Annotated in this window: 62 protein-coding genes and 3 pseudogenes (1 of these 65 cut by a window edge); 13 read left to right on the top strand and 52 right to left on the bottom strand. The window is 42.4% G+C overall.

The window, feature by feature from the left end; all coding sequences use genetic code 11:
* Nucleotides 1–285: 285 nt before the first annotated feature.
* The 3 genes and pseudogenes from DXA05_RS05250 to DXA05_RS05240 all read right to left on the bottom strand — a co-directional run.
* A pseudogene (locus DXA05_RS05250) lies at nt 286–570 on the bottom strand (transposase); the annotation flags it as partial.
* A 296-nt stretch (nt 571–866) separates the two neighbouring features.
* Nucleotides 867–2,066 carry a hypothetical protein gene (locus tag DXA05_RS05245; RefSeq protein ID WP_008016308.1) on the bottom strand — a complete coding sequence of 400 codons (1,200 nt, stop codon included), beginning with the start codon at nt 2,064–2,066 and terminating at the stop codon, nt 867–869.
* 243 nt (nt 2,067–2,309) lie between these two features.
* Nucleotides 2,310–3,314 (bottom strand): aldo/keto reductase, encoded by a 1,005-nt coding sequence (locus DXA05_RS05240; protein ID WP_004315332.1) that lies wholly within the window; start codon nt 3,312–3,314, stop codon nt 2,310–2,312.
* 221 nt (nt 3,315–3,535) lie between these two features.
* Between DXA05_RS05240 and DXA05_RS05235 the strand changes: the two genes are divergently transcribed.
* From DXA05_RS05235 to DXA05_RS27105, 12 genes are all read left to right on the top strand, one after another.
* On the top strand, nt 3,536–4,714 hold the full coding sequence (locus DXA05_RS05235) for a site-specific integrase (RefSeq protein ID WP_004315331.1): 1,179 nt from the start codon (nt 3,536–3,538) through the stop codon (nt 4,712–4,714).
* A gap of 438 nt (nt 4,715–5,152) precedes the next feature.
* Nucleotides 5,153–5,740, top strand: a complete 588-nt coding sequence (locus tag DXA05_RS05230; protein WP_004313482.1) for a DUF3575 domain-containing protein — start codon at nt 5,153–5,155, stop codon at nt 5,738–5,740.
* Nucleotides 5,741–5,750: 10 nt separating this feature from the next.
* Nucleotides 5,751–6,914, top strand: a complete 1,164-nt coding sequence (locus DXA05_RS05225) for a DUF3868 domain-containing protein (RefSeq protein ID WP_284515435.1) — start codon at nt 5,751–5,753, stop codon at nt 6,912–6,914.
* Complete coding sequence (locus DXA05_RS27130) at nt 6,911–7,297, top strand: hypothetical protein (RefSeq protein WP_284515434.1); 387 nt, start codon at nt 6,911–6,913, stop codon at nt 7,295–7,297. The genes DXA05_RS05225 and DXA05_RS27130 overlap by 4 nt, the downstream gene beginning before the upstream one ends.
* Before the next feature lie 194 nt (nt 7,298–7,491).
* Nucleotides 7,492–8,139, top strand: coding sequence for a lipoprotein (locus DXA05_RS27125; protein ID WP_284515433.1), 648 nt, complete (start codon nt 7,492–7,494; stop codon nt 8,137–8,139).
* Between the two features lie 155 nt (nt 8,140–8,294).
* Entirely contained in the window at nt 8,295–8,840 is a 546-nt protein-coding gene (locus DXA05_RS27120; RefSeq protein WP_284515432.1) for a hypothetical protein, read from the top strand.
* Between the two features lie 167 nt (nt 8,841–9,007).
* Nucleotides 9,008–10,396 (top strand): hypothetical protein, encoded by a 1,389-nt coding sequence (locus tag DXA05_RS05215; RefSeq protein ID WP_004313479.1) that lies wholly within the window; start codon nt 9,008–9,010, stop codon nt 10,394–10,396.
* Nucleotides 10,397–10,417: 21 nt separating this feature from the next.
* Nucleotides 10,418–10,960: a FimB/Mfa2 family fimbrial subunit gene (locus DXA05_RS27115; protein ID WP_284515431.1), complete on the top strand. Its 543-nt coding sequence runs from the start codon at nt 10,418–10,420 to the stop codon at nt 10,958–10,960.
* An 83-nt stretch (nt 10,961–11,043) separates the two neighbouring features.
* Nucleotides 11,044–11,559: a FimB/Mfa2 family fimbrial subunit gene (locus DXA05_RS27110; RefSeq protein ID WP_347812586.1), complete on the top strand. Its 516-nt coding sequence runs from the start codon at nt 11,044–11,046 to the stop codon at nt 11,557–11,559.
* 9 nt (nt 11,560–11,568) lie between these two features.
* Nucleotides 11,569–14,034 carry a DUF4906 domain-containing protein gene (locus DXA05_RS05205; RefSeq protein WP_258999386.1) on the top strand — a complete coding sequence of 822 codons (2,466 nt, stop codon included), beginning with the start codon at nt 11,569–11,571 and terminating at the stop codon, nt 14,032–14,034.
* Between the two features lie 2 nt (nt 14,035–14,036).
* A complete protein-coding gene (locus DXA05_RS05200) occupies nt 14,037–16,436 on the top strand; it encodes a DUF4906 domain-containing protein (RefSeq protein ID WP_284515430.1) in 2,400 nt (799 codons plus the stop codon).
* Nucleotides 16,340–17,215, top strand: coding sequence for a hypothetical protein (locus DXA05_RS27105; protein WP_284515429.1), 876 nt, complete (start codon nt 16,340–16,342; stop codon nt 17,213–17,215). Before DXA05_RS05200 ends, DXA05_RS27105 begins: the two co-directional genes overlap by 97 nt.
* A gap of 233 nt (nt 17,216–17,448) precedes the next feature.
* Here DXA05_RS27105 and DXA05_RS05195 read toward each other — a convergent pair whose 3' ends face one another.
* From DXA05_RS05195 to DXA05_RS05125, 14 genes and pseudogenes are all read right to left on the bottom strand, one after another.
* Nucleotides 17,449–18,936 (bottom strand): MBOAT family protein, encoded by a 1,488-nt coding sequence (locus DXA05_RS05195; RefSeq protein ID WP_128858873.1) that lies wholly within the window; start codon nt 18,934–18,936, stop codon nt 17,449–17,451.
* Nucleotides 18,923–19,873 carry an SGNH/GDSL hydrolase family protein gene (locus DXA05_RS05190; RefSeq protein ID WP_074707569.1) on the bottom strand — a complete coding sequence of 317 codons (951 nt, stop codon included), beginning with the start codon at nt 19,871–19,873 and terminating at the stop codon, nt 18,923–18,925. The genes DXA05_RS05195 and DXA05_RS05190 overlap by 14 nt, the downstream gene beginning before the upstream one ends.
* A complete protein-coding gene (locus tag DXA05_RS05185; RefSeq protein ID WP_008023016.1) occupies nt 19,827–21,218 on the bottom strand; it encodes an SGNH/GDSL hydrolase family protein in 1,392 nt (463 codons plus the stop codon). The genes DXA05_RS05190 and DXA05_RS05185 overlap by 47 nt, the downstream gene beginning before the upstream one ends.
* A gap of 223 nt (nt 21,219–21,441) precedes the next feature.
* Nucleotides 21,442–21,735 (bottom strand): PG0541 family transporter-associated protein, encoded by a 294-nt coding sequence (locus DXA05_RS05175; RefSeq protein WP_049701227.1) that lies wholly within the window; start codon nt 21,733–21,735, stop codon nt 21,442–21,444.
* A gap of 12 nt (nt 21,736–21,747) precedes the next feature.
* Nucleotides 21,748–24,906 (bottom strand): efflux RND transporter permease subunit, encoded by a 3,159-nt coding sequence (locus DXA05_RS05170; RefSeq protein ID WP_128858871.1) that lies wholly within the window; start codon nt 24,904–24,906, stop codon nt 21,748–21,750.
* Between the two features lie 114 nt (nt 24,907–25,020).
* Nucleotides 25,021–26,058 (bottom strand): efflux RND transporter periplasmic adaptor subunit, encoded by a 1,038-nt coding sequence (locus tag DXA05_RS05165; protein ID WP_008023021.1) that lies wholly within the window; start codon nt 26,056–26,058, stop codon nt 25,021–25,023.
* 33 nt (nt 26,059–26,091) lie between these two features.
* Entirely contained in the window at nt 26,092–27,438 is a 1,347-nt protein-coding gene (locus DXA05_RS05160; RefSeq protein WP_074707571.1) for a TolC family protein, read from the bottom strand.
* A gap of 55 nt (nt 27,439–27,493) precedes the next feature.
* The gene (locus tag DXA05_RS05155) at nt 27,494–28,144 is read right to left on the bottom strand and encodes a TetR/AcrR family transcriptional regulator (RefSeq protein ID WP_008023025.1); all 651 of its coding nucleotides are present in this window, start codon (nt 28,142–28,144) and stop codon (nt 27,494–27,496) included.
* A 341-nt stretch (nt 28,145–28,485) separates the two neighbouring features.
* A complete protein-coding gene (gene hutH, locus DXA05_RS05150) occupies nt 28,486–29,985 on the bottom strand; it encodes a histidine ammonia-lyase (RefSeq protein WP_074707574.1) in 1,500 nt (499 codons plus the stop codon).
* Complete coding sequence (locus DXA05_RS05145) at nt 29,982–30,611, bottom strand: cyclodeaminase/cyclohydrolase family protein (RefSeq protein WP_008645757.1); 630 nt, start codon at nt 30,609–30,611, stop codon at nt 29,982–29,984. Before DXA05_RS05145 ends, hutH begins: the two co-directional genes overlap by 4 nt.
* Nucleotides 30,612–30,646: 35 nt before the next feature.
* Nucleotides 30,647–31,899 (bottom strand): annotated as a pseudogene (gene hutI, locus DXA05_RS05140) (imidazolonepropionase).
* A gap of 138 nt (nt 31,900–32,037) precedes the next feature.
* Nucleotides 32,038–32,940, bottom strand: a complete 903-nt coding sequence (ftcD, locus tag DXA05_RS05135) for a glutamate formimidoyltransferase (protein WP_117683450.1) — start codon at nt 32,938–32,940, stop codon at nt 32,038–32,040.
* 226 nt (nt 32,941–33,166) lie between these two features.
* Entirely contained in the window at nt 33,167–35,164 is a 1,998-nt protein-coding gene (locus tag DXA05_RS05130) for a urocanate hydratase (RefSeq protein WP_008023034.1), read from the bottom strand.
* A gap of 538 nt (nt 35,165–35,702) precedes the next feature.
* A complete protein-coding gene (locus DXA05_RS05125; protein ID WP_004313462.1) occupies nt 35,703–36,347 on the bottom strand; it encodes a DUF6563 family protein in 645 nt (214 codons plus the stop codon).
* 254 nt (nt 36,348–36,601) lie between these two features.
* Between DXA05_RS05125 and DXA05_RS05120 the strand changes: the two genes are divergently transcribed.
* The gene (locus DXA05_RS05120) at nt 36,602–38,416 is read left to right on the top strand and encodes a MutS family DNA mismatch repair protein (RefSeq protein WP_087318500.1); all 1,815 of its coding nucleotides are present in this window, start codon (nt 36,602–36,604) and stop codon (nt 38,414–38,416) included.
* 152 nt (nt 38,417–38,568) lie between these two features.
* On the opposite strand, the gene DXA05_RS05115 is transcribed toward DXA05_RS05120, so the two are convergent.
* The 35 genes and pseudogenes from DXA05_RS05115 to rpsL form a co-directional block, all read right to left on the bottom strand.
* Nucleotides 38,569–39,111: a hypothetical protein gene (locus DXA05_RS05115; RefSeq protein WP_055236005.1), complete on the bottom strand. Its 543-nt coding sequence runs from the start codon at nt 39,109–39,111 to the stop codon at nt 38,569–38,571.
* A gap of 112 nt (nt 39,112–39,223) precedes the next feature.
* Nucleotides 39,224–39,619 (bottom strand): hypothetical protein, encoded by a 396-nt coding sequence (locus DXA05_RS05110; protein ID WP_009040600.1) that lies wholly within the window; start codon nt 39,617–39,619, stop codon nt 39,224–39,226.
* A gap of 146 nt (nt 39,620–39,765) precedes the next feature.
* Nucleotides 39,766–40,269, bottom strand: coding sequence for a 50S ribosomal protein L17 (gene rplQ, locus DXA05_RS05105; RefSeq protein ID WP_004313458.1), 504 nt, complete (start codon nt 40,267–40,269; stop codon nt 39,766–39,768).
* Between the two features lie 3 nt (nt 40,270–40,272).
* On the bottom strand, nt 40,273–41,265 hold the full coding sequence (locus DXA05_RS05100) for a DNA-directed RNA polymerase subunit alpha (protein ID WP_004296325.1): 993 nt from the start codon (nt 41,263–41,265) through the stop codon (nt 40,273–40,275).
* An 11-nt stretch (nt 41,266–41,276) separates the two neighbouring features.
* Nucleotides 41,277–41,882: a 30S ribosomal protein S4 gene (gene rpsD, locus DXA05_RS05095; protein WP_004296326.1), complete on the bottom strand. Its 606-nt coding sequence runs from the start codon at nt 41,880–41,882 to the stop codon at nt 41,277–41,279.
* 117 nt (nt 41,883–41,999) lie between these two features.
* The gene (gene rpsK / locus DXA05_RS05090) at nt 42,000–42,389 is read right to left on the bottom strand and encodes a 30S ribosomal protein S11 (protein WP_004296327.1); all 390 of its coding nucleotides are present in this window, start codon (nt 42,387–42,389) and stop codon (nt 42,000–42,002) included.
* An 11-nt stretch (nt 42,390–42,400) separates the two neighbouring features.
* Nucleotides 42,401–42,780, bottom strand: a pseudogene (gene rpsM, locus DXA05_RS05085) (30S ribosomal protein S13).
* A gap of 33 nt (nt 42,781–42,813) precedes the next feature.
* Nucleotides 42,814–42,930 carry a type B 50S ribosomal protein L36 gene (gene ykgO, locus DXA05_RS05080; protein WP_002558051.1) on the bottom strand — a complete coding sequence of 39 codons (117 nt, stop codon included), beginning with the start codon at nt 42,928–42,930 and terminating at the stop codon, nt 42,814–42,816.
* An 8-nt stretch (nt 42,931–42,938) separates the two neighbouring features.
* Nucleotides 42,939–43,157: a translation initiation factor IF-1 gene (gene infA / locus DXA05_RS05075; RefSeq protein WP_002558052.1), complete on the bottom strand. Its 219-nt coding sequence runs from the start codon at nt 43,155–43,157 to the stop codon at nt 42,939–42,941.
* A gap of 1 nt (nt 43,158) precedes the next feature.
* Nucleotides 43,159–43,950: a type I methionyl aminopeptidase gene (map, locus tag DXA05_RS05070; RefSeq protein ID WP_128858870.1), complete on the bottom strand. Its 792-nt coding sequence runs from the start codon at nt 43,948–43,950 to the stop codon at nt 43,159–43,161.
* A 20-nt stretch (nt 43,951–43,970) separates the two neighbouring features.
* Nucleotides 43,971–45,311 carry a preprotein translocase subunit SecY gene (gene secY, locus DXA05_RS05065; RefSeq protein ID WP_004310881.1) on the bottom strand — a complete coding sequence of 447 codons (1,341 nt, stop codon included), beginning with the start codon at nt 45,309–45,311 and terminating at the stop codon, nt 43,971–43,973.
* 4 nt (nt 45,312–45,315) lie between these two features.
* Nucleotides 45,316–45,762, bottom strand: a complete 447-nt coding sequence (gene rplO, locus DXA05_RS05060; protein ID WP_008023042.1) for a 50S ribosomal protein L15 — start codon at nt 45,760–45,762, stop codon at nt 45,316–45,318.
* Between the two features lie 32 nt (nt 45,763–45,794).
* Nucleotides 45,795–45,971 (bottom strand): 50S ribosomal protein L30, encoded by a 177-nt coding sequence (gene rpmD / locus DXA05_RS05055; protein WP_004296332.1) that lies wholly within the window; start codon nt 45,969–45,971, stop codon nt 45,795–45,797.
* 9 nt (nt 45,972–45,980) lie between these two features.
* Entirely contained in the window at nt 45,981–46,499 is a 519-nt protein-coding gene (rpsE, locus tag DXA05_RS05050; RefSeq protein WP_004296333.1) for a 30S ribosomal protein S5, read from the bottom strand.
* A 5-nt stretch (nt 46,500–46,504) separates the two neighbouring features.
* Nucleotides 46,505–46,849 (bottom strand): 50S ribosomal protein L18, encoded by a 345-nt coding sequence (gene rplR / locus DXA05_RS05045; RefSeq protein WP_004310883.1) that lies wholly within the window; start codon nt 46,847–46,849, stop codon nt 46,505–46,507.
* A gap of 21 nt (nt 46,850–46,870) precedes the next feature.
* Nucleotides 46,871–47,440, bottom strand: coding sequence for a 50S ribosomal protein L6 (gene rplF / locus DXA05_RS05040; RefSeq protein ID WP_004310884.1), 570 nt, complete (start codon nt 47,438–47,440; stop codon nt 46,871–46,873).
* A gap of 15 nt (nt 47,441–47,455) precedes the next feature.
* On the bottom strand, nt 47,456–47,851 hold the full coding sequence (gene rpsH, locus DXA05_RS05035) for a 30S ribosomal protein S8 (protein WP_004296336.1): 396 nt from the start codon (nt 47,849–47,851) through the stop codon (nt 47,456–47,458).
* A gap of 52 nt (nt 47,852–47,903) precedes the next feature.
* Complete coding sequence (gene rpsN, locus DXA05_RS05030) at nt 47,904–48,203, bottom strand: 30S ribosomal protein S14 (RefSeq protein ID WP_087318501.1); 300 nt, start codon at nt 48,201–48,203, stop codon at nt 47,904–47,906.
* 5 nt (nt 48,204–48,208) lie between these two features.
* Complete coding sequence (gene rplE, locus DXA05_RS05025; protein ID WP_004310886.1) at nt 48,209–48,766, bottom strand: 50S ribosomal protein L5; 558 nt, start codon at nt 48,764–48,766, stop codon at nt 48,209–48,211.
* A complete protein-coding gene (rplX, locus tag DXA05_RS05020; protein WP_004296339.1) occupies nt 48,766–49,086 on the bottom strand; it encodes a 50S ribosomal protein L24 in 321 nt (106 codons plus the stop codon). The genes rplE and rplX overlap by 1 nt, the downstream gene beginning before the upstream one ends.
* 19 nt (nt 49,087–49,105) lie before the next feature.
* Complete coding sequence (rplN, locus tag DXA05_RS05015) at nt 49,106–49,471, bottom strand: 50S ribosomal protein L14 (protein ID WP_004296340.1); 366 nt, start codon at nt 49,469–49,471, stop codon at nt 49,106–49,108.
* 2 nt (nt 49,472–49,473) lie between these two features.
* Nucleotides 49,474–49,743 carry a 30S ribosomal protein S17 gene (gene rpsQ, locus DXA05_RS05010; protein WP_004296341.1) on the bottom strand — a complete coding sequence of 90 codons (270 nt, stop codon included), beginning with the start codon at nt 49,741–49,743 and terminating at the stop codon, nt 49,474–49,476.
* The gene (rpmC, locus tag DXA05_RS05005) at nt 49,740–49,937 is read right to left on the bottom strand and encodes a 50S ribosomal protein L29 (RefSeq protein WP_004296342.1); all 198 of its coding nucleotides are present in this window, start codon (nt 49,935–49,937) and stop codon (nt 49,740–49,742) included. Before rpmC ends, rpsQ begins: the two co-directional genes overlap by 4 nt.
* A 5-nt stretch (nt 49,938–49,942) precedes the next feature.
* Nucleotides 49,943–50,377: a 50S ribosomal protein L16 gene (gene rplP / locus DXA05_RS05000; protein ID WP_004291234.1), complete on the bottom strand. Its 435-nt coding sequence runs from the start codon at nt 50,375–50,377 to the stop codon at nt 49,943–49,945.
* A 23-nt stretch (nt 50,378–50,400) separates the two neighbouring features.
* Entirely contained in the window at nt 50,401–51,132 is a 732-nt protein-coding gene (gene rpsC, locus DXA05_RS04995; RefSeq protein WP_004296343.1) for a 30S ribosomal protein S3, read from the bottom strand.
* A gap of 5 nt (nt 51,133–51,137) precedes the next feature.
* Complete coding sequence (rplV, locus tag DXA05_RS04990) at nt 51,138–51,548, bottom strand: 50S ribosomal protein L22 (RefSeq protein ID WP_004296344.1); 411 nt, start codon at nt 51,546–51,548, stop codon at nt 51,138–51,140.
* A gap of 36 nt (nt 51,549–51,584) precedes the next feature.
* A complete protein-coding gene (gene rpsS, locus DXA05_RS04985; RefSeq protein ID WP_004296345.1) occupies nt 51,585–51,854 on the bottom strand; it encodes a 30S ribosomal protein S19 in 270 nt (89 codons plus the stop codon).
* Between the two features lie 20 nt (nt 51,855–51,874).
* On the bottom strand, nt 51,875–52,699 hold the full coding sequence (gene rplB, locus DXA05_RS04980) for a 50S ribosomal protein L2 (protein ID WP_004296346.1): 825 nt from the start codon (nt 52,697–52,699) through the stop codon (nt 51,875–51,877).
* 5 nt (nt 52,700–52,704) lie between these two features.
* Nucleotides 52,705–52,995 carry a 50S ribosomal protein L23 gene (gene rplW, locus DXA05_RS04975; RefSeq protein ID WP_004296347.1) on the bottom strand — a complete coding sequence of 97 codons (291 nt, stop codon included), beginning with the start codon at nt 52,993–52,995 and terminating at the stop codon, nt 52,705–52,707.
* Between the two features lie 16 nt (nt 52,996–53,011).
* Complete coding sequence (gene rplD, locus DXA05_RS04970; protein ID WP_004313456.1) at nt 53,012–53,638, bottom strand: 50S ribosomal protein L4; 627 nt, start codon at nt 53,636–53,638, stop codon at nt 53,012–53,014.
* Nucleotides 53,638–54,255: a 50S ribosomal protein L3 gene (rplC, locus tag DXA05_RS04965; RefSeq protein WP_004313455.1), complete on the bottom strand. Its 618-nt coding sequence runs from the start codon at nt 54,253–54,255 to the stop codon at nt 53,638–53,640. Before rplC ends, rplD begins: the two co-directional genes overlap by 1 nt.
* Before the next feature lie 18 nt (nt 54,256–54,273).
* Nucleotides 54,274–54,579, bottom strand: a complete 306-nt coding sequence (gene rpsJ, locus DXA05_RS04960) for a 30S ribosomal protein S10 (protein ID WP_002558075.1) — start codon at nt 54,577–54,579, stop codon at nt 54,274–54,276.
* Nucleotides 54,580–54,660: 81 nt separating this feature from the next.
* Entirely contained in the window at nt 54,661–56,778 is a 2,118-nt protein-coding gene (fusA, locus tag DXA05_RS04955; protein ID WP_004310890.1) for an elongation factor G, read from the bottom strand.
* A 45-nt stretch (nt 56,779–56,823) separates the two neighbouring features.
* Nucleotides 56,824–57,300: a 30S ribosomal protein S7 gene (rpsG, locus tag DXA05_RS04950; RefSeq protein ID WP_004296352.1), complete on the bottom strand. Its 477-nt coding sequence runs from the start codon at nt 57,298–57,300 to the stop codon at nt 56,824–56,826.
* Between the two features lie 143 nt (nt 57,301–57,443).
* Nucleotides 57,444–57,671 carry the 3' portion of a 30S ribosomal protein S12 gene (rpsL, locus tag DXA05_RS04945; protein WP_002558078.1) on the bottom strand. Its footprint extends 183 nt past the window's final position, so only the last 228 of its 411 coding nucleotides appear in the window; its start codon lies beyond the right edge, outside the window — the gene reads right to left on this strand; its stop codon occupies nt 57,444–57,446.

Raw genomic sequence — 57,671 nt, 5'->3', positions numbered from 1 at the left:
ACGATTTAAAACCTATGAGAAATGCATCATTTTTAAGGATAAATGATAGAAATAGTATGAGAAATACCATTTTATATTTTATTTCTCATACTATTATATTATTGATTTACATATAATTACCGTATTATTTATGAGAATATGAGAAATGAAAATGAAAAATCGTTTGCAGAAGAAAAGAACAAGAGGAATCATTCACCAGGCAGGGAGATGTGTAAATTAAACTATGTATGCTTTATTCTCATTCAATCTCATCGGTCGGTGAACGGCCAGCGCCAAGGAGCAGGACTACCCGTCCCAACGGACGTAAAATTGCAACATTTTAAACCTATCTACAAATTTTATCGCCAGTTGTCGTGCACTAGCTCCCCAGTTAGCCAGTATGACATGGTCCATTTCTTACATATATTGCGATAAGCGAGGTAAAACAGTTTTTTAAGGGCGGTGTTGTTAGGGAACACGCCCTTGTTTTTTTGTCACTTTCCGTATCTGATGATGACAGTCCTCAACTGTATTTATGGTATAAATCATACGATGTATATCCGATGTGAACTGAAAGTATTCAGTAAGTTTTCCCTACGTTCATAATCCTCACATATGACATTCAGTTCTTTCAAAAGCAGAGAAATATTATTCATATTTTCTTTACCTCAAAAATTCATTTTTCGATTAAGACTACAAATAAGTTTTTCACAGTAAAATCAAACGAGAAACACTCCAGCAAAAGATCCTAAAAACAGACTTATCTCTATTATTATTGATATCCCATTTCTTGAATATTTATATTCAAATATCGGCCCAATTTGAGCCGATATTCTTAATTTAAAGGTATACGCAATATCCAACAACCTATCATTCCCAAGATAACTTTAATTGGAATTATATTCTAACCACTTCTTTATAGTTTTTTTGGTTGTTTGTTGTAATCCTTCAAGTTGGTGTGGATCATCGTTCGCATATCGTATTATCAGATTAGGATTATCTTGTAGATCTTCATACAATCTTATTGCAAAGAAATTATCCTCTTCTGTTACCATCTTCTCAATCAATAATGGAATGATTTCTTTTCCCATAGCCTTTAAATCGGCATATTGAGGTAAATTTCTTGTAGTAGCAGTGTTATTACTAAGCGAGTAATGCCATGCTTCCTTCCATTCATTAAACAGAGATTCAAACCTTGAACTATCTCTACATGTTTTTACTTTTCTAGCAATCATCATCAACTCATCCGGTGAGAAGATTATATTTTCGTGAATATCCTCACTTATTTCTTTCATTGCATTAGCATCTATTTCACTTAGACTACGGGTAGGAGAAACTGCCCCATAGGTTTCCACAGGAACTCCATACATTCCATTAGAAAACACACTTACAAGGTGCCACAATAGCCACATACGCCCCATCTTAGAATAAGGTGCCTCGCAATGGGGACTACCTCCAAGAGATGCATGCAGAGGGGTATTTCCCCAACCCCAAACTACAGGATAGTATCTTGATATTGAGGTTGCCCCTTTCATGTAATCATAAGCGGCATGATACACGGAACTCGCATTTTCATATCCATATCTTACTTGATCCCAAGTACTAAACTCTATCCACTTATTATTAAACCCCAACGAATAGGCAAAACAATTATATCCAGATGACGGATAATTCATAACAACTGTATTGGAATATTCAACTAAAGGAAACGATTTCCTTAAAGCATTCCTTTCAGCAGAAAAGAGAGGTCGTGGGAAAGAGTTCCTGATCAATTCGCGCTGTTCATCTGTTAATTGAGAATCCCAATTATCAGGAAGAATATACCCTCCCCCTGGTAGATTTGATCGTGTCTTAGCCATCGGTCCAATAATGCTATAAATATAATCCATAATTTCAAGGCTATCAAGCAAATTAACAGTTTGTATAGCCACTTCATTAGCCGGCTTTACAGATTCCTCAACGGTACTTACAATATCTTCGCTACTACAAGCAAAAATACACAACAGAGCGAATACTACAGTTAATTGCTTCATATCACAAGTATTTAAGGTGAATATTATACGAATGTATATATTTTTTTCGAGCATTCCTAACACTTTTCTGTTTTCTTACTCAATAATATTCCATTCTTTTGTTATTAAATGATATAGATGCTAGTGACTTTAAAAACCTTTTGAATATTTTAAAATAGCAGCAGCCAGAGGAGATGCAATCGCATGGTTAAATCTTGGAAATATGTATATGACTGGACAGGAGCATCCTTAAAATAGATGACTTCACCTTATCATTTTCAATAATAAGGTGAAATCAGCATACGATTCAGACTGAAATTATTCAGGTAAAATCTGTTCGATCTCTTTCAACTCATCTGCCGAGAACTCCAAATGATCCAACGCTTTTAAATTGTCGGCTAACTGGTTGACAGAGCTTGCGCCCACAATCACCGAAGTCATCCGTTCGTCTTTCAATACCCATGCCAGTGCCATTTCAGCAAGTGTTTGTCCACGTCGGAGGGCTATTTCATTCAACTGGCGGGCGGCTTCTACCTTTTCAGGCGTCACTTGCGAAAGCTGGAGAAAACCCGAAGAACGTGCGGCACGAGAGCCTTCCGGAATACCATTCAAGTATTTATCTGTCAACAGTCCTTGCGCCAAAGGAGAAAAAGCGATGAAACCGGAACCATATTCTGCTGCCAGCGGAAGTGTTTCGGCCTCCACCTCACGGTCGAACATACTATACCGATACTGGCTGATGAGACAGGGAACACCGGCTTTTGTCATCATTTCGTAGGCCATACGTGCTTGTTCGGGAGGATATTTGGAGATTCCGATATACAGCGCTTTCCCTTGTTTCACGATATCAATCAATGTCTGAATGGTTTCTTCGACCGGAGTAACTCCATCATAACGATGGCTATAAAAGATGTCGAAATACTCCAACCCTGTCCGACGGAGACTTTGGTCAATGCTCGCCATCAGATTTTTACGAGAGCTATTTCCGCCATAAGGGCCAGCCCACATGTCATGTCCGGCTTTGGAAGAGATGATCATTTCATCCCGATAACCCTGGAAGTTCTCTCGCAAGATTCGTCCGAAATTGGTTTCAGCACTTCCGGGAACAGGACCGTAATTGTTTGCCAGGTCGAAATGGGTGACACCATGATCGAACGCATACTTAATCATGTCGGTTGCTACATCGAAATTGTCCACACTACCGAAGTTGTGCCACAACCCCAAAGAGATTAAAGGTAACTGCAAGCCGCTCTTGCCACAATATTTATAGGGCATACGTTCGTAGCGTCCGGCTGCCGGCTGATAACTGAAAGAGTTTTCCATAAAACAGAATGTTTATATTTTCCTTTCACAAAGAAAGGAAATATATTTAATAATACTTTTGAACCAGCCTAAATTTTACGGCAGCATTATTTAAATAAAATTTCCATAACAACCCTGACAGTCTCTTTACTTGAGACAATTAAACAAAAATATAAAACCGTTCTACCCCTTACAAAAAACAATAGCCGGTAGTCCACGTTACCTAAAAAAAATAGAAAAATATGATAACTATCAAGGTTAAATTTAGAGAATCAACAATTAAGAAAAAGAAAGGAACCATCTATTATCTGTTGACAAGGAATAAAGAATACAGAGAGATAACAACTCCGTATAAGATTCATTCACACGAGTGGAATGACAAGCGTTCGCTAATTGCGATATCGAATGCCGAATACCAGCGCAGATATGAACTGCAGCTCATTGAAAACTCCATCATCCGGGATATTCGACACCTTCAGCACATTCTGACAAGTGAAAACAACATTGATACCATCATCAAACTTTTCAAAAAAATTCAAGGTGAAAGCCTATTATCCGTATTCAGCAAGAGTGTCACAAATGATTTGTATATCAAGAACCAACCCCGAACCGCAAAATCATATATAGCTTCAGTAAAAAGTTTCCTCCGGTTCAGAAACGGAGTTGACATTTCTTTCGAAGAACTGACTCCTAAACTTATTTCAGACTACGAAAGATATCTGAAAGAGCAGCAGATATGTAATAATACTATTTCATTCTATATGCGAAACCTAAGAGCCATTTATAATAGAGCTGTCGAAGAAAGCTATACAGAACAAAAGCATCCGTTTAAAAAAGTATTCGTAGGCAATGATAAAACCATCAAACGGGCAATAGACGAAGATGTCATATCAAGATTAAAAACATTGGATTTATCGTCAAAACCACGATTGGCTTTTTCACGCGATATGTTTATGTTCAGCTTTTATGCACGAGGGATGGCTTTTATTGATCTGGCGTACCTAACCAAAGAGAATATCCAAGGAGAATATATTATTTACCGACGCCATAAGACCGGACAAGAACTTAGCATAAAACTAGAAATATGCTTAAAAACTATTATTGATAGATACTCTCATTACAGTAACGGAACTTTCTTATTTCCTGTTTTATCAGAAAGTACACAGAATTATGATAGTGCCTTGAGACTTCATAATATTCATTTAAAGAAAATCTCCGGCTTCATGGGACTTCCCAAACCTTTGACTTCATACGTGGCGCGCCATAGTTGGGCTACACTAGCCAAGAAAAAAGGTATATCTACACAAATCATCAGTGAAAGTATGGGACATAATAGCGAAAAGACAACCCGAATATATCTCTCATCTCTTGACAGGTCCGTGATTGATGATGCTAATGCCAAACTGATTTCCGGTATATAAGAATATATGCAGGACTGCAAGATGGAATTAAAGTCTATGCATAATCAATTGATTTACACATTATTATTCACTGCAATTCTTTCTCTTCAAAAGAGACGGAATAAAATATTTATTTGCAAAATAAACAATTTAAATCTTTACTCGCAAGTATTTCTCAAACAATGTTTAAGCTATATTCAAAATAATCAGATCACTATGAATTCAAGCTACCGCAAATATATTTACCCATATTTCACAAATAAAAGGAACTTTCCGTCAGCCAAGCGCACAACTACACATCTAATTATAAGACGATTACGCACATAATACAAGTTTTATTCCGTCTCTTTTGAAGAGAAAGAATAGGCAGATATTACATTTTTTTCAATTAACGAAACAAACTGGCAAATAGTACAAACTTAAAAACACACATACAAAAATAATCAACAAGTAAATATAATGAAAATAAGAAGTATTTTCACCCTCCTCATCCTAACCCTCCTCGTTTCATACTCGAGAGCGCAGGATATAGCCATAAAAACAAATTTACTTTACGGAGGTTATACCTATACCCCGAATCTTAGTCTTGAAATAGGTTTGGGTAAAAGAAGCACACTCGATTTAGGCGGCGGCTATAATCCCTGGAATCTTGACGGAACGGCTGAAAACAACAAAAAACTAGTCCACTGGCTAGGCGAAATAGAATATCGTTACTGGCTATGCCAACGCTTCTCCGGCCACTTTCTCGGAGTGCACGTTCTCGGTAGCCAATATAATATTGCGCAACAGGATTTGCCACTCATATTCGGGAAAGGTTCTAAAGAATACCGCTTCGAAGGCTATGGCTACGGAGGGGGAATTTCATACGGCTACAACTTCTTTCTAGGCATACGATGGAGTATTGAAGCCAATCTAGGAATCGGATATGCACGCTTGCACTATGACAAGTACAAATGCCAAAAGTGCGGCGAAAAGATCGGAACAGAAAGCAGAAATTATTTCGGTCCTACGAAAGCAGGAATATCACTGATATATTACCTTAAATAGACAAACAAACATGAAAAGACAATATATGCTATTCGTCATCGTGTTGTTGTTCTGCACGAACACATCAGCACAGCAAAAAGAGTATTCCGGGAAAATACACGTCACGGCGCTGTCCCTGCAACAAGAAGGGGATTCAGTGTACGTGAAACTCTCTTTCGACATTTCCGGGGTAAACGTAGATTCACGTCGTTCGATCAGCCTGATTCCCACTCTGGTAGCGGCAGGCGACAGACTGGACCTGCCCGAAGTAGTCGTCAAAGGACGTGAAAACTATAACGTGTACCGACGGGAAACCGCCTTGATGAGTAACCGGGAAAAAACGGCGTATGCCGCAGAAGCTCCGTATGCAGTCGTCCCCGGATTCAAATCGGGGAACGCAAAAACAATTGCATACAGCGTAGCCGTGAAATACAATCCGTGGATGGCGGACGCAAAGCTGGATATGTATGAAGACCTTTGCGGCTGCGGCAATCCTGCGCGGAGGATAGGCATCACCATGCTTGCCAACCGTATAACGCTAGAGAAAATAATAGAGCCGTACGAAATAACTCCCAGCATGGCATACGTGCAACCTGTCGTCGAACCGGTAAAAAGACGCGAAATCATCAGCGAGGCTTTTCTGGATTTCGTTGTAAACAAGACCGATATCCGCCCCGATTACATGAATAATCCGCAGGAACTGAAGAAAGTCACCGACCTCGTTGCCGAGATAAAAGACGACCCGGACGTCACAGTCCGCGCGATTAACGTAATCGGTTACGCTTCACCGGAAGGCTTGCTGTCCAACAATCAACGGTTGTCCGAAGGCCGGGCCAAAGCACTGACCGGTTATTTGGCTTCACGATTCGATTATCCGCGGAGTTTATACCAAGTCGCTTTCGGGGGTGAGAACTGGGACGGACTCAAAGAATGTGTAGAGGCATCCCAAATGCCGTATCGTAAAGAAGTATTGGAGTTCATCGGGTCTTTCCCGGCCGAATGTGGCTACGCTGACCAAGTGAGGCGCAAAAAAACATTGATGAATCTGAAAGGCGGCGAGCCATACAGATACATCATCCGGAGTTCTGCCCCTTGCTTCGCAAAGCGATTTGTAAGATTGACTTTGACGTCAGAAATTTCAGCATCGAACAGGCTAAAGAGGTATTCAAAAGCCGTCCGCAAAACCTTAGCTTGAATGAGATGTTCCTTGTTGCCAACACCTACGAAAAGGGATCACAAGAGTTTATCGACCTGTTCGAAACTGCCGTGAAGCTATATCCCGACGACGTGACCGCCAATCTGAATGCAGCAGCAGCCGCGTTGTCACGCAAAGATACGGTCTACGCCAAGCGATATTTGAATAAAATAGAAAAATCACTCGATATCCCCGAATACCACAACACAATGGGAGTACTGGAAATGCTTTGCGGCAACTATGACAAAGCAGCATCACACCTGAACAAAGCAACGGAAACCGGACTGCCGGAAGCCAAACAAAATCTGGCAGAAATGACAAAGAAACAGGAGAATACCATTCTTATCAGGCAACAACAGTCAAAGAAAAAACAGCAGAGATAAACAACAAAGATTAACAACAGAGATAAATAACTGATTTATAAACACTTTTAAAAAACAGGAAAGCATAACAAAAAACAACCTCCTACAGGTAAGCATTCACCTATAGTTTGTTTAGGGACCAAACTATCAAACGGGCAAAACAAAAGCTAAAGCAAAAGCTGACGCAATTATTAAACATTTTATTTATAAAAACAATGAAGAAAATTATTTTCATGGCTTTATTCGCCGCCACTCTCTCCGCTTGTTCCAATGAGAACAACGAGGTGACCCAAGAAACAACGAACCTGAAATCACTCGATTTTTCTTTTGATGTCGCTACTCCTAAAACGAGAATGAGCGATGACGAAGTGACCACAGCAATAACAGCGGTCAGAAACAATATTCAAAACATTACCATCGAGTACTTCAACGCATCCAATGCTTCGCTCGGCACGTATGATTTCACACCCGAGCAGGTAGCTACGGCAAAAGGTGACGACCAGACTGCCACTGCTGCAGGCCGCAAACCCGTTAATATTAGCAACATTCCCAGCGCTACGACTAAAGTGAACGTTTATATGAACGTTGATAAGAACGCTGCCGACATCAATGACTTGCAGATAGGATACACGAAGATGGAATATCGTGGTACACCTAAAGATATCACATTGAAAACACCAGAAGGGGAAAGAATAGGCGACAATACGAACGACCTTTACAGTGTCGAAGTTTCAGTGGCGCCTGTATTGTCACGTTTCGAGTTTCACGGCAAGGCATCAGACATTAAGGTGAATAGTTCGGCAAGCGGTATACTACCAAGCGGAGTTGCAGACGGAACAAAAGACCAGGCTAAAGCCATGTAAGCGATGCTACAATTACAGCGGCAGAAAAGGCCGCTCAAGAAGCGTGGAGAAAAGCGAATCCGGGAACTGCGGATCCTTCGACATGGAGCTTCAAATACACCGTCGCGTATGCATACGATGACGCATACACGATTGAAAGTATTGACGAATATTATATGAATAATATACCTCTCACCAAAGATGGAGATTTAGTCTTAAATGCCAACGACGGTGCAGGCAACTGGAACGATGCTGCTAAGGAAAAATATAAAATAGGTGGCGATATGGAAAAAATGTTCGATACCACTGTAGAAGCAGACAAAGTTATCGCATACAATTTATTCCCTCAAACAGCGACAAACGGCACAGGTGCCAGCACCACCGATGTAAAAACAAGTATGCCGCACTTCGTTCTGAAACTTACCACTAAAGCAAACGGTGCAACCGCCCCCCGATGGCTGACAATCCGTGCATTGAAAGCTGCGGATGTATTGATTACCTCTTTCGACGCCGGCAAAGTATACGTACTGAATGCCACCGATATTAATATCAATCAATATTCCGCCAAGCTGAAAGTTACCACTAACAACGATATACCAGGTCCTGAAATACCGGAACCCGTAGACCCGACAGACCCGAATCCGGAACCGGTAGGCAAAGACCTCGACGTTCTTGTCAAGATCACCGAGTGGACTATTGTCAACGTGAAACCCGAGTGGTAATTACGACCATTACCGGACGTTAAACGACGCATAAAAAAAGGGGGGACGTGGCTGATTACCACTTCCCTTCACAAAGCCGTCTCCCTTCCCCCGGAAAGAATAACGGCAACGGGTGATAACCGCACCCTGTAACGGTTAGTATGAGATTCATTTTTTGATGCAGAATTATGAGAAAAGTCTTTTTCGTAGGGTTGATTGCCATACTGACAGGTTGTAGCCAGGAGAGCCGCGTTTCTTCGCCGGAAGACTCCGGTATCGAGCTACAAATTAATTTATCGTTAGGCAGCGTCTCCACCAGAGCCGTAGATGCCCCTATCACCGGCAACGACGGAGAGGGATATGTATTGCCTTTCACAGAGGTAAAAACGCTGAAAGTCGATTTATATAAATCTCTTGAAGCCGCCCCCATATTCACCTATACAGCCACCGATGCAGAGATTGCTGGCATCAGGAATACCGCCACCGGAAAGTTGGCAAGACTCTCCATACCCAAGATTCCGGTAACAACCCAATACGTGAAAGTGACGATAAACCGGTTTAAAGAGGAGAATCCGCTTATCAACCAATTACAGGTGAGCAGCCAGGACGACCCGCCCGCCCCTACCATGAACCGGACAGAGATTCCTTACGAAGGAGTTACCAAAGAAATTATCGTCATCCCCGAGGAATCGGACCCTTTCTCCGTCAAGGTGAAAGCCATCGTGGAAGTGGCTCCCGTATTGAGCCGGTTTGAAATCATACCGGGCGAAATCGTGGTCACCAACCCTGCAACCACAGGCGCTTCATTCGACTGGACGGACGGAACCGCAGGCAGAGACAAAATCAAGAACTTCACCGAAGCCGATATCACCGTAGCCGAAGCAGGCGCGCGGGAGAATTTCAGGAAGAAATACGGAACGGACGCTACCGCTGCCGCTATCTATTCCTATCGTGTCCGGCTCATCCGGTCGCCCTTCCCCGACGGCTTCGATATCAACAGCACGCCAACCGGATTCTATTTTTATATGAATTATTTCAAGCCGAGCCTCAACGCCGCCACTATCATAAAGAATACAAACGATGGTATCTCCGACTGGAACATGACCACAGGTTTTGCTGAATACAAGAAAGGAGGACAGCAGTCCAATATGTATGACGCAAGAACATCAGAGACTACAAAGGTGAACGCTTTTCATCTTTTTCCCCAATCGGTGGCGGCAGACGCTACTTTGCAACAAATCAAAGACGGAATGCCTCATCTGATTATGGGCTTTAGTACCGATAAGATAAAACGCTGGCTGACGGTCAGGGCATTCAGCGACAAAAGTAATAATGAAATTATCAACGCATTTAAGCCGGGGTATTGCTATTCCCTCGACCTTGATGATGTCGTTATCACCCCATGGTCATTGGGTTTGGACGTTCGCATTACCGATGGCGATAAAGTGACGGAGTCAGATCCCATCATCAAAGATTTCGATCAGACGTCTCACGTGCCCGAACCTGAAGGCGCAGATCTAGCACTCGGGCTTCGTGTCTCCAAGTGGAGAGACAAAGACTTGGAAGTAGAACTTTAACCGGAGAAAATAAAAGAAAGAATGAATAAAACATATTTCATAGGAATACTCCTGATTACTGCATCTCTTTTCGCAGGATGCACCAAAGAGAACACGGAAGATTGCTTTTCGGGACTCAGACTCGATTTCTACTTCACCCATCATACCGGCAACGGCAATCTCTTCGGCGAAAAGGTGCGGCGGATTCACGTGTACCTGTTTGACACGGAGGGCATACTTCAACTCCACGCGACAGACAACGGAGACAAACTGGAATATAGTTACCTGCAAAACGGACAGATACAGACGGTGTCAAAACCGAACCCGTGGGGAAAGCTCTCTGACGAGTATGTGATGAATCTGGATAAAGTGCCGCCGGGAAAATACAGAATTATATCATGGGCGGATAACGGGCAGAAAGACAACACTACTTATTTTCATGGAGAAATGAAAAATCCGGCAAGCCATAATTTAAGGAAAGACGTCACGCTGGGAGCGACAATGGCGGACGACCTCTATATGTTCTTAAAATGCCGGACGCATCCGGACTGCCCGAAGAACTTGTTCCGGAAGCAGAGGAGATAAACGACCTGTGGTATGGCGCGGCAGGCTCCCGCCATCCCCAAAGCGATATGTATACCTATGAAACCGTGGAAGTTAAAAACAGCGTGGTCACCGCACGCCGCATCGAACTGATCCGCAACACCAACCTACTGAAAGTCACTTTAAGCGGACTGGAACATCTCACGCCGGAAGTCCGGGACACGCACGCCGCGAACCGGGATACGGACTTCAAACTGTGGGCGGTTGCTACCGACGAGAGGTATAAGTCCGACAACACATTTGACGGGTACACCCGCTCCGTCCGCTACTCTCCATTCAAGACATTGATGGACGCGAACACGCTCTCTGCCGACATCAAGGTATTGCGGCTGACAATGGACCGCCCGGTGCTTTTATATATCGAGACACCCGGCGGACGCAGGATTCCGGAACAGCCGATTGACATCGTCAGTATGCTGTTCAAGGCACGCAACCCCGACACGGGAGCGTATATCTACCAATCGCAGAGCGATTTCGACCGGATATACGAACATCCGGTGGAAGTACGCATCGGCGCTAACCTGAACATCAGAATCTTTATCGGAGAATGGGAAATTGTGAACGTAAAACCTGCTGAATAGGATATGAAAATGAGAATAAGATATAGAATACTGGCATTGGCCGCGGCCGCGCTCCTGTCGGGCTGCGCCAAAGAATCCGCTGTGATGAACCTGCCTGAAGCGGAGAAAGTGACCGTACAGATAAAGACCAAAGCCCTTACCGGCAGCGTGGTGGAGGGAGTGACCATAGAGAAAGTGCGTTTCATGCTCTTTCAGAATGAGACATTATTAAATAATTATACCACTTCCAACGGGACGCTGAACGTTGACGACAGCGGGTTGTTCAATCTTGCTGTCAGCCCGGGAGTATATTCTTTCGCCGCCATCATCAACGAGACGCCCGAACTGACGGAGAAACTGAATGCCGTGACGAAGCGTACGGATATCGACGGCGCCGGATTCGACTGGCAAAGCAGCGCGCTGACCTCCGGCAATATGCCGTTGGCCAATCTGGGAGAGATAAAGATTCAACCGGGAACGACGTCCGGACAAGGAGTGGCGCAACTGCGCCCCGTATACAATTCGGAAGGCGGCAGATACAAAGGTGATTTCACGACAGCATCCACAACCGCAAGCATCGATATGCCCCGCGTGATGTCGCAAGTATCCGTGTTTTTGCGACAGGACGATGCGGTGACGGAAGAAATAAAAATCAGCAACGTGCAGGTTAGCAATATACCGCGTTACAGTTATCTGATAGACCAACAGGATACCGACAATACCAATCTGAATCTCTTCAACGGTCCCGAAATGACCATTTCCGCATCCGGGGGAGACAAGGTGTACAACAGCAAACAGTACCACCCCTTTCCTACCGCCATTATTGCGGAAAAATCGTTCTATAAGGATGGAGCAGACGACGAGACAAAAGCCGCCGACCCAGATTATGCCGCTTATATATTTATCAACGCAACCTACGGGGGCATACCCACTACGTACAAGATACTGCTTCGTGAAGGAGATGCTAATTTCAGGCTCCTTCGTAATACCAATTACAATGTGTATGCTACAATTAAGCAAATAGGCAGCAAAGGCATCTATGTGGTGATTGAACCTGTCAAACTGTACAATATCGCGGTTAATTGGGCTCCGGTAGAAGGACTGGTCATCGTGAGTGACCGGGAGGCGGACTTCAACAAGAATGTCAATGTGTGGAGTGACTACACGGCTTATTCCGGCATACTTAAAGTATATAAAGGCGACGCCTACCACGATGCCCTGTTCAAATACGGCAGCCTGATAGCTACCGGTAATGATGCTACGGCTACTACAGAGCAGGAGTTCACTGCCCCGACGGCTGTTGAAACGACCAACGATGTAATCTGGTATCCCGGAGATTTCAATGTGACGGGTATCGGTAACTGGGATGATGTCCCTTATATCACGGATGCGAGCAATATCCCGTCAGGGAATACGCTCGAACTGGTAGCACAGGGTAAGGGAGATCCCTGCCGTCTGGCAGCATTATCCCCTCATCAGATAGGTGCGGAAGGGAAGGTAGACAACCAACAGTGGCACATGGCCAATTCTACCGAATATGCCATATTGATGAAGGCAGCCAACGGGGCAGAAAGTAAAAATGATAATGGATACCGTTCTTTTCATGAACTGCTGATACCCAACGTCAAGTACCGCAATGAAAGCGGAGTGCTGGTTTCCTCCCATAATTACAACGGAAACTATTGGAGCACGGAAAGCAACAAGGCATTCTCCTTCGACAGCCGGAATCCGACAGCAGCAGCGCTCGGCGCAGCCGCTCCCGGACAAGGATATACCGTTCGTTGCGTAAGAAACAGCATTCCTGAAGCTCGTATAACAATCAATCCTCCTACTTCCGTAGACTATAAGGGGGCAGCCGTCAACGGACTTCCTTTCTATATAGACAGCAACGTGCCATACTGGAAAATGGAACTTATCCAGAGCGGAGCCCACGTAGGAACTTCCATGAATTTCGAAGACTTCTCATTCACACCTTTAGCCGCAGGAGTTATGCACGAAATCGAAGGTTCTTATACCCAGACTCCCAAAGCATACATTGCGCGCAGAGCATCAAGAAACGAAAGCCGCACTTTTGGAGTAAAATTCACTTCCATGCACTTCACCGGTGAAGAGAATACTTATTATTTCACTATAAAACAGAATGGATATAGCATCAGCGGAAAACTAAGTATCAATAATCTGGAAGATAATAATAGAATTAAAAAAGAGGGAGGCAAGTATACCATACATATTGAACTCACTCCTGATGACGTACCTATGCCTGTAGGGGCTGAACTTAAAGTTCGATATACCTATCTTGGTACTTCCCGTGGTGAAGAAAGCACAATCGCCACCACTATAAATGCAATCCAACGTGAATATGACGTGGTACTGAACATCCTCCCTAATGATACGCCGGATGTTATCGGACTGGTATTTCATGTATACATGAACGAAAAAGACGGTTTGGGATATCGCGAGATAACATCAGATTCTTATTACCAAAATAATGAGTGACAATGAGAAATAGAATAACAAGCATAATCATAGTAATGGCAATAATGACTCTGACCTCATGTGTCAGAGAAGAACTTTTGTCATCCTCCCGCAATGGAGAAGAAGGCGAAAGCGTAAAAGTAGAACTTAGCTTTAAGATACCTCCGGCTTCGAGTCCGCAGGAACTACAATCGAGAAGTATGTCCACTGATAATGCTTTCTCTGTAGAATTCTTCAAAGAGGCGTCTCTGACAAAAACGCGGTCGGGTGAGGTGGCAGAGCTATATAATCTGTGGTTATTTCAGTTTCATAGTGACGGCTCCATACATGGTTCGCCCCAGCAAGTATCCGACCAGGTGACGATGGTAAACGAAATGGCTCTATTAAACGTCACGCTACGTGTAGGTACTGACCAGACACTCTACATTGTAGCACTTGGCAAAAAAGTAACCGTAGCGAGCAATCTGATGGAAGTACGGACTATCAAGGAACTTGAAAACCTGCAACTGGACTATGTCGACAACAGAAACGGACTCTATTATTCGCGGATAACCAATGAGAGCGAAATCCCATACGCCGGAGCCGCGAAAGGTATCAGCGTAAATAAAACAGGAAATAGCGACAACGGTGAGATTGTTTACGGCACACCTGATGGTTTCTCCGGTGGCATAGAAGTCAAACGTCTGGTATCACGCATCACACTGAAGCACAAATTCGATGTCACGGAAAACACGCTTGAAGGCATGAGACTGCTCAAAGTACCAACCAAACTGTGTATCAATCCCGCATCAGCAGATAAAGACGTAATAGACAATATCCCGATGGCAGACCTGGAAAGCGACAATGCTTTCGGGGATGCGGACAAGGACACGGATGGTTTCTTCACATCGCAATGGTATGTTGCGCAAAATAAACAAGGAACCATATCAGATATAGTATCAGAAAGAGACAGATATCGGAAAGTGACTGACGGATCGGGAAAAGCACCCGAAGCCGGCACAAATATCGAAGCGTGGTCATATTCTAAAAGTGACCGAAAGCTCTATACAGTTCACCAGATATACGTTGGAAATAACAACACAAACAATTTCGATGTGGAAATAAACAGCTACTATGATCTTCGAACAATCATCAATTCTGTAGATCTTAATGACGGACGTATCCGCTCCTACACAGCCGTCCAGAAAGTTTATCTTTCATCCTCTTCCTATCCCACAAGCAGCGGAAGCGGAACTGGAACAATAACCGGAAAAACCAATGTATATTTTGACGCTCACTACGGATGGCGGCCTGTTATCATCTATGCACAAGGGCGTAAGGTGACTGTCGGCATTTATAAGGATGCACAATGTACGCAATTAGCCAACATGAACTCTGCAACGGAAAACTGGCTTCAACTGTCAGCATACCCCAATTATACGGAGGTGGTACGTAATGGTGGCGCAAATGTGCTCACAAACCAGATAGAAACTAATATTTTCGTACCGACACGGTTCAAACTATACCTATATGCAGACGAGTATATCACTGACGAGAATGGAGTGATTACAGACCCCGAATTCGATAGAAACAAGGTTTATAATGCTGCTACAAACTACCTGCCGACCAATTTCGTATCTGAACGAACTCTCTATGTAAAAGTAACGACCGAAGATATTACCGCTGAAGGAACCTCCCAAAAACGAGAAGGGAAGTATACCATTAAGCAAAAACAAGGACATTATGTCGGTCTATTTGGCGGTGAAATAGAGAATGGACAATACACAGAGGGACTCATCATTGATGCATTTAATGAGAATAATTTCCAAATTGACGATGAAATAGCAACAGCATTCTACATGTACTCCGGATATTATAATGTCATGACCAATTATGTATGGAAGGAAGGAGAAGATCCCGAGACAAACTACCGCAGTTTTATGAACGGCAAGCAAGCAACATTCAATTTAGCAACAAACCCTAAGAACTATGTTGTTAATAATGGGCAAGAAAGCATCATTCCACCTATGCGGAAAATCAATGGTAATATAGATTTATATCAATATAATTACTATAATAGTTTCCAGGCAAGATTCTGTCATGATTTAAACAGAGATAAAAACGGAAACGGTGTGATAGATTATCTACCGGATGATCCTGAAAAGAATGAATTTGAATGGTATTTGCCATCCACATATCAGGCATTCGGGATACTGACCTCCGCAGGAACTATTATTTATGATGCCCCGAACGCATTAGCATTGGAACGTAATGCAACCCTAGCTACCGGTTGGATGATGGAGGGGGGAGGCTGGTATTCCAGCAACACAGGTAAAAACAGTTGGAAATGGGTTCGTTGTGTCAGAGACATACCTGTTCCTCCAGAAAGAAAAACAGGAACCAAAGTAACCACATATATAGACAATGGAGACACCTATGCCTGATAGATTTATCAACTCTGCCTTACGGAATCACAGATAGAACCACTGCAGAAGGGAAAACCGAGCTATATGAGGAACTGGACCTATACAGTTATTCTACAAAAGGTACGGAATATGACCCGGAGAACCCTCAAAAAGATGCTTCCCAACCATTAGGTAAAAAAGTTTTCCGCGGAAGAAAAAATTATCCGCCGAGTAAGACTACTACTACCGTCACACTCCAAACTTTAGTGTCCTCTTTTTCTTCACCAAGATTTATCGTATCACCTACAGACGTATATAATGATGGCGACACGAAAAGTAACTCTGCAAGCAGTATACTTCAAGACACTGAAGGTACTCCACAATCCAATAGTATCACAATGACTTGGGCTGAAGCGAACGGAAGACTCAATACTGCCAATAGTCAAGGCTGGAATATCCCATCAAAAGCAATGAATACCGGATGTTATGCCTATAAAGGTAAGAGCGGGAAAGACGAGCCCGGAAGTTGGCGCGTACCCAATAGTCGAGAATTATCCATGATTTTAGTATTCGCTCACGAATTAGAACAGTTTTCTTCAGAAACAGGTTTTCAGAAGTTATACGAGGCAAAAGCGGCGAATTATCTCAGTAATGGATATTGGAGTTCCACAGAACAAAGTTCTACTTCATACTCTCTAGACAAAGCCACGAGTGGTCTTATTGATGTAAATTATGGTCTTACTATATACGAAGGTGCTAATAAAACCTCTACAGATAGAAATCGGCTACGTTGCATCAAAGACATTCCGTTGAATTAGCAACAGCAAAGCCAATCGATATTCTATAATTTCTCTAATAAGTCTACCTTTGCCATACAACAGTGCAGGGGTAGATTTATTAGAGAAACTTATTGGAAACTTCATTTCCGCATTTTAACCAACAATTTGTTCCTCACCGAGAAACTGTAGTTTCCTCGGTGTGGAAACACTTGTTTCTCGGTGAGAAACGGATTCTTGGTTTTAAACCAATGTACAAAAGTAAATTCAACTAATTAGAATTGGAAATATATGAACGGCTGAATCTCCGAACTCTTCATCTGAATAACCAGATAAATCAAAGCTACCATCAAAACAGCTTTTCCTACGAAAGGCAAACGGATCACTCCTCGACAAACTGCATTTTCCCAACTATCGGGAGCAAAATGAAGCAGGAAGCCAAGCAATATCAACGCAAACACTTTCCAATATCCTTCTAGTAATTGCGGGAACAGTTGCGGACGGAAAGTGGTGAATATCTGTCCCAGCATATCCATTGAATTCTGGAAATCGGCATTGCGGAAGAATATCCAGCAGAAACATACGAAATGGAAAGTAATAATTACTCCGAACACACGTCGCCAGCCGTGACTTTCCTCTCCTTTCTTACGCCCGGTGATAGACATCCACATTTTATGTAATGCCAAAGCTACTCCATGAAAGGTTCCCCAAAGAACGAAGTTCCAGGAGGCGCCATGCCACAAACCACCAATAAACATGGTAATTATCAGGTTGAGGTATTGTCGGAATTTACCTTTTCGGTTTCCTCCCAGAGAAATGTATAAATAATCTTTTAGCCAACTGGATAAAGAGATATGCCAACGCCGCCAAAACTCCGTGATAGAGGCCGACTTATAAGGAGAATTAAAGTTGAGATTGAAATGGAAGCCTAATAATAAGGCGATACCGATAGCCATGTCGCTATATCCGGAAAAGTCACAGTAAATTTGCAAAGCATAACCATAGACTCCCATCAGATTCTCAACACCGGAATAGAGAGTAGGATTGTCAAAAATACGTTCCACAAAGTTGATACTGATATAATCGGATATGATGGCTTTTTTGAAAAGACCGGAAACGATCAGAAAAATTCCGCGTCCGAACATTTCCTGCGAGACGAATAGGGGTTTCCGGATTTGCGGAATAAAGTCGCGGGCACGAACGATAGGTCCTGCCACCAACTGGGGGAAGAAAGATACGTAGAAGGCATAGTCCAAAAGATTGGTCAATGGTTTTATGTCTCTTCGGTAAACATCAATGGTGTAGCTTAACGACTGGAAAGTAAAAAAGGAGATGCCGACCGGCAGGAATATATCGAGAGCGGTAAATTTTCCTCCCATCAATGACGCAATCACTCCACCCAGAAAATTGGTATATTTGAAATAGACAAGAAGTCCTAAATTAACTCCCAAACTCAAAGCGACCAATCCTTTACGTTTCCAATAACCCTCTGCACGATCCATAAGTTGCGCAAGGAAGAAGTCGGCAACGGTGACTATGGCAAGCAGAAAAAAATAGGTGCCGCTACTCTTATAGTAAAAATAATAGGAGAAGAGAGTAACAAACATGATACGGGCGGTATATTTGCGTTGTAACAACACATACACCACCATGAAAGCAGCGAACAACCAAAGAAAGATACCGCTGCTGAATATCATTGGCGCTTGCGGATCGTAGGTAAGTACCTCTTTCAGTCTACTGAAATCTATATCAATGGGAAACATAGTCATTATATGCTTTGATAAGTGCTTGGTATAATAAATTTCCTTGCAGGATGTATCCTTCGGGTAAATAATGTACATGATCGGGGCGCATCAGTTTGGCGTCTGTCCAGTTCGTGCAGGCACGGCGCTTCCCTCCGACTACATCGTACATATCCCACACGAGCAGACGATGGTCTTTTGCATAACGACGAATGGTTTCCGCTGCTGTCGCTGTACGTGGATTGATGGCATACGTGCGTCTACGCCTTCGTTGCCGGAAACTTTCATAAGAACCGGGAGGGGTAGTCAGAAGAATAGGTACGTTAGGAAGACTGTCGTGCAACAGTTTCACCAGTTCATCCATCTGATTGTAGTGCACATTTATATTATAACGCCGGTTATGGCTTTCATTGGTTCCGAAAGAGAGAATCAACAGTTCGGGCTTCAGGGCGGCAATTTCGGCAATACGATCCGGATGGGTAAAGGTAAGGCAAGTAGCTCCGTTGACGCCTTTATCTATATAAGAAACAGCACCGAAAGTTTCTGTCAAACGGGTACCGGTGGTTTGAGGGTAGATATGCCCACGTACATGGCTGTCGCCAATATGAACGATACGGACTGTATCTTCGGAGAGTCCGGCACGCACCTGACGGAGATGTTCGAAGACGGGAGCCAGCAGAGCGATACTATCAATAATCTCATTCCGACCGGTTTCGCGGAAAGCTGAAGGGAAGGATATTTGTACAGTGATCGTATCATTTGCCCAGTTCATTTCCCGTAAGGGCTTTATAAGTTTTGCGGTCTTTCCCAGTGGAGGACATGCAGGGATACGGTCTTGCGCGATTGCTTCTGCAAGGAAACAAGGAACACTCAACATACCGGCGAGAATAAGAATAAAGACAGACTGCAGATTATTCTTGCTCATAAGCACGCCTCCTGTCATATTGTTCCTTACCATAAATCATCGTTTCATAAAGTAGTCCCGCCAAATGCTTGCCGCCACGGAAGTTTATATGCGTATAATCGTAATTTGCCATAGAAGGTTTGGCATGCACCAGTTTTGCCATGCTGCCTTCTCCGCCCATTGCTTCAAACATATTCCAAAAGGCGATGCCGCTTTCGGCTGCAATGTTCTGCTGATAACGAATCAGATTCTTCACACCGGGCATGGTACGAAGTTCGCCGTTCTCGTTTTTAGAATCACGGTCGCCGACGCTCAACAACAAGATTCCTGCTTGTGGGAAACATTCTTTCAAATGCTCGATAGCTGTGAGCAGTCCTTTTTGATAGTTATCATAATTGCGTCCCCGTTCGGTAGCTACATTCAAACCATATTCGAGGATAATGAGGTCGTAAGGACGTTGACGGTTAAACTGTTTCAACATCTGTGGAGGAATGCCCCGCAGAGAAAGACCGGAACTGCCACGCAACGAGAAGTTGTCGAGAATGATTCCTTTCTTTCCATCCATTGCCAAACCATAGAACAATGTAGAATCTGCACGGTCTACTGTCCAACGGATAGAGCCAATGCGCCCGTCTACCTGGATTTGCTGCAATCCGTCGGAAGGGCCTAATGAATAATTCTTGTTTTCTCCTTTGTTCACACGGGCAGAAAGGAGAACGGAGTCTCTGTTATGGAAGAAGATGGAGGCACGCTGGCAAGTATCGAGCAGGGAGGCATATTTATTTTGCCCGCGCAGTTCTACATAAGCTCCGTTGCGGGGAACGAAATAATGACCGGATATGCCTTGTTTCTTCTTATCGAAATAGACGCTGTCTGTTACCGCATGACTGGACCATCCGCCAAACGTATGTCGCACCGTAGGGCGGTAACCGCTTGTCATAGAAGTGATGGTTACAAAACCTACACCACAACCGCCGAATTGTTTCTGAAGCATTTCGCGTAAGTCAGCCGTAAAGATATCCGCTTCGATAAAGGAATCTCCGAATACGGCAATACGCACCTGTTTGTCATCGGAGTCATCGGAAGAGACACGGTCGAGTGCTTTATAAAAAGGAGTCATCCCCCGGAGAGTGGAATCACTGTAATCTTCAATGCAAGTCATACCTGTACGACAGGTATCTACAAAGGCAGGTTTTACAACAGGAGGCAAAGGGATGCTGTCCGAATCAGCTGCGGCAGTCTCTGATTCCGGATAACGAAGGTCGCTCAAAAGGTCTACACGCCTCATCGTGTGCCCGTCAATAGTCAGCGCCGGAAGCCAATGAAGCCCGAGTAAGACTGCAAACACAATCAGTACGAACCACAACGAATATTTCAAATAATTCTTTATTATCTCCATCTTTACAAGTAGATATAGGCACTATTTTAGTTCTTGTTTTTACCCGGTGCCGAGCTACCTCTTCCTCGGTGCCGAACCATCTCCTCATCGGTGCCGGAGGAGGCCTTCATCGGTGCCGGACATTTTCAGGCTGCAAAGATAGAGAAAAGCAATAAAAAAGAAGGGAGAATCTACATTATTTATGAGATTCTCCCTTTTTACTTATTTACATGCCGGACATCGGTCAGATAGTCCGTTCAATGTTCCACACAAATGCCCGCAAGCCTAATTGCTCCGTTTCCAAGTCCATCTTATGCAAGGTGTCGAGCAACGGATCGACTTTGCTGTCATCGACTACCGTCAGGATAGCCGAACACATACTTGGCCAGGCATGGCTTCCGAAATGCGGATCGCCTGTCTTTGAACCACGTCCCTGTACTTTTTCGAGGTACGTAAAACCACGGCATCCCAAACGGTCGAGTAACGCCATGATTCGCTCGTAATAAGCCTGATCGAATGTTATCAATACTGATTTCATATTCTTTCTTTATTATTTCTTAATAATACTGTCTTTATTCGCCTGGAAGTAAACATCCAATTCACGTTGACGACGGAGTTTACGACGACGATTCTTGATACCTGTTCCTGCGAATACACAATACAGCGTAGGAATCAGAATCAACGTCAAAACAGTAGATACTGTCAGACCACCGATTACGGCAATCGCCATCGGGCTCCACATTTCAGAACCCTGACCGCCACCGATAGCCATCGGAATCATACCGAGAACGGTAGTGGCAGTAGTCATCAGTACCGGACGGAGACGGCTCTTACCTGCTGTTACCACAGAGTTCAGGACTGCCAGTCCGCGCTCTCGACAAAGAGTGATGTAGTCGATAAGCACAATACCGTTCTTCACCACAATACCAATCAACATGATACCTCCCAACAAACTCATGACACTTAACGTGCTACCCGTAAAGAATAACGCCATCAAGACACCACTGAACGCAAACGGCAGGGAGAACATGATGATGAACGGATAAGTCAGTGACTCGAACTGTGCCGCCATCACGATAAATACGAGCACAACAATCAGGATGGCAAGTGTTCCCAAATCGCGGAACGAATCCTGCTGGTCTTCGTATGAACCGGAAATCTGAATGGTGACATCTCCCGGAAGATCCATTTTATCTATCACCTTATTACCGGCAGCTACTACGTCGCCCAACGGAGCACCGGAGATTACTGCGGAAACGGTTACAATACGTTCGCGGTCTTTACGTTCAATAGTAGGAGGCGCGAAACGTTCGACTACCTTTCCGACATCTTTCACACGAACGGATTGTCCTTGCGCATTGTAAATGAGAATATTTTCGAGACTTTCCAGACTTGTACGGAATTCAGGCGCATAACGCACTTTGATATCATACTCATCTCCATCTTCACGATATTTAGACGCTACTGCACCATTGACACGATTACGTAGATAGTTACCGGCTGTTGAAAGATTCAAGCCATGCATTGCCAGTTTTTCACGGTCAAAGTCTACTTGATATTCCGGCTGGTAGTCACTACGGCTGATGTTTACCTCGGTCACGCCTTTTACTTTCAGCAATTCACGTTTCAGACGGGCTGCTACGCTATCGGTCATTGTCATGTCATATCCGTAAACCTCAAAGTCGGCACTTGCCTGTGCGGACATACCCGTGTTACTACCACCGAGAATTACCTGTGCTTTACTGAATTCCGGATAGGCTTTCAAATCTTCACGCATCTCATCACAGACTGCTTCCAAAGTGATATCACGATCGCCCGGATCCACCAAACTGATGTTGAACGAGATAATATGCGAACCGTTGTCCTGCATAGATGCCCAAGTATTATCGGAGTCAGCCTGACCAACGGTGTAGTTGCAGACTTTCATGATGTCTTTATACTTCGTCAGCCATTGGTTGGTTAATTTCTCCGAAAGTTCCTGCGCTATCTCTTTTCGTGTACCGATCGGAAGCTCCAACTGTACAGCAATACGAGCATTATCCTGTGCCGGGAAGAACTCCGTACCGATGCCCTTTGCACACAGCAAACTGACAATGAAGAAAGCAATACATCCCACAATAACAATCGGACGATGACGTACAGCCCAGTTCAGCATCTTCGCATACCAGGTATCGAGCCCGTCGAGTGCTTTCTCTATCGGAGTAAAGAAGAGCTTGAACATCTTCGACGGTTTCTTCTGCAAACGAAGCAACTGGGAACAGAGCATCGGAGTTAAAGATAGTGCGGCGACCGTAGAAATAAACATGATGGCACACATCATCCAACCCAACTGTTTGAAAAGCACACCGGACATACCGCTTACCATTGTCAACGGGAAGAACACGGCAATCATAGTCAGCGTAGAAGCGATTACAGAAATTGCCACCTCATTTGTTCCGTGCACGGCTGCCTGTTTCGGATCGGAGCCACGCTCGATATGGGTCGTTACGTTTTCAAGTACCACAATCGCATCATCCACCACCATACCGATAGCGATAGAAAGCGACGAAAGCGAGATGATATTAATCGTATTTCCACTAACAGCCAGGTAAATGAACGAGGCAATCAACGAAAGCGGAATGGTGATACAGATAATCAATGTTGCACGCCAACGTCCCAGGAAAAGGAACACGACGATGACAACGAAGAGCAAGGCATAAACAACGGTTTCCGTCAAACTGTCGATGGTGTTCAAAATGTTGTCGGAGGTATCGACAATGACACCAATCTTCACGTCACTCGGCAGGTTCTTCTGAAGCCTCGGCAATGCGTCGGCCACTTTCTTGGAGATTTCTACCGAATTGGCTCCCGACTGCTTCTGAACAACAATCATCGCACCTTGCACACCATTGTTATAGGTTTCCTGTGCACGTTCTTCCACAGTATCGACGATTCGGGCTACATCACGCAAAAAGACATTTGCCCCATTATGCGTACCTACCACTACGTCTGCCAACTGTCGGGAATCATCGAACTCACCTTCTACACGCAACGCGTATGTTTCGCTACCAATATCGAAGTTACCACCGGGAATGTTCTTGTTCTCGGCGCCGATGATGGAACTGATTGTTTCGATGGTCAGGTGATAGGCTTCCAGTTTATTGGGGTCGCAATATACCTGAATCTCACGTTGCGGCGCACCACTGATAGACACGGTTCCGACTCCCGGAATACGCGCCAGCGGGTTTACCACACGGTCGTCCAATATCTTATAAAGCGCTGACTGACTTTCATTGGCCTGTACGGAAAGCAGCACGATAGGAATCATGTCCGTACTAAATTTGAAGATGATCGGATTCTCGACATCATCGGGAAGCTGCGAACTTACCATGTCGAGTTTATCACGCACATCATTGGTCAGAACGTCAATATCGTTACCAAACTCGAACTCCAATGTAATCAATGACATATTCTCGGAAGAACGGGAGGTAATATGTTTCAGGTTGCTCACCGCGTTCAACGTATTTTCGAGCGGGCGAGTCACATTATTTTCTATATCCGAAGCACTTGCTCCGGGATAAGCGGTCATTACCATGATTGTATTCGTGTCAATGTCCGGATACAAATCGATAGGTAACTTGGACAAAGAGAAAAGACCAAAAATCACCACTGCCAGGAAGCAGAGGGAGGTCATAATCGGTTTCTTAACCGCACCTTCGTATAAACTCATGTTATTTTATTTAAAAGCCTCTCCCTGCTCCTCTCCCCAAAAGAGGGAGCCGGAAGATCGTTTTGAAATCAGGTTAATTAATAAAAGCATCGGGCGAAAGGTACTGAACACCTCTTATTTGGAAGAAGGCTGGGAAGAGGCTTCCACCTCTACTTCCATACCGTTCACCAAACGTGACTGTCCGGCAACTACCACCTGTGAGTTATCCGGTACACCGGATTTCAACTCATACTCCGTACCCATGCGTCTACCCAGTTCGACCTTATTATAAGATACTTTACCGTCTTTATAAACGAATACATAACGGTCGCCGGAACCTGCCTGCTTAACGATTGCCAAATCGGGAACAACGACGTTTTCTGCTGTACCGAAGTTCAATGTCGCACGGGCAAACATTCCCGGACGCACACGCTGGTCTTTATTATCCAGTCTGATCTCTACCTGGAATGTACGGGTAGTGGCATCTATGGTAGGGTAAATCAGATTGATGGTTCCTGTAAATACTTCATCGCCATATACATCGAGTTTCACGTCGACAGGAGTACCTTTTTTCACTTTCGTGAAGTAGGTTTCGGACACGTTAATCAGGAGTTTCACCGGAGTGATCTGTTCTACTACAAGTACGGGTTCTCCACCGCTGTACATATCGCCATTATCATAGTTGCGTGCAGTGACCACACCATTGATAGGGCTTTGCAAAGAGGTATTCTCCAGCAGATTCTTATAAGCGGTTTGCTTCACATCGAGTTGCATCTTCGAAGCATCCCACTCTGATTTGGACGCACCGCCCACTTTATATAATTCGTCGATACGGTTGAATTCTATTTCCTGATTATCTAGTTGCAGCTTCGTCTGTTTCAGGTTGGCTGCATCCATCTGCACAAGTTTCTGGCCTTTGGATACGCGGTCGCCCACTTCCACAAAAATCTGGTCGATACGTACGGGAGACGAAGGAGCTATATTATTCTTTACTTCGGCTTCCACCGTTGCTGTGTAATCTTGTATTTGATCTACGGGACGGGCTTTTACGTCTGCCAGCTTCACAATGGGCTTCGCGTCCACATGTTCCGCAGCCGCTTTGTCTTTTCCACCTGTACATGAGCCCATAAACACAGTTAACAGCAGGGCTACCAATTGGATACTTCTTTTCATATTCCTTAATTGTAATTTTTTAGTTGTCTATCTTTATTCTTTTCCCAGAACCTGATCGAGGTCTGCCTTAGCAACCAGGTAATCGTATATGGACTGATTATAGGTGAGTTGCGCCTGTGTCAGTGACACTTGGGAACTGTTCAGTTCGAGCACCGTGCCCTTACCTACATCATAACGTTTTTCGGCAATCACTACCGCTTTCTTTGCCTGCATCACATTTTCCTTGTTGCTGACTACCTGTTCTGTGCTGGCACTCATGTTATTGCGACAACTGACAATCTGCATATTCAATTGTCTTTCCGTATCAATACGGTTCCAATCGAGCTGGCGCATCTGTATACGGGCGGATTTCACTTTCGTAAAGTTACTTGCCTTATATAAAGGTATACTAAGATTGAACATCAGGCTGGAACTGTTGCTCCAGTTGTAATTGAAAAAATTGATATTCGGATTATACAGTGATTGATATTGATAGGAGAAACTCATTGAAAGAGTCGGCATAAAGTTTGTCTTTAAAGACTTTACGTTCTTTTCAAGCAACTTCATGTTCAAGTCCAACTGCTTCATGGTGGTATTGTTGTCCAGATTTACATTTTCTTCTCTCAACTGGTTGGCAAACATGGCCGTCTCATAGTTGGTCAGACTATCGTTAATCTTTATCTCCACATCGGCTGTGATCCCCATTAGGACTTTCAACTGCAACTTAGCCAAAGTCACCGCATTAGCTGCCGAAATCAAGTTCGGTTTAATACTGCGCATCTGCACTTCCGCACTAATCTTGTCATATTCGCTCACAGTTCCCTGCTGATATTTGGCATTCACCACATTGTAGTTATCTTCTGCCAGTTTATAACTGCCTTGAAGCACTTCATAGCTGTCCTGCGCAAGCATCAACTGATAATAAGCCTTGCTCACCTGATTCACGAGATCCAGTTTGGAAGCGCGTGACTTCTCTACTGCCAGTTCAATATCCGTCTTTGTCATCGACATGGCACGATAAACGCCCGGCACAAAGAGTGGCAGGTTAATACTCAACCCCGCATTGGCGGTATTCGAACCGTCTTGTCCCATCTTGAACGACATATCGTTCAGTTTCATTTCAGCCGCTTTAATGGTATGGTCTACTGAACCGGCAATACTAGCCTCCGGCAACAGACTTTGCCAGGCTTCTTTGCTGGCAACTTTCTTTAATGCAACTTCTTCTTCTGCCACTTTTATTGTCGGATTCTCATCCAATGCAATTTCCAGGGCTTTGTCTAAGGTTAAGGTTAGTATATTCTTCTCCGCCTGTGTGTCCTGCGCCTTTGCAAAACCAAATGCACAGAGTGCCACAGCTACCAGAAGAATCTTCTTACCTGCCAATCTTTTCATCTTGTTCATAAACTGAATTTCTAATTTAATCTTACTTGTTTGTCAATAAAACCTCACTCTTGCTCTAATCTGCGATGCGGTTCTTACGATATTCTTGTATAAAGTCTTCCAGTACCTTTGCTCCTTTTTCGGTGGAGATGCCGCGTATATAAGTAAACATGATGGATTCGTACACTTCAATGAAAGGATATTCATTGCAGATATCCGTATTCAGAAGTACGTCAAACTGCTCTCGTACCAGCAAATTAACGATAGCGAAGTTCACATCCGGACGAAAAATGCCCTGCTCTACTCCCGTCTTGAAGAAGGACATCGTTTTCTGCGAATCGCTGTCCTGCCGGTTCTTCATCATCTCATATACTTTCGGATATTTCTTGATGTCTTCAAAAAAGCGTTTATTCGTCTGATGGAACACCTCAATACTTTTCTGAAAGACTGCAAGTATTACCTCTAACACATTATGCGACTGTTCAAAGATTTTCTGCAAGTACTTATCTCTGTCGGCCTGTGCCTTCAGTATACATTCTTTCAACAACGATTCTTTATCCGAAAAGACTTCATAGAGGGTACGTTTGGATATTCCTAATGCTGCTGCAATATCGTCCATCGTAATACTCTTGATGCCTTTTGAAGTAAAAGCTTCTGTTGCTGCCGTTATGATCCGTTCTCTTAACTCTACCCGTTGGGAAGCGTCTTTTCCATGCTCTGCCATCATCCGTTTTTCTATTTTATTAAAATGCAGTTTTCTTTTCATTTCCAAAGGAAAAACGGAACAAAGATATATAGAAAACTCAATTAACAAATCAAGTTTCCATCTATTTATAATGCATTTGGGAATTATTATCATTCAATAGAGTAAAATGAAAACAAGTGTTAATAGGAAATACGGAACAAACATAGGGCAAAGGTAGGAATGATGGGAATACGAAGTAAAGTTTTATCGCCGGCAGAGGGATTATAATCGACAAATGCCGGATAAATGTCGATAGAATCAACACTTACCCGGCAACAACAGTCACCATTATTAACGAAAAGCGAAAAAGGGTTGGTTTATGGTCAATAGTCAATTTGTGTCCTCTTCAGGAAGGCGACTGTTTTATGTATCTCCTTGTACATCACGATATCATCTTTCACAAAAGGCACTTCTTTCCGATAGACATGAAGGAAACGTTCAAGAACGGGAGAAGTTTTCAGCGGACGACGGAAGTCGATGCCTTGTGCAGCATTCATCAGTTCGATGGCAAGGATATGTTCCAGGTTGTCCATCACTTTATAGAGTTTGGTAGCGGCGTTGGCGCCCATGCTTACGTGGTCTTCCTGTCCGTTGGAGGAGACGATGGAGTCGCTCGAAGCCGCATAGCAGTACATTTTATTCTGGCTGACCATCGAAGCGGCGGCATATTGCGGAATCATAAAGCCGGAGTTCAGACCGGGGTTGGCAACCAGGAATTCAGGTAGTCCGCGGAGTCCCATAATCAGTTGGGAGACACGGCGTTCGGAGATATTTCCCAATTCGGCCAAAGCGATGGCAAGGAAGTCATAAGAGATGGCAAGCGGTTGCCCGTGGAAGTTTCCGCCGGAGATGATCCGGTCTTCATCGGGGAAGATGGTGGGGTTGTCCGTGACGGAATTGATTTCGGTCAGCAATACGGAGGCAACGTAGCGGATGGCGTCTTTCGTGGCACCGTGTACTTGCGGGATGCAACGGAAGGAGTAGGGATCTTGAACGTGTTCTTTGTGACGTTCGATAAGTTCGCTGCCGGCCAATAGTTTGCGGAAGGCTTCGCCTGTCTCGATTTGTCCCTGATGGGGGCGGATTTGCTGGATGCAGTCCATAAACGGGTCGATACGACCATCAAAGGCTTCGAGGGAAAGGGCGGCTATGAGGTCGGCTTTTTTTGAGAGGCGGAAGGCTTTGAGCATAGCGAATACACCGTTGGCGCTCATAAATTGGGTGCCGTTAAGCAGGGCCAGTCCTTCTTTACTCATTAGTTTGACGGGTTCCCAGCCGAATTCGTCGAGTACGCTGATGGCTTCGCACTTTTTCCCTTTATAGTAGACATCGCCGACACCAATCAGGGGGAGGAAAAGATTGGCGAGCGGTGCAAGGTCGCCGGAGGCTCCAAGGGAGCCACGGTCATAGACGATGGGCATGACGTCATTGTTGAAGAAGTCGAGGATGCGTTGTACGGTGATTACTTGTACTCCGCTATGTCCTAATGAGAGAGCGTGGGCTTTGAGGAGCATCATCAGTTTGATGATGACGGGGCGGATTTCTTCGCCTACGCTGCAAGCATGGCTTTTTATCAGGTTCTCCTGAAGCGTACCGAGTTCGTCGGGAGAAATATTTTTGGTACATAAAGAGCCGAAACCGGTTGTTATACCGTACAGCGGTTCTTCGGAAGAAGCTATTTTGTGATCGAGGTAGTCGCGACATTTCTGGATGCGCAACTTGGCTTCGGGAGCTAGTTCCAGTTTCAGGTTTTCGTTGATAATTCGTTCGATGATTTCGAAGGTCAATGCTCCGGAACCGATATGATATACATTCTTACTCATACGCGCAGGTCTTGATTTACGGCATCCAACAATTCTTTTTCTCTCCGGCAGGCGGTTTGCTCGATTGTATCGGCTTCGGTTTGCAGTTGGAGGACAAAATCTCTGTCTTTGAGCGAACCGAGGTTGATACGGACGTTCAGCAAGGCTCCCAATACGGCGGAACGGGCGGCCATCATGGCTACACAAGCATCTGTGACGGCATTGCGGTTGCCCAAGCGGGCAACATCTGCTATGACGGACATCATATCCAGGGCTTTGCGGGCTACTTCCAGCGGGACGAGGGCGGCTTGTTTGGTTGCTTCCTGAATGGCGGCACTTCGGGCGGCTTTCTCTTCGTCGGTTGTTTTAGGAAGTTTGAAGCAGGCAAAGACTTCGTTGTAGGCAGCGGAATCTTTATCGATAAGTGCAATAAATTCGTCCAGCAAACGGAGGGTGATTGTTTGTGCGTGCTGCATTACTTCTTCACTGGCTTCGTATCCCTTTTTTCCTACGGTGAGCCGTGCTACCATTGTAGAAAGGGCGGAAGCTAGCGCTCCATCCAAAGCGGCAATACTACCTCCACCGGGTACAGGGTCACTGCAAGCTACTTTATCTAAGAAATCTTTTACGGTTAAATCTGCTAACATGGTATTTTGTTTTAAGTGATTAATTGGGTCAACTATTAAGCAACGGGATACAGCATACCGCCTTTAATAGTCATGATTACACAGTTCATGCCTATATAATAAGGTAGAATATGATAGTTGTCGGAATTGAGAACGATAAAATCGCCTTGTTTGCCTACTTCGATGCTTCCGATCCGGTCGGCTCGCTGAAGGGCGGCAGCTCCGTTCAGGGTCAGGGCGGTGATGGTTTCTTCGATACTCATTTTCATATAGATGCAGGCCAGAGCAATGGTCAGCGGGATAGAACCGGAGAAACAACTGCCGGGATTCAGGTCGGTGGCAAGTGCTACCGCACAGCCGGAGTCAATCATTTCACGACCGCGTGCGTAGGGTTCTTTCAGAGCAAAAGCTGTCAAAGGTAACAGGGTGGCTACTACTCCGGCATCGGCCATTGCACGGATGCCAACATCAGAAGCGTGCAGGAGGTGGTCGGCAGACAGTGCTCCCAGTTCGGCTGCCAGTTCAGCTCCACCGAGGGAGACGATTTCGTCAGCATGGAGTTTCAACAGGAAGCCGTGTTCTTTGGCTGCCTGAAGCAGGCGTCGGGACTGTTCAATAGAGAAAACGCCTTGCTCGCAAAAGACATCGCAACACTCTGCCAGTTCATCGGCACGGACAAGAGGAAGCATTTCACGAATCAGGAAGTCGATGTATTCGTCGCTTCTTCCTGCATATTCTTCGGGAAGGGCATGGGCACCGAGGAAGGTGGAGACTATATCGACACGTTTATGCTCGGTGTTGTTCAGGCTACGCATTATCTTTAGCTGCAATAGTTCGGTTTCCCGATCCAGCCCGTAGCCGCTTTTACCTTCTACGGTGGTCACGCCCATTGTGCTCATTCTTTTCAGGAAGCCTTCGGCTGCTGAACGGAGTTCAGGAAGTTCATTTGTCGGGTGGCTTTTACGGTGCTTGCGATTCCGCCTCCCCGCTCCATAATCGACATATAGCTTTCGCCATTCAGACGCCAGGAGAATTCTTCGGAACGTTCTCCGCCAAACACAAAATGGGTATGGGAATCGACGAAGCCGGGCAAGAGGCAGTGTCCGCGAGCGTTATAATGCCAGTAGTGTTGGTAGTAACCATCGCGGTCCTCGCCACGGTTCTCACCAACGTAGGTGATGATTCCTTTGGTGACTTCCACGGTTCCGTTTTCTATGACTTGCAGTTGGGACATTTCTTCTCCTTTACGGGCGGAAAAGCCGATGGGGGTTACGATACGGGCATTGAATATGATTAGGTTTTCACTCATAAATTATCCGAATTATCTTTGTTTATTCTTGTTTCATTCATCCTGCTTCTTGATCCGTTGTTTTTTATCAGGCAGGTTCTCCTGTAAAACATCCGTTCTGATTTGGATTGAATATTCGCTAACATATTTCTTTACCGGCTATTCCATGATACGGGCTTCCAGAACTTGCTGCATGGAAAAGTTTTCGAGTCCGAGATAGTAGGAAGCTGTATCAATCAGGGCTTCCATCGGTACGAGGCCAATGATTTCACTACCGACAATCGTAACACCATAGCGGCGGGCTTCGATACGTACCAGTTCGAAGGCGCGGTAAAGGGCAGTACGGGTATAGTCGGTCATGTTTATGGATACCTGGGTGATGTTTCTCTCCTTTAGCTCCACTCCCATTGCTTTCACATAACGGAGCCCTCCGTTGATATGGCGGATATTCTTTGCTATCTTGGTAGCTATTTCCAGATTGTCCGTACTAAGATTGATATTGTAGGCAACGAGCGGCATACGGGCTCCGATGGCGACTGTACCTGCGGTTGGGTGACGTTCGGCAGGTCCGAAATCTGGTTGCCATTCGGGTAGTTTGATTTTTTCGGCCATGCCTTCAAATTCTCCTTTACGAACGGAAGCGAGATTTTCCCGATGCGGTGAAGTTGCGGACTTCTCATACAGGAAGACAGGAAGATGATAGATCTCGGCTACTTTTGCGGCTACTTTCTTGGATAGTTCGATGGCTTCTTCCATACTGGTATTCTTAATCGGGATGAAAGGGATGACATCGACTGCTCCCATACGGGGATGTTGCCCGGTATGCTGATTCAGGTCTATCAAACGGACAGCGACACCGACGGCTTCAACGATTGCTTCGTACAGAGCTTCCGGCTCGCCGACAAGGGTTACAACCAGACGGTTATGATCTTCATCATTACTGTAATCAAGCAGTTTTACCCCGGCCTTAATACGAAAAGGGGCTACTATCTGATCTATTTTCTCTAAATCACGTCCCTCACTAAAATTGGGGACGCATTCAATAATTTTATTCCAACTCATATCAAATATCTATTATTATAGAGGTTATATTCAACTGAATAATTATATGTTTTACATCAAACAAGTGTTCTTGCCAAATAGTCCTTATATGAACAGGCACGGTTCACACGAGTTTCATACCGAATAACCGCATGGTTTATACTAAACAGCTACATGTTTAAACAGTTCCATATATTATGGAATTATTCTCTCATATTAAGAGAATAAATTCCCATAATATGTGATACTATTTTCCCACAATATATGGGACTATCTTCTTTATAAGTTCTTCGTCTGCTACATACGGCATTGTTATCTGATAGTCTCTTGCATGGGAGTCATTAAATGCTTCGCTTGTCTCCATCGCATGCGGATTACGCGCCCATGAGCGACGAGCTACTCCGCCCATCACATCCCAAAGCATTGCCGAACGGAGTATTTCATCTACCCGTTCGCTACCGTCGCATACCATACCGAAGCCGCCATTGACTGCTTTGCCAATACCGACTCCACCGCCATTGTGCAAAGCTACCAAGCTCATTCCACGGGCACAATTTCCGGCAAAGCATTGCACTGCCATATCTGCCATCACATTGCTTCCGTCTTTGATATTCGATGTCTCCCGGAAAGGGGAATCCGTTCCGCTTACGTCGTGGTGGTCTCTCCCCAGCATGATAGGACCTACTTCGCCCCGGCGGACCATCTCATTGAAACGGAGGGCTATGTTCATTCTCCCGACTGCATCCTGATACAGAATACGTGCCTGTGTACCCACCACGAGCTGATTCTTTTCGGCATCCCGTATCCAGTTGTAATTGTCAAGATCCTGACCGCGCCGATTGACGTCGATACATTCCATAGCCGCATGGTCTGTTTTTATCAGATCTTCGTGTTTGCCACTCAAGCAAACCCATCTGAACGGACCGTAGCCATAATCAAAGAGTTGGGGTCCCATAATATCTTCAACATAGCTTGGCCAGATAAATCCGTCCTTTTCATCAACACCATTACGGGAGATTTCTTTTACTCCGGCATCGTATATGGCTTTCATGAAGGAGTTTCCATAATCAAAGAAATAGGTTCCGCGGGCTACGAGTTTCTTGATAACTTCGAAATGACGATGCAAGGATATATCTACCAAGTGACGGAATTGTTCCGGAGATTCGTGAAGAAGGCGTGTGCGTTCTTCAAAAGTTAGTCCGGCAGGGCAGTAACCGCCTTCGTAAACGGCATGACAGGAGGTTTGATCGGATAATAATTCAATAGGAATTCTTTCGCGTTCGGCATATTCGAGCAGATCTACGACATTGCCGTGATAGGCTATCGAGCAGGGTTCACGATGTTGCATTGCTTGAGATGCCATCCGGTATGCTTCGGCTATATCCGCAGTCACGTGTCCCACCCATCCCTGGCGGTGGCGGGTTTCAATACGCGAACTATCTACTTCGGCTATAATGGAGACTGCTCCTGCTATCTCCGCCGCTTTGGGTTGTGCGCCGCTCATTCCTCCCAAGCCGGAAGATACAAATAAATGTCCCCGCAGATCCTGATCTTGGGAAATCCCCAGTTTCAATCGCCCGGCATTGAGGAGGGTATTGAAAGTGCCATGCACAATTCCTTGAGGACCGATATACATCCAGCCGCCAGCGGTCATTTGTCCGTAATTGGCAACTCCCATCTGGGCAGCAATATGCCAATCATGTTGATTGTCGAATTGCCCGATCATCATCGAATTGGTTATTATAACGCGGGGAGCATCGGGACGGGAGCGGAAAAGCCCTAATGGATGTCCGGACTCAATAACCAGCGTCTGTTCTTGGGTAAGTTCTTCGAGGTATTGTTTTATCAGTCGATATTGCATCCAGTTTTGGCAGACTTGTCCGGTTTCACCGTAAGTGACTAGTTCGTAGGGATATAATGCTATATCGAAGCAAAGGTTATTGTCAATCATTACCTGAAAAGCTTTGCCTTCAATGCATTGTCCCCGATATTCGTCAATCGGTTTGGCTTTCAGGTCGCCGGCAGGACGGAAACGGTATCCGTAAATCCGCCCGCGAGTGCGTAGCTCTTCCATCAATTCAGGAGCCAATTGTTCGTGCCACTCGGTAGGAATATAACGCAAAGCGTTTTTTAATGCAGTGATTGTCTGCGCCGGGGTAAGTGTATAACCACGGTCGGGAGCTCTCCGGATACCTTCTACAAAATCCGGATAAGGAGGTAGTGTGTTGCCAAGAGTTATTCTCATAATAAACAGAATTAAGGATTACAAACTGTAAGCAATACAGTCTTATAACTCTTCGCAAGATAGAAAAAAAGAAGATAAAAGACAAGAGATTTGACAGATTTATTATCAGAAAGGTATTATTACATTTACAGTTTGATAGAAGAACAAGACACAAGCGATGTCAAAACTCTCTTATGCTTTTATACAGGCACGAATACAAACCGTTTTGTCAAAACAGATAGATAGACCTTTCATTAAAGTAGATAGCAGGGGGCATTACGGTAAATAGCAAAACTATCATTAAAACGAATGGCGGAGCTTCACTAAAGCTAAAAATAGACTTTTCATTAAAATGAATGGAAGGATCGTTGGTAAAAAACCTTTCATTAAAATAAAAGAGAATCTTTAGTAAAGCAAATAGCAGCCCTTTCTAAAATCAACGCTATGAAATCGGTGGAATTTGTATAACTAGCGTAACCCGCATCTCAATAATATCATTATATAGATGATTGTATTATTGATAGGGCTTTTTATACGATACCAACCGCAATTAATGGAATTATTTCTTTTGTTTATTCTGCAACTCTAACAGATATTTAAAAGTATGCTTTGCCTCCTGACTATCATCTTTCAAATATGCTTGTTTCAGTTCCGGATAATTCTTCAATAATTGCAGCATTCTATCTTTCCCCAGAAAGTCGACTTTTCCCGTTTCACCATTCAATTCATAGCAAACACGTTTTGTAACCAGACTTGAAGCGGCAAGAGCATCGCCTATATTTCCTCCTAGTTTTACATCATCTTCTTCCACAAAGTTGCCTCCGATGACTGATCCTAAAGGCATCGCACAAAAATAGATGTTTTTGCCTAACTGAACGGCAGGAGCATACCATGCTCCAAAACGCAATTTCTTATAGCGCAACTTACGACAGTTCAAATATAAATTTCCTTTTTCGTCACGCACAGCAAAACAACGCTTCTTCAAACGCCGGCACATCGACTCGTCATCACCGGCCGTTATCCGGTAATCAGCCCCTCCTGTTAATACAATCTGATTTCTGGAACGTTTTTCTACACGCAACACAGCAGTGGTATCGCCATGTTGAGTCAGCAACTCTTTCAGGTTGGAATAAATAATATTCTGCGCAATTAACGGAAGGCTAATCACGCTTATCAGCAAACATAAGATACATCCTTTCTTCATAAGCATCCTCCTTTCCTGTCTAACGCCTTTTCGAGTGGAAAGTTATAAATTTTAGCGGATAAATGCAAGAATGAGAAAAGAAATATTGAAAATTTCTTCCAGCTAACAACAACATTATCAAGACGAGTTATAATCCAAGCCCACACATCTTCCTACTTCCGTTAATAAACAGTAAATCTACTCTTGACAAAAACAAGCTCCTATCCCGACCGTTATGAATTATATTACCTTTGCGCAAAAGATTTAAATTTGTCATGGAAAAACTAGAACAGATCATTACCACATATCAGCAAATCATTCAGAAAACAGAACTGGAGTTACAGAATGCACGAAAACGTATCTATTATATAAGTCTTCTTCGACTTATCTTATTCGTAGGAGCCGTAGCAAATGCCATTATTTTTTGGTCTGACGGTTGGCTATGCCTCTCTGCATTCGCTGTCCTACCCTTTATCTTATTCATTTGGTTAGTAAAACGCCATAATTTCTGGTTCTACCGAAAAGACTTTCTGAAAAAGAAAATAGAAATCAACGAGCAGGAACTACGTGCCATACAATATGATTTTTCCGATTTTGACGATGGAAAAGAATTCATTAACCCGTCTCACCTCTACACTCTTGATCTGGATGTATTTGGCGAACACTCTCTCTTCCAATACATCAACCGCACCGCAACCCCTATCGGCAAGCAACATCTCGCAAACTGGTTCAATGCACATCTGGAAAATAAAGCAGCTATTGACCACCGCCAGGAAGCCATCCGGGAACTCTCCACCGATTTGGAATATCGCCAACAAATCCGCTTACTCGGATTACTCTATAAAGGAAAACCTGCCGATACCACCGAAATCAAAGAATGGGCAGCCAGTCCGAGTTATTATCGAAAACGTACGCTCCTGCGTATCCTCCCAATAGCGGTTACCGTCATTAATTTCTTATGTATAAGTCTAGCCATTTTAGGCATTATCTCGGCTAACATTGCAGGAGGAGTATTTGTCAGCTTTGTATTATTCAGTACTATTTTCTCTAAAGGAATCACTAAACTGCAAACAACCTACGGAGAAAAGCTGCAGGTTCTTTCGACATACGCTGACCAAATTCTGCTCACTGAACAAAAAGAAATGCACAGTCATATACTGCAAGAGTTAAAAGCGGACCTTACAAGTCAAAATCAAACCGCTTCTCAAGCAGTCCGCCAGCTTTCTAAACTGATGAACGCACTCGACCAACGAAGCAATCTGCTCATGAGTACTATACTCAACGGACTGATATTTTGGGAGCTACGACAGGTGATGCGAATCGAGAAGTGGAAAGAGATTCATGCCTCCGACCTCCCCCGATGGATAGAAACAATCGGAGAAATAGATGCCTATTGTTCCCTGGCAACATTCGCATATAATCATCCGGATTATATTTACCCCACTATCGCTGCTCAATCTTTCCACCTACAAGCTGAAGCCTTGGGGCATCCCCTAATGGATCGCAACCAATGTGTGCGTAACGGAATAGACATTGAAAAACGTCCTTTCTTTATTATAATCACAGGCGCCAATATGGCAGGCAAGAGTACTTATTTACGTACTGTAGGAGTAAACTATCTACTGGCATGTATAGGAGCTCCCGTTTGGGCAAAGCAAATGAAAATATATCCGGCCCGTCTCGTTACCAGCCTTCGAACCAGTGATTCCCTAGCTAACAACGAATCTTATTTCTTTGCAGAACTCAAGCGACTTAAATTAATCATAGACAAACTTGAAGCCGGGGAAGAGCTTTTCATCATCCTTGATGAAATACTGAAAGGCACCAACTCCATGGACAAACAGAAAGGCTCTTTCGCCCTTATCAAACAATTCATGCACATGAACGCCAACGGTATCATCGCCACCCATGACTTGTTATTAGGGACTTTAATAGAGTCCTTCCCACAAAATATCCGAAATTACTGTTTCGAAGCCGACATTACCAACAATGAACTCACCTTCTCATATCAAATGAGAAACGGAGTTGCTCAAAACATGAACGCCTGCTTCTTAATGAAAAAAATGGGGATCGCCGTCATTAACGACTAATCCCCATCTTCGTATGAAAATCAAAGTTATCTTTTACAGTAACATCTAAAACCTGTTTTATTTAGTAGCAGCAAACTCAATATAAAGTTTCAAACTGCATAGTTTTAATGTGTCGGAAAAAACAAAGTCAAACAGGTGTTATAGATATATACTTATTGTATTTTACTTTTCGACAAAAAAGCGACTATCGCAGAAGCTTTTTCATTAGTGAAATACTGCACCGATGTTATTGGCTGATACGTGTAAGGTACAAATTGGAATAACTGTACAGCTGCAAACTTTTTATCAGCAGAAAGTATCACATCCATACGTATATTACCACTAGCCTCGCTTTTTATTTTCGAATCAGCGGAGAATGAACCCGAATTTACAAGATTTTTCAAAGCATCCATATGCTTCAAATCAAAGAATACACTATGCTCTTTAGCCACACTTTTTGTTGGTAAATAAACAACCTCCTTTGATTTCCAGAAAAGACGGAAAATTCCCATAAGAAATAAACCTGTCCCCAAAACCATCAAAGCCATACTGGTTGTAGAAGACTTGTCATCCAATTCGAATGTTGAAGCAAAAGCTAAAATACCAATCAATAACATAACAGAAGAGATTAAAACTCCTGAAACACTTATGCGTTTAGCGATATCGGGGTGTGTAGATGCGAATATAGTAGCATCAATCGTTTGAGTAGTTGCCATAATATTTAAAGTTTAATTTATTAGTAAAAATATAAAGATAAAAAGAAGTAGTATCACCAGTATACAGAAGATACCAGTAACCACAAAATAAACAATACCAATAAATATACTGCTAAATAATTATACGCCTCAAGGTGTATACATAGTATTCACTCGATGGCTGGCAATAATAGGAAGTTGTTGTATCATAAATCCGCCCCCAGTGTTGTGATAGTGAGCTCTCACGATCAGCACAACCTTGTAGCGCATTCTTTAAAGAAAAGAAATATTCTCCAAGCTGTACACGTTGAATACGTGTCACAGATATTTGATGGCTCTGCAAATTGGTCAATTCAGCCACAGGCTTACCCGGAAGATCGGGTGCACAGATTTCCCCACGCTGCCCCATAGCATATGTAATATCACACCCCTGCTTATCCACCATTTTTTCGGTAGAGACATTGCCTGCTATGCTATGAAAAGCAACTGTCAGCAACAGAAACAATATTACCTTTACAAATTTTGCCATATTCACCTGCAAATATAACAGATTCTCTCTATGAAAAGTTTAATTAGGATATATTTTAATGTATCTTAGTATTAATAAACGGCAGACAAACAAAAAAGGCTACCTTTGAAGGTAGCTTTTTTATATCTATAAGAATAACTGTAAAATTATTCAGCCGATTCAGCTTTTGGTTCTTCAGCCTTAGGAGCTTCAGTTGCAGGAGCTTCAACAGCAGCAGGAGCAGCTTCAGCAGCTTTCTTCGAACGACGAGTACGAGTAGCTTTCTTAGCAACTTTTTCCTTAGCCATGTTTTCATTGTAGTCAACCAACTCAATAAAGCACATTTCTGCGTTGTCACCCAAACGGTTACCAGTCTTGATAATACGAGTATAACCACCCGGACGATCAGCAATCTTAACAGAGATTTCTTTGAACAACTCTGTTACTGCAATCTTATCTTGCAAGTTGCTAAATACAACACGACGAGAGTTCGTAGTATCTTCTTTAGACTTAGTAATCAAAGGCTCAACAAACTTCTTCAAAGCTTTCGCCTTTGCAACAGTCGTAGTGATTCTTTTGTGCTTGATCAAAGAGCAAGCCATGTTAGATAACATAGCGCTTCTATGAGAAGCAGTACGACCTAAATGATTGAATTTTTTATTATGTCTCATTTTTTATTCTTTATCTAATTTATATTTAGAAATGTCGGTTCCAAACGACAGATTCAGACTTTCCAGCAAATCATCAAGCTCGGTAAGCGATTTCTTTCCGAAGTTTCTGAATTTCAGCAGGTCAGTTTTGTTGAATTGTACCAAGTCGCCGAGAGTTTCTACGTCAGCAGCCTTCAAGCAATTGAGGGCACGAACTGACAAGTCCATATCAACGAGTTTAGTTTTCAACAGCTGACGCATGTGCAATACTTCTTCATCAAACTCTTCATTGCCATCAGTATCATTACTTTCAAGCGTGATCTTCTCGTCAGAGAACAACATGAAGTGATAAATCAGAATTTTTGCAGCTTCTTTCAGCGCTTCTTTCGGGTGTATAGAACCGTCGGTACTAATTTCAAGCACTAGCTTTTCGTAGTCAGTCTTCTGCTCTACACGGAAGTTTTCTACAGCATACTTGACATTACGTATCGGTGTATAAATAGAGTCGATTGGAATTACATTAACATCCGTGCAATACTCGCGATTTTCATCAGCAGGTACATAACCACGACCCTTGTTAATAGTAATATCAATCTGCATAGTTGACTTAGAATCTAAATGACAAATAACTAATTCCGGATTTAACACTTCAAATCCAGTCAAATACTTACCTATGTCACCTGCTTTAAATTCACTGGAATTCTCGACAGTGATGCTCACTTTTTCGCTCTCGAACTCTTCAACTACTTGCTTGAATCTCACTTGTTTCAGATTCAAGATAATGTTGGTAACATCCTCTTTTACTCCAGGTACACTAGAAAATTCATGCTCCACACCATCGATTCTGATAGTAGTGATAGCAAAACCCTCTAATGAAGAAAGAAGGATACGGCGTAATGCATTACCTACAGTAATACCAAAACCCGGTTCCAACGGACGGAATTCGAATTTTCCGAATCTGGAGTCCGCCTCCAACATTAATACTTTATCAGGTTTTTGAAATGCTAATATCGCCATGAAATTAATTATTATTTAGAATACAATTCAACGATCAAATGTTCTTTAATGTTCTCAGGAATGTCTGCTCTTTCAGGTATGTGCAACATTTTACCAACCTTTGAAGCCTCGTCCCATTCCAACCAAGCATACTTGCTGTGATTGAAACCTGCAAGAGAATTAGCAATTACTTCCAAAGACTTAGATCTTTCACGAACACCAATCAATTGTCCTGGTTTTACTGCAAATGAAGGAATGTTTACTACTTCACCATCTACAGTGATGTGCTTGTGACTAACCAACTGACGAGCAGCAGCACGTGTAGGAGCAATACCCAAACGGAATACTACGTTGTCAAGACGGCCTTCCAGCAATTGAAGAAGTACCTCACCGGTAATACCTTTAGCAGTAGCTGCTTTTTCAAACAAATTGCGGAATTGTTTTTCCAAAACTCCATAGGTGTATTTAGCTTTCTGTTTTTCACGAAGTTGCACACCGTATTCAGAAGTTTTTCTTTTTCTTGAATTACCATGTTGTCCGGGAGGATAGTTCTTCTTTGACAAAACTTTGTCAGCTCCAAAGATTCCTTCACCGAATTTACGGGCGATTCTCGATTTTGGTCCAGTATATCTAGCCATTTCTTTTAAATATTTAATTGTTTATTCATGAACTCAATTTGTTGCAGCCGCGATTACAGAGAGAAATTAATGTAATCCAAAAACAAAATCAAGATCATTGTGTAAGTTAAAGGTAAATTAAACTCTACGTCTTTTCGGAGGACGACAACCATTATGTGGAAGCGGAGTCACGTCAATGATTTCAGTAACTTCGATACCAGCACCGTGGATAGTTCTAATAGCAGACTCACGTCCGTTACCTGGACCCTTCACATATGCTTTTACCTTTCTCAGGCCAAGATCGAATGCAATCTTTGCACAATCCTGGGCAGCCATCTGAGCTGCATAAGGAGTATTCTTTTTAGAACCTCTAAATCCCATTTTACCAGCAGATGACCAAGAGATAATCTGCCCTTCACTATTTGCAAGAGAAACAATAATATTGTTGAAAGATGAATGAACATGCAACTGTCCATTAGCGTCTACTTTCACATTTCTCTTTTTAGCTGCAACTGTTTTTTTTGCCATATCAACAATTATTATTTAGTAGCTTTTTTCTTATTAGCAACGGTTTTCTTTCTACCTTACGAGTACGTGCATTGTTCTTAGTGCTCTGACCTCTAACAGGCAGACCAATACGGTGACGTACACCACGATAGCAACCAATATCCATTAATCGCTTAATGTTCAATTGGATTTCAGAACGAAGATCACCTTCTACTTTATACTCTGCACCGATAATCTCACGAATCTTAGCAGCTTGATCATCTGTCCAGTCTTTAACCTTCAGATCTTTATCTACACCAGCTTTATCTAAAATTTTTGCTGAACTACTGCGACCTATTCCATATACATAGGTCAACGCAATTTCACCTCTTTTGTTCTGAGGTAAATCTACACCAACTATTCTTATAGCCATATACTAAATTATTTTTTTTGCAAAAATAACAAATTATCCTTGACGTTGTTTATACTTAGGATTTTTCTTGTTAATAACATACAAACGGCCATTACGTCTAACGATCTTACATTCTGGCGTGCGTTTCTTTAATGATGCTCTTACTTTCATATCTTATTTTATTTATATCTAAACACAATTCTTCCTTTCGATAAGTCGTAAGGAGACATTTCGACTCTCACTTTATCTCCCGGCAGGATCTTGATGTAATGCATCCTCATCTTGCCTGAAATATGTGCGGTAATCTCATGTCCGTTTTCTAATTCAACACGAAACATTGCATTTGACAATGCTTCAACTATAACTCCATCTTGTTCTATTGCAGATTGCTTTGCCATATTATATTGCTTTATCTCCTAAAACTTCTTCTATGAATTTGAATGAAGACAAAATATCAGCTTCACCAGCTCCAACAGCTATCGTATGCTCAAAATGTGCAGCACATTTACGATCTCTGGTCCTCACAGTCCATCCGTCACTTTCCATTATCACTTGTCGGTCTCCCAATGTTATCATCGGCTCTATCGCTATGCAAAGGCCTCTTTTCATCAATGGTCCATATCCTCTTTTACCATAGTTAGGAACCTGAGGATCTTCGTGCATCTCTTTACCGATGCCATGGCCAACAAACTCACGCACTACACCATAAGAATGAGACTCACAATATTGCTGAATAGCATATCCGATATCACCAATTCTTTTACCTTGCACTGCGTTCTGGATGCCAATATATAACGCTTCTTTAGTTACCTTCAACAAGTTACGAATCTCTTCGTCTACCTCTCCTACACAAAAAGTATAAGCAGAATCACCACAGAAACCATTCATGTAAGTTCCGCAATCCACTGATACGATATCACCATCTTTCAGTACGATATCCCCTGGGATTCCATGTACCACCTGTTCATTGACAGAAGTACAGAGAGATGCGGGAAACGGTTCTCCATATTGATTCGGAAATCCTTTGAAAGTTGGAGTTGCCCCATGATCTCTAATGAACTCTTCAGCAACTTTATCCAACTCACGTGTAGTTACACCAGGCTTCACCAGTTTGGCAACCTCTGCAAGAGTTTTACCAACAAGCAGGTTACTCTGACGGAGCAATTCTATTTCATCTTCTGTTTTAGAAATATCATTTCTAATCTAAAGAATTAATATGCCGCTACACCAGCGCGTCCTTTAATACGACCAGATTTCAACAGACCATCATAGTGTCTCATCAACAAATGACTTTCAACCTGTTGCAGGGTATCAAGAACAACACCTACAAGAATTAACAAAGATGTACCGCCGAAGAATTGAGCGAATCCTGCTTGCACTCCGAATACACCGGCAAAAGCAGGCATAATAGCAACTAAAGCCAAGAAGAAAGAACCCGGCAAAGTGATACGAGACATTATATCATCAATATACTCTGCTGTTTTCTTTCCCGGTTTAATACCAGGGATGAAACCATTATTTCTCTTCATATCCTCAGCCATCTGAGTCGGATTAATTGTAATTGCAGTATAGAAATACGTAAATAATATAATCATTACCGCAAAGACAAAATTATACCAGAAACTTGTATGATCTGTAAACGCATGCAAGAAACCGCCTGCATCATTTACATTTGAAAAGCCGATAAATGTAATTGGAATAAACATGATTGCCTGAGCAAAAATGATAGGCATAACACCGGCAGCATTCACCTTTAAAGGGATATACTGTCTAGCACCACCATATTGCTTGTTACCAACAATTCTTTTTGCATACTGTACAGGAATCTTTCTTGTACCTTGCACCAAAAGAATAGCAGCGCCAATCACTAATAATAAGAATACGATTTCAATTATAAACATAATCAGACCACCGCTCTTATTTGCTACTCTGGATACAACTTCTTGCAACAAAGCATCAGGGAAACGAGCGATAATACCAATCAAGATGATAAATGAAATACCGTTACCAATACCTTTATCAGTAATTCTTTCACCAAGCCACAAAATAAACATACTACCTGCTGCCAAAATAATGGTAGAGGTAACCATAAACAGAGTCCAATCTAATGAAGCATTTAAGGAAGGGCCAGCCTGCATTTTAAGATTGAGCAAATAAGAAGGGGCCTGAACTAACAATATAGCAATCGTCAAGTAACGAGTATATTGATTCATTTTTCTTCTGCCGCTCTCACCTTCGCGTTGCAACTTCTGGAAATACGGCACAGCGATTCCCAATAACTGAATTACGATAGATGCAGAGATATAAGGCATGATTCCTAATGCAAAAATAGAGGCATTAGAAAATGCTCCTCCAGAGAACATATTTAACAAGGCTAAAAGGCCTTCACTTGTTTGTTCGTGCAATTTTGCCAGCATCGCCGGATTGATACCCGGTAATACGACATACGATCCGAAACGGTAAATTGCCACGAACAATATGGTGATGAGGATCCGCTGTCTCAGATCCTCAATCTTCCATATATTCTTTAATGTTTCAATAGCTTTTCTCATTGAATCAGAGTTTTACTACAGTTCCACCAGCAGCTTCAATAGCAGCAGTTGCAGTCTTAGAGAATGCATGAGCTTCTACTTCCAGCTTGTTAGTCAGAGTTCCGTTACCCAATACTTTTACCAACTGATTTGAAGAAATAAATCCTGCTTCGATAAAGTCGTTTACACCAACTTTTGCCAAGCTTTTAGCTTCAGCAAGTTTCTGGATAGTATCCAAGTTGATAGCTTTATATTCAACACGATTGATATTCTTGAAACCAAATTTAGGAACTCGACGTTGAAGAGGCATCTGACCACCTTCAAAACCGATTTTCTTAGAGTATCCAGATCTTGATTTAGCTCCTTTATGACCTCTTGTAGAAGTACCACCTAAGCCAGAACCAGCACCACGTCCAATTCTTTTTCTTGTCTTAGTAGATCCCTCAGCAGGTTTTAAATTACTTAAGTTCATATTGTAATTTCGTTTTATTATTCAACAAATAATTACTTAACAATGGCAACCAAGTGTTTTACTTTATCTACCATTCCAAGAATTGAAGGAGTGCTTTCGTGTTCAACCACACGGTTCAGTTTACGAAGTCCCAGTGCGTCAAGAGTTCTTTTCTGATCAGCTGGAGCACCAATTCTACTTTTAACTTGTTTAATCTTTATAGTTGACATATCTCCTCCTTATCCTCTAAATACTTTTTCAACACTAATACCTCTGTTCTGAGCAACCATTCTTGCATCACGCATTTCACTCAAAGCTTCGATTGTAGCTTTAACAAGATTATGCGGATTCGAAGAACCTTTAGATTTAGCCAAAACGTCAGTAACACCAACACTTTCCAATACAGCACGCATAGCACCACCAGCTACAACACCGGTTCCGTGAGATGCAGGTTTGATGAATACTTCAGCACCACCAAATCTAGCTGATTGTTCATGAGGAACAGTACCTTTTAAAATAGGTACTTTCACCAAGTTCTTTTTAGCTGACTCAACACCTTTAGCGATAGCAGCTGTTACTTCACCTGCTTTACCAAGTCCCCAACCAATGATACCTTCTTCGTTACCTACAACAACGATTGCAGAGAAACTAAAAGTTCTACCACCTTTGGTAACTTTAGTAACACGATTAATAGCAACCAATCTATCTTTCAGTTCTATATCGTTAGTAATCTTAACTCTATTATTAACTCCTGCCATAATGATTAAAATTTAAGTCCACCGTTACGAGCAGCATCAGCTACTTCTTTTACTCTCCCATGATACAAGTAACCATTACGGTCGAAAACAACAGTAGTTATACCTGCTTCCTGAGCCTTTTTAGCAATCATTTCACCAACTTTAGCAGCTTGTTCTTTTTTAGCGACTTTCTCAGTCAAACCTAAAGAAGAAGCAGCAGCCAGTGTCTTACCAGAAAGATCATCGATAATCTGGACATAAATTTGCTTGTTACTTCTAAATACACTCATACGCGGACATTCAGTAGTACCTGAAATCTTGTTGCGTACTCTATATTTGATCTTAACTCGTCTTTCTATTTTTGTTGTCATAATAATCTAATTTTATATGAATTACTTAGCGCCGGCTGATTTACCAGACTTTCTACGAATTACTTCGCCAACAAACTTAATACCTTTACCCTTGTATGGTTCAGGCTTACGGAAAGAACGTATTTTAGAGCAAACTTGACCAAGCAATTGTTTGTCACACGATTCCAATATAATAAGAGGATTCTTATTTCTTTCAGACTTCGTTTCAACTTTTACCTCAGCAGGTAATTGAATGAAAATATTGTGTGTATAACCTAAAGCCAGCTCAATGATGTTACCTTGGTTTGAAGCACGATAACCTACACCTACAAGTTCCAGTTCTTTCTTGTAACCTTCAGATACGCCCACAACCATGTTGTGAACCAATGAACGATACAAACCGTGGAAAGCATGTTTCTGCTTCGGGTTATCAAGCATTTCTTTATCGTTTTCTGTTAAAGTTACGTGTCCGTCTTCAATAGTAACATTGATAGCAGGATTCACATATTGGCTCATTTCGCCTTTGGGTCCCTTTACGGTAACCACATTATCCTTCAGAGTGATTGTCACTCCAGCAGGGATACTAATGGGTAATTTTCCTATTCTTGACATTCTAATTCCTCCTAATTAATATACATAACACAAGACTTCACCACCGATTTTCAGTTCTGCAGCCTCTTTGTTAGTCATTACACCTTTGGAAGTAGATATTATAGCAATACCCAGCCCATTAATAACACGCGGCATATCTTTGTAACCAGTATACTTACGCATACCCGGAGAAGATATTCTTTCTAACTTTTTGATTGCGTTAACTTTGTTAACAGAATCATACTTCAAGGCAACCTTAATAGTTCCTTGAGGACCATCTTCTACAAACTTATAATTAAGGATGTAGCCTTTTTCAAAAAGAATCTTAGTGATTTCTTTTTTCAAATTCGAAGCGGGAACTTCAACAACTCTGTGCTTTGCACCAATCGCGTTCCGCAACCTCGTTAAATAATCTGCTATTGGATCAGTCATATAAAAATAAATTAAATTAATCAGGACTACCCTGACAATATTTAAACAATAATTACCAGCTTGCTTTTTTTACGCCTGGGATCAGTCCGTTAGATGCCATCTCACGGAATTGAATTCTCGAAATTCCGAATTGACGAATATAACCTTTAGGACGACCAGTCAGTTTGCAACGGTTGTGCATACGAATTGGATTAGAATTCTTTGGCAACTCTTGCAACTTCTGTGCAGCTTCGAAAGCATCAGCAGGAGCACCTGTTCTTACGATTTGCTTCAAAGCAGCTCTTTTCTCGGCGTATTTGGCTACTAATTTAGCACGCTTTACTTCACGTGCTTTCATTGATTCCTTTGCCATATCTATTAGTCTTTTTTAGCGTTTTTAAAAGGTAAACCGAATTCCTTCAGCAAAGCATAACCTTCTTCATCTGTTTCCGCAGAGGTTACAAAGGTAATATTCATTCCGAGAATTCTTGTAATACTATCGATATTTATTTCAGGGAAAATGATTTGTTCCTGAATACCAAGGGTATAGTTACCTTTACCATCAAACTTACTTTCGATACCTTTGAAGTCACGAATACGAGGAAGAGCTACACGAACCAATTTTTCAAGGAATTCGTACATTCTTTCACGACGTAAAGTTACCATAACACCAATCGGCATTTTTTTACGCAACTTAAAGTTTGCGATATCTTTACGAGAAATGGTAGCTACAGCTTTTTGACCTGTAATAGCTGTCATTTCATTGATTGCTACTTCGATAATCTTCTTATCAGCAACAGCCATACCTAATCCCTGATTGATTACAATCTTCTTAAGTACGGGTATCTGCATTGTAGAAGAATACTGGAACTGTGATTTCAATGCAGGTGCTATACGCTCTGCATATTCTTTCTTAAGACTAGCAGTATTACTCATTACTTAATCTCCTCTCCTGATTTTTTAGAATAACGCACTAAAGTTCCTTCCGAACTCTTTTTTCTCCCAATACGCGTTGCTTTACCAGTTTTTGGATCAACCGGGTTCAAGTTTGAAATGTGGATAGAAGCTTCTTGCTTCACAATACCACCTTGTGGATTCTTTGCATTCGGCTTTGTGCTTTTAGATACCATATTGATGCCTTCAACAAATGCACGTCCTTCTTTAACAAGAACCTTCAATACACGACCAGTTTTGCCCTTATCTTCACCAGCATTTACGTAAACTGTGTCGCCTTTTTTAATATGTAATTTACTCATTACTTAAATCTTTTACAAATTAAAGTACCTCAGGCGCAAGTGACACAACTTTCATGTTTGTAGCACGAAGTTCTCTTGCTACAGGACCGAAAATACGACTACCTCTAATTTCACCTGCATTATTCAACAACACGCAAGCATTATCATCAAAACGTATATAAGAACCATCAGGACGACGGATTTCTTTCTTTGTACGTACAATCAAAGCCTTTGATACTGCACCTTTTTTAACATCACTAGAAGGGATAACGCTCTTCACTGAAACTACAATGACATCCCCCACTGAAGCATAACGACGACCTGTACCACCCAAAACGCGGATACACAACGCCTCTTTCGCTCCACTGTTATCACATACTGTAAGTCTGGATTCTACTTGTATCATAATTACTTAGCTCTTTCAATTATTTCTACTAATCTCCATCTTTTAGTCTTGCTCAAAGGACGAGTTTCCATGATGCTTACAGTATCACCGATATTGCATTCATTCTTTTCATCGTGAGCATGGTACTTCTTCGTTTTGCTAACGAACTTACCATATATAGGGTGTTTTTCCTTAAATTTGGCAGCAACTGTGATGGTCTTGTCCATCTTATTGCTCAACACAACCCCTGTTCTTTCTTTTCTTAAATTTCTTGCTTCCATCAAGCTGATCATTTATTGTTAAGTTCTCTTTCGCGCAATTCTGTTTTCATACGCGCAATAGTCCTGCGTAATTGTTTGATTTGAGCAGGATTTTCCAAAGGAGAAATAGAATGATTAATAACCATTTGGTTATAATTAGCTGTTTCCGCCTCTACTCTTTCTACTAAATCATTAGTAGTCATTTCTTTAATTTCTGCAATTTTCATAACACTTACGCATTTTGATTTTGAATATCATAATCACGTCTTACGACAAACTTCGTTGTAATAGGAAGCTTTTGAGCAGCTAAGCGCAATGCTTCTTTCGCGATTTCGTAAGATACTCCTTCAGCTTCAATAATGATTCTACCTGGAGTTACAGGAGCCACAAATCCCTCTGGAGCACCTTTACCTTTACCCATACGTACATCGGCAGGTTTTCTAGTGATCGGTTTATCCGGGAATATACGGATCCAGATCTGTCCTTGACGTTGCATATATCTTGTTACTGCAATACGAGCAGCTTCGATCTGACGGCCTGTAATCCACTTAGTCTCCAAAGCCTTTATGCCAAAAGAACCAAAGGCCAGCTGGTTGCCTCTCTGGGCATTACCTTTCTGACGGCCTTTTTGTTGTCTTCTGAATTTTGTCTTTTTCGGTTGTAACATAGTTTCCTAAAATTCAAATTCGTTTAGCGATTATTTTTCTTTCTTTTGAAGTTCTTTCCGCCGTTGTTTCCACTATTGTTTCCACGACCACTTTCTTTGCTTTGTGTAAAGTTCGGAGCCAATTCTTTCTTACCAAACACTTCACCTCTACAAATCCAAACTTTGATACCAAGAAGACCTACTTTAGTCAATGCTTCTGCATGACAGTAGTCGATATCAGCTCTGAAAGTGTGCAACGGAGTTCTTCCTTCTTTATACATTTCAGAACGAGCCATTTCAGCTCCATTCAAACGTCCTGAAATCTGAATTTTGATACCTTCAGCACCCATACGCATTGTGTTTGCGATAGCCATCTTGATGGCACGGCGATAGGCAATTTTACCTTCAACCTGGCGAGCGATGTTGTTAGCAACAATCACAGCATCCAGTTCCGGTCTCTTCACTTCAAAGATATTGATTTGAATATCTTTGTCGGTAACCTTCTTCAACTCCTCTTTTAACTTATCAACTTCTTGGCCACCTTTACCGATAATAATACCCGGGCGAGCAGTGCAAACAGTAATAGTAACGAGCTTCAGCGTACGTTCAATTACGATTCTTGATACACTTGCTTTTGCAAGTCTTGCATTAAGATATTTACGGATTTTGCTATCTTCCAGCAAAGAATCACCGTAATCATTTCCACCATACCAGTTAGAATCCCATCCTCTGATAATTCCTAAACGGTTGCTTATTGGATTAACTTTTTGTCCCATCTACCTTAATTTTGATCTTCGTTATTACTTTTAGCACCAACGAACAATGTTACGTGATTTGAACGTTTGCGAATTCTATAACCTCTACCCTGTGGTGCCGGTCTCATCCTTTTGAGTGTAGCTCCACCATCAACAAAAATCTGTGTTACGAACAACTCACCGCTTTCTGCTTTACGTTCGTTTTTCTGTTCCCAGTTAGCAATTGCAGAGCGAAGCAATTTTTCCACTCTTGCAGCAGCTTCTTTTGAAGAAAATTTCAAAACACCAAGTGCTCTGTTCACTTCCATACCACGGATCATGTCTGCAACCAGACGCATCTTACGTGGAGAAGTAGGAACATTTTGCAATTTTGCAAAATACATGGTCTTAAGGGCTTCTTTTCTTTTTTCAGCCGATATTTTTTTTCTTGCTCCCATTATTATTTATTACTTTATTATTTCAAATAAATCCTGTTATCTTTTCTTGTTACCAGCGTGTCCTCTGAATGTACGAGTTGGAGCAAATTCGCCCAACTTGTGTCCTACCATATTCTCGGTAACATAAACAGGAATAAATTTATTTCCATTGTGAACTGCAACTGTATGGCCTACAAAATCAGGCGAAATCATTGAAGCTCTGGCCCAAGTCTTTACTACGACTTTCTTACCTGATTCATTCATGGCAAGAATTCTCTTTTCAAGCTTAACGTTAATATATGGACCTTTTTTTAATGAACGACTCATAGTTTACTCAATTAATCAGATTACTTTTTTCTTCTCTCAATAATGTACTTAGACGATTGTTTCTTAGGAGCTCTAGTCTTAAGTCCCTTAGCATACAATCCCTTACGTGATCTTGGGTGACCTCCGGAAGCACGTCCTTCACCACCACCCATCGGGTGATCTACCGGGTTCATTACAACACCACGGTTACGAGGACGACGTCCTTGCCAACGAGAACGTCCAGCTTTACCTGAACTTTCCAATCCATGATCAGAGTTACCTACACTACCGATAGTAGCTTTACAAGTGCTAAGAATCTGTCTAACCTCACCTGAAGGCAACTTAATTACACAATACTTACCCTCACGAGAAGTCAACTGAGCAAAGTTACCAGCTGAACGAACCAGAGCAGCACCCTGTCCCGGACGTAATTCGATATTGTGAATCACAGTACCCACCGGAATGTTTTGAAGAGGAAGAGCATTACCAATCTCTGGCGCTGCTGTTTCACCTGACATCAGAGTCGCACCAACTTGCAATCCATTGGGAGCAATAATATATCTTTTTTCTCCATCAGCATAAAATAACAGAGCGATACGAGCCGAACGATTCGGATCGTATTCGATTGTTTTAACTACTGCTGGAACACCGTCCTTATTTCTCTTGAAATCAACAATTCTAATCACCTTTCTATGACCGCCACCAATGTAGCGCATAGTCATCTTACCTTCGCTGTTACGACCACCAGATGATTTCTTACCATATACAAGAGACTTTTCTGGTACTGATGCAGTAATTTCTTCGAAAGTACCAATAATTTTATGTCTTTGCCCCGGTGTTGTGGGCTTAAATTTACGTACTGCCATTTTTATTAAATATTGCTATAAAAATCAATAGTATCTCCTTCTTTCAATGTCACGATTGCTTTTTTGAAAGCATTCGTACGACCATTGATGATACCTGCTTTGGTATAACGGCTCTTATTCTTGCCAGCATACTTCACAGTATTCACATCAACTACAGTAACATTATAAAGAGCTTCAATTTCCTTCTTAATTTCCAGTTTGTTAGCTTCAGGACGTACAACAAAGCCGAAACGATTCAGCTTATCTGTGATTGCAGTCATTTTCTCTGTTACCAACGGTTTAATAATAATTCCCATTATTTAAGCCTCCTTTTTAAATTAAGATATTGTCAATAGCCTTCAGAGAGTTTTCTGTAAGCACAATAACCCCAGCATTCAATACTCTGTAAGTATTTAATCCTGAGATAGTCTGTACATTAGCACCCTCGATGTTACGAGCTGACAAATATACGTTTTTATTTGCTTCCGGTAAAATTACAAGTAGCTTTTTATCGGAAACTTTAAGATTTTTTGTCATTGCAACGAAATCTTTTGTCTTAGGAGCTTCAAATGTGAAATCCTCAACGACAACGATTGCATCGTTTTGAGCTTTATAAGACAAAGCTGACTTACGAGCCAGTGTCTTAACTTTTTTATTCAACTTAAAGAAGTAGTCTCTTGGTTTCGGACCGAAAACACGAGCACCACCTACAAGAACAGGTGAGTTCATATCACCACGGCGCGCTCCACCGCCACCTTTCTGACGACCGATCTTACGAGTTGAACCACTGATTTCACTTCTTTCTTTTGACTTATGAGTACCCTGACGCTGATTAGCCATAAATTGTTTTACGTCCAAATAAATAGCGTGGTCGTTGGGCTCAATTCCGAAGATAGATTCGTTTAACGTAACCTTTCTCCCAGTGTCTTCACCTTTAATGTTATATACGTTAACTTCCATTATTTCTCAATTAATACGATTGAACCTTTGCAACCCGGGATAGAACCTTTAACCAAAAGAAGGTTATGATCCGCGATTACTTTTAATACCTGCAAGTTTTGTACAGTGACTCTGTCACCACCAAGTTGTCCACCCATGCGCATTCCTTTGAATACTTTTGCAGGGTAAGAACAAGCACCGATAGAACCCGGTTTACGAGCGCGATTATGCTGACCGTGAGTAGCTTGACCCACACCACCAAAACCATGTCTTTTTACTACACCCTGAAAACCCTTACCCTTAGAAGTACCAACAACGTCAACAAAGCTAGCGTCGTTAAACATTTCTACAGTAATGGTATCACCCAAATTCAACTCTGTTTCAAATTCTTTGAACTCAGCCAAGTGTCTCTTCGGTGTTACTCCTGCTCTTTTAAAATGTCCCATCAACGGTTTAGTTGTATGTTTTTCCTTTTTGTCCTGGAAACCCAACTGAACAGCTGCATAGCCATCTTTTTCTACAGTTTTAACTTGAGTAACAACACAAGGACCTGCTTCGATAACAGTGCATGGTACATTTTTACCATCGGCACTGAAAACGGATGTCATTCCGATTTTTTTTCCTAATAATCCTGGCATTTCACTAATTTTTAATTATCAAACTTTAATTTCTACTTCCACACCACTTGGCAATTCCAACTTCATCAAAGCATCTACTGTCTTAGCTGTTGAGCTATAGATGTCGATTAATCTCTTATAAGAAGAGAGTTCAAATTGCTCACGAGACTTTTTATTTACGAAAGTCGAACGGTTCACAGTAAAGATACGTTTGTGCGTAGGCAGAGGTATTGGACCGCTAACGATAGCACCTGTAGCTTTTACAGTTCTTACAATTTTCTCAGCTGACTTGTCAACCAAGTTGTGGTCGTAAGATTTCAATTTAATTCTAATTTTCTGACTCATTATTTTTTTTTAATTAATACATTTATAATAAGATAAAGCGGCAGGCTAAGAGTCATTCGCTAGCCTGCTACTTTAGATATTTTAGAGTAAATCAGCGCGTCCTTTTACTTCTTCCAATACAGCCTTAGCAATAGAAGAAGAAAGCTGAGCGTGATGAGAGTAGGTCATTGACGAGGTTGCACGACCAGAAGTAATAGTACGTAAAGCTGTTACGTAACCAAACATTTCCGCCAGTGGAACCATCGCTTTCACGATACGAGCGCCAGAGCGGCTAGATTCCATACCTTCAACCTGTCCACGACGTTTGTTCAAGTCACCGATAACATCACCCATGTTTTCTTCCGGAGTTACAACTTCCAGTTTCATGATAGGTTCCATCAAAACAGGACCTGCCTTAGCACATGCATTTTTATAAGCCTGCATTGCACAGATTTCAAATGACAACTGGTCAGAGTCAACCGGGTGGAATGAACCATCAACCAAAGTCACTTTCAATGAATCCAATGGGTAGCCTGCCAAAACACCACTCTTCATAGCATTTGTAAAGCCTTTCTGAACTGCTGGGATAAATTCCTTAGGAATATTACCACCCTTCACTTCATCAACAAACTGCAAACCACCTAAAGTGAAATCCGCATCAGCCGGACCAATGTTCACAATGATATCAGCAAACTTACCACGTCCACCAGACTGCTTCTTGTACACTTCACGCAAGTTAACTGTCTTCGTGATAGCTTCCTTATAGTTAACCTGAGGCTTACCTTGATTACATTCTACCTTGAATTCACGTTTCAAACGGTCAATGATAATATCCAAGTGAAGCTCACCCATACCAGAAATAACTGTCTGACCTGTCTGTTCGTCTGTTTTCACAGTAAATGTCGGGTCTTCTTCAGCCAATTTAGCCAAACCGTTAGACAGTTTATCCATATCTTTCTGAGTCTTAGGTTCTACAGCGATACCAATAACCGGTTCCGGAAAGTCCATAGACTCAAGTACTATCGGAGCTGTTTCATCACACAAAGTATCCCCAGTACGAATATCTTTAAAGCCTACACCTGCACCAATATCACCAGCACCGATTACTTCAACCGGGTTCTGTTTGTTGGAGTGCATCTGGAACAGACGAGAAACGCGTTCTTTCTTACCAGAACGAGAGTTGTAGATATAAGAACCTGCTTCAATTTTACCAGAATAAACACGGAAGAAAGTCAAACGACCTACATATGGGTCAGTTGCGATCTTAAACGCCAAAGCAGATGTTTTTTCATCATCACTTGGTTTACGATCCTCTTCAGCTCCCGTATTAGGATTTGTACCTATTACGTTCTCTGTATCAAGTGGAGAAGGCAAGAAAGCACAAACATAATCAAGCAATGTCTGAACACCTTTGTTCTTAAAAGAAGATCCGCAAAGCATAGGAACTACAGCCATCTGAACTGTTGCATTACGAAGAGCTCTCAATACTTCTTCTTCAGTAATAGTAGAAGGATCATCGAAATATTTCTCCATCAAAGCATCATCAAATTCTGCTACTTTTTCAAGCATCTTATCTCTCCACTCGTTAGCTTCATCGATAAGTTCTGCAGGGATTTCCTCAATACTGTAGTCAGCCCCCATTGTTTCATCATGCCAATAGATAGCTTTCATTTTGATAAGGTCAACAAGACCTTTGAAAGATTCTTCAGCACCGATAGGAACAACAATCGGACACGGATTAGCTCCAAGAACATCCTTCATCTGACGAACTACTTCAAAGAAGTCAGCACCAGAACGGTCCATCTTATTAACATAAGCAATACGAGGAACGTTATATTTATCAGCCTGACGCCATACAGTTTCTGATTGAGGCTCAACACCACCAACAGCACAGTAAGCAGCTACAGCCCCATCAAGGATACGCAATGAACGTTCTACCTCTGCGGTAAAGTCAACGTGTCCCGGAGTGTCAATCAAGTTAATTTTATAAGTATCACCAGCATATTTCCACCTTGTTGTTGTAGCAGCGGATGTAATAGTGATACCACGTTCTTGCTCCTGTTCCATCCAGTCCATAGTAGCAGCACCATCATGAACTTCACCAATTTTGTGAGTCAATCCAGTGTAGAACAGGATACGTTCAGAAGTAGTTGTTTTTCCGGCATCAATGTGAGCCATGATACCGATATTACGAGTTAAATGTAAATCATGTTTAGCCATCTTCTAATTCCTTTACTTTAAGTTTATATTAGGTTTCTTACAGTATTAGAATCTAAAATGAGCAAATGCACGGTTAGCTTCTGCCATTCTGTGCATATCTTCTTTACGTTTGTATGCACCGCCTTGTTCATTGAAGGCATCCATAATTTCAGCAGCCAACTTGTCAGCCATTGATTTACCACCTCTTTTGCGAGCAAACAGAATCAAATTCTTCATAGAGATTGATTCTTTACGATCCGGACGGATTTCAGTAGGAACTTGGAAAGTAGCACCACCTACACGGCGAGACTTTACTTCCACTTGCGGAGTTACATTATCCAAAGCCTTTTTCCAGATTTCGAGAGCTGATTTTTCTTCGTTAGGAAGTTTTGCTTTCACTGTTTCCAAAGCGGCATAAAAGATTTCATAAGATGTATTTTTCTTTCCATCATACATCAAGTGGTTCACGAACTTGGAAACCTTTTGGTCATTAAACACAGGATCCGGAAGAATCAGGCGTTTTTTTGGTTTTGCTTTTCTCATTTGTTTGAAAAATAATGTTTTTGTTCTTGGTTGTCTACTTCTTGACTTCTTCAACTCTCCCTCCGGAGAATTTACTCAACCTTTAGCATTTCCAACAAACTAAAACGTAAGTTATTACTTTAATTTTAATTAGGTCTTAATCCTTATTTTTTCTTACCCTTAGCAGGAGCAGCTGCTTGTCCTGGTTTCGGACGCTTAGCACCATACTTAGAACGTCTTTGAGTACGACCAGCAACACCTGCTGTATCAAGCGTACCACGTACAATGTGATAACGCACACCCGGAAGGTCTTTTACACGACCACCACGTACCAAAACGATTGAGTGTTCCTGCAAGTTGTGTCCTTCTCCCGGAATGTATGAGTTCACCTC

Source organism: Bacteroides sp. AM54-2NS (assembly GCF_003602935.1).
Classification (GTDB): Bacteria; Bacteroidota; Bacteroidia; order Bacteroidales; family Bacteroidaceae; genus Bacteroides; species Bacteroides xylanisolvens.
The sequence above is the reverse complement of the archived record's forward strand: the minus strand, read 5'-3'. Positions and strand labels throughout refer to the sequence as shown.

What these genes read in the sequence shown, in the direction of transcription:
- DXA05_RS05245 (WP_008016308.1), bottom strand. Translation starts at nt 2,066, where the DNA reads ATGCTCGAAAAAAATATATACATTCGTATAATATTCACCTTAAATACT.
- DXA05_RS05240 (WP_004315332.1), bottom strand. Translation starts at nt 3,314, where the DNA reads ATGGAAAACTCTTTCAGTTATCAGCCGGCAGCCGGACGCTACGAACGT.
- DXA05_RS05235 (WP_004315331.1), top strand. Translation starts at nt 3,536, where the DNA reads ATGATAACTATCAAGGTTAAATTTAGAGAATCAACAATTAAGAAAAAG.
- DXA05_RS05230 (WP_004313482.1), top strand. Translation starts at nt 5,153, where the DNA reads ATGAAAATAAGAAGTATTTTCACCCTCCTCATCCTAACCCTCCTCGTT.
- DXA05_RS05225 (WP_284515435.1), top strand. Translation starts at nt 5,751, where the DNA reads ATGAAAAGACAATATATGCTATTCGTCATCGTGTTGTTGTTCTGCACG.
- DXA05_RS27125 (WP_284515433.1), top strand. Translation starts at nt 7,492, where the DNA reads ATGAAGAAAATTATTTTCATGGCTTTATTCGCCGCCACTCTCTCCGCT.
- DXA05_RS27120 (WP_284515432.1), top strand. Translation starts at nt 8,295, where the DNA reads ATGAATAATATACCTCTCACCAAAGATGGAGATTTAGTCTTAAATGCC.
- DXA05_RS05215 (WP_004313479.1), top strand. Translation starts at nt 9,008, where the DNA reads ATGAGAAAAGTCTTTTTCGTAGGGTTGATTGCCATACTGACAGGTTGT.
- DXA05_RS27115 (WP_284515431.1), top strand. Translation starts at nt 10,418, where the DNA reads ATGAATAAAACATATTTCATAGGAATACTCCTGATTACTGCATCTCTT.
- DXA05_RS05205 (WP_258999386.1), top strand. Translation starts at nt 11,569, where the DNA reads ATGAGAATAAGATATAGAATACTGGCATTGGCCGCGGCCGCGCTCCTG.
- DXA05_RS05200 (WP_284515430.1), top strand. Translation starts at nt 14,037, where the DNA reads ATGAGAAATAGAATAACAAGCATAATCATAGTAATGGCAATAATGACT.
- DXA05_RS27105 (WP_284515429.1), top strand. Translation starts at nt 16,340, where the DNA reads ATGGGTTCGTTGTGTCAGAGACATACCTGTTCCTCCAGAAAGAAAAAC.
- DXA05_RS05195 (WP_128858873.1), bottom strand. Translation starts at nt 18,936, where the DNA reads ATGTTTCCCATTGATATAGATTTCAGTAGACTGAAAGAGGTACTTACC.
- DXA05_RS05190 (WP_074707569.1), bottom strand. Translation starts at nt 19,873, where the DNA reads ATGGTAAGGAACAATATGACAGGAGGCGTGCTTATGAGCAAGAATAAT.
- DXA05_RS05185 (WP_008023016.1), bottom strand. Translation starts at nt 21,218, where the DNA reads ATGGAGATAATAAAGAATTATTTGAAATATTCGTTGTGGTTCGTACTG.
- DXA05_RS05175 (WP_049701227.1), bottom strand. Translation starts at nt 21,735, where the DNA reads ATGAAATCAGTATTGATAACATTCGATCAGGCTTATTACGAGCGAATC.
- DXA05_RS05170 (WP_128858871.1), bottom strand. Translation starts at nt 24,906, where the DNA reads ATGAGTTTATACGAAGGTGCGGTTAAGAAACCGATTATGACCTCCCTC.
- DXA05_RS05165 (WP_008023021.1), bottom strand. Translation starts at nt 26,058, where the DNA reads ATGAAAAGAAGTATCCAATTGGTAGCCCTGCTGTTAACTGTGTTTATG.
- DXA05_RS05160 (WP_074707571.1), bottom strand. Translation starts at nt 27,438, where the DNA reads ATGAACAAGATGAAAAGATTGGCAGGTAAGAAGATTCTTCTGGTAGCT.
- DXA05_RS05155 (WP_008023025.1), bottom strand. Translation starts at nt 28,144, where the DNA reads ATGATGGCAGAGCATGGAAAAGACGCTTCCCAACGGGTAGAGTTAAGA.
- hutH (WP_074707574.1), bottom strand. Translation starts at nt 29,985, where the DNA reads ATGAGTAAGAATGTATATCATATCGGTTCCGGAGCATTGACCTTCGAA.
- DXA05_RS05145 (WP_008645757.1), bottom strand. Translation starts at nt 30,611, where the DNA reads ATGTTAGCAGATTTAACCGTAAAAGATTTCTTAGATAAAGTAGCTTGC.
- ftcD (WP_117683450.1), bottom strand. Translation starts at nt 32,940, where the DNA reads ATGAGTTGGAATAAAATTATTGAATGCGTCCCCAATTTTAGTGAGGGA.
- DXA05_RS05130 (WP_008023034.1), bottom strand. Translation starts at nt 35,164, where the DNA reads ATGAGAATAACTCTTGGCAACACACTACCTCCTTATCCGGATTTTGTA.
- DXA05_RS05125 (WP_004313462.1), bottom strand. Translation starts at nt 36,347, where the DNA reads ATGAAGAAAGGATGTATCTTATGTTTGCTGATAAGCGTGATTAGCCTT.
- DXA05_RS05120 (WP_087318500.1), top strand. Translation starts at nt 36,602, where the DNA reads ATGGAAAAACTAGAACAGATCATTACCACATATCAGCAAATCATTCAG.
- DXA05_RS05115 (WP_055236005.1), bottom strand. Translation starts at nt 39,111, where the DNA reads ATGGCAACTACTCAAACGATTGATGCTACTATATTCGCATCTACACAC.
- DXA05_RS05110 (WP_009040600.1), bottom strand. Translation starts at nt 39,619, where the DNA reads ATGGCAAAATTTGTAAAGGTAATATTGTTTCTGTTGCTGACAGTTGCT.
- rplQ (WP_004313458.1), bottom strand. Translation starts at nt 40,269, where the DNA reads ATGAGACATAATAAAAAATTCAATCATTTAGGTCGTACTGCTTCTCAT.
- DXA05_RS05100 (WP_004296325.1), bottom strand. Translation starts at nt 41,265, where the DNA reads ATGGCGATATTAGCATTTCAAAAACCTGATAAAGTATTAATGTTGGAG.
- rpsD (WP_004296326.1), bottom strand. Translation starts at nt 41,882, where the DNA reads ATGGCTAGATATACTGGACCAAAATCGAGAATCGCCCGTAAATTCGGT.
- rpsK (WP_004296327.1), bottom strand. Translation starts at nt 42,389, where the DNA reads ATGGCAAAAAAAACAGTTGCAGCTAAAAAGAGAAATGTGAAAGTAGAC.
- ykgO (WP_002558051.1), bottom strand. Translation starts at nt 42,930, where the DNA reads ATGAAAGTAAGAGCATCATTAAAGAAACGCACGCCAGAATGTAAGATC.
- infA (WP_002558052.1), bottom strand. Translation starts at nt 43,157, where the DNA reads ATGGCAAAGCAATCTGCAATAGAACAAGATGGAGTTATAGTTGAAGCA.
- secY (WP_004310881.1), bottom strand. Translation starts at nt 45,311, where the DNA reads ATGAGAAAAGCTATTGAAACATTAAAGAATATATGGAAGATTGAGGAT.
- rplO (WP_008023042.1), bottom strand. Translation starts at nt 45,762, where the DNA reads ATGAACTTAAGTAATTTAAAACCTGCTGAGGGATCTACTAAGACAAGA.
- rpmD (WP_004296332.1), bottom strand. Translation starts at nt 45,971, where the DNA reads ATGTCAACTATAAAGATTAAACAAGTTAAAAGTAGAATTGGTGCTCCA.
- rpsE (WP_004296333.1), bottom strand. Translation starts at nt 46,499, where the DNA reads ATGGCAGGAGTTAATAATAGAGTTAAGATTACTAACGATATAGAACTG.
- rplR (WP_004310883.1), bottom strand. Translation starts at nt 46,849, where the DNA reads ATGACAACAAAAATAGAAAGACGAGTTAAGATCAAATATAGAGTACGC.
- rplF (WP_004310884.1), bottom strand. Translation starts at nt 47,440, where the DNA reads ATGTCAAGAATAGGAAAATTACCCATTAGTATCCCTGCTGGAGTGACA.
- rpsH (WP_004296336.1), bottom strand. Translation starts at nt 47,851, where the DNA reads ATGACTGATCCAATAGCAGATTATTTAACGAGGTTGCGGAACGCGATT.
- rpsN (WP_087318501.1), bottom strand. Translation starts at nt 48,203, where the DNA reads ATGGCAAAGGAATCAATGAAAGCACGTGAAGTAAAGCGTGCTAAATTA.
- rplE (WP_004310886.1), bottom strand. Translation starts at nt 48,766, where the DNA reads ATGAGTAATACTGCTAGTCTTAAGAAAGAATATGCAGAGCGTATAGCA.
- rplX (WP_004296339.1), bottom strand. Translation starts at nt 49,086, where the DNA reads ATGAGTAAATTACATATTAAAAAAGGCGACACAGTTTACGTAAATGCT.
- rplN (WP_004296340.1), bottom strand. Translation starts at nt 49,471, where the DNA reads ATGATACAAGTAGAATCCAGACTTACAGTATGTGATAACAGTGGAGCG.
- rpsQ (WP_004296341.1), bottom strand. Translation starts at nt 49,743, where the DNA reads ATGATCAGCTTGATGGAAGCAAGAAATTTAAGAAAAGAAAGAACAGGG.
- rpmC (WP_004296342.1), bottom strand. Translation starts at nt 49,937, where the DNA reads ATGAAAATTGCAGAAATTAAAGAAATGACTACTAATGATTTAGTAGAA.
- rplP (WP_004291234.1), bottom strand. Translation starts at nt 50,377, where the DNA reads ATGTTACAACCGAAAAAGACAAAATTCAGAAGACAACAAAAAGGCCGT.
- rpsC (WP_004296343.1), bottom strand. Translation starts at nt 51,132, where the DNA reads ATGGGACAAAAAGTTAATCCAATAAGCAACCGTTTAGGAATTATCAGA.
- rplV (WP_004296344.1), bottom strand. Translation starts at nt 51,548, where the DNA reads ATGGGAGCAAGAAAAAAAATATCGGCTGAAAAAAGAAAAGAAGCCCTT.
- rpsS (WP_004296345.1), bottom strand. Translation starts at nt 51,854, where the DNA reads ATGAGTCGTTCATTAAAAAAAGGTCCATATATTAACGTTAAGCTTGAA.
- rplB (WP_004296346.1), bottom strand. Translation starts at nt 52,699, where the DNA reads ATGGCAGTACGTAAATTTAAGCCCACAACACCGGGGCAAAGACATAAA.
- rplW (WP_004296347.1), bottom strand. Translation starts at nt 52,995, where the DNA reads ATGGGAATTATTATTAAACCGTTGGTAACAGAGAAAATGACTGCAATC.
- rplD (WP_004313456.1), bottom strand. Translation starts at nt 53,638, where the DNA reads ATGGAAGTTAACGTATATAACATTAAAGGTGAAGACACTGGGAGAAAG.
- rplC (WP_004313455.1), bottom strand. Translation starts at nt 54,255, where the DNA reads ATGCCAGGATTATTAGGAAAAAAAATCGGAATGACATCCGTTTTCAGT.
- rpsJ (WP_002558075.1), bottom strand. Translation starts at nt 54,579, where the DNA reads ATGAGTCAGAAAATTAGAATTAAATTGAAATCTTACGACCACAACTTG.
- fusA (WP_004310890.1), bottom strand. Translation starts at nt 56,778, where the DNA reads ATGGCTAAACATGATTTACATTTAACTCGTAATATCGGTATCATGGCT.
- rpsG (WP_004296352.1), bottom strand. Translation starts at nt 57,300, where the DNA reads ATGAGAAAAGCAAAACCAAAAAAACGCCTGATTCTTCCGGATCCTGTG.